Below are 57,671 nucleotides of genomic sequence, written 5' to 3' on the forward strand. Positions count from 1 at the left end.
CGTAAAGGCGGAACCGTAAGAAGCCGTTACCACAGTAATGGATATGTACACAGAAATCCCGGTAGCCCCTCAGCCCGCCTCACGAGCAAGCTTTGCTCCCACAGACCTCCCACAAGAAACATAGCCAACCGCCACGACGCCATTGACTCACCCCCACCCCCCGAGCTAACTTCCAGCCATGACCCTGACCATACTGCCCAGCCAGCCAAGCATTATTACCGCCATTCCTTATATGGCGGGCTAGCTGACGGCTGCACCCAACCCGCCCTGGAGGCGGGTTTTTTCTTTCTGTCTCCCGGGTTCCGCCCAAACCAGGAGACCGCCATGCCCGCTACCCCCGCCGGACAAGCCTTGCTGGAACACTACGTCAAGAAAATCCTCGCCGCGCCAGTGTACGAACTGGCCGTGCACACGCCGCTGCAACCGGCGCCTGCGCTGTCCGAGGCCCTGGGCAACCGGATCCTGCTCAAGCGCGAAGACCTGCAACCGACCTTTTCCTTCAAGATCCGCGGCGCCTATAACAAGCTGGTGCAGCTGACGCCCGAGCAGCGGGCCATGGGCGTCATCACTGCATCGGCCGGCAATCATGCCCAGGGCGTGGCGCTGGCGGCGCGGGAGCTGGGGATTTCGGCGAGCATCGTCATGCCTTCGACCACCCCGCAATTGAAGGTGCTGGGCGTGCGCAACCGGGGCGCCGAAGCGCTGCTGCATGGCGAGAGCTTCCCGTTCGCCCTGGCATACGCGCTGGAGCTGGCCCGGCAGACCGGACGGGAGTTCGTTTCGCCGTTCGATGATCCTGAGGTGATCGCCGGGCAGGGCACCGTTGCCATGGAAATCCTGCGTCAGCACCCGGGCAGGTTGGATGCGATATTCGTTCCGGTTGGTGGTGGGGGCCTGATCGCCGGGATTGCGGCCTATGTGAAGTACCTGCGCCCGGAAATACGCATCATCGGCGTCGAGTCGCAACACTCCGCTTGCTTGCAAGCGGCGCTTGCGGCCGGAGAGCGGGTCTCCTTGCCTGCGGTCGGAACCTTTGCAGACGGGGTGGCGGTGGCGCAGATCGGCGCCCATGGCTTTGAGATCTGTCGCTTTTGCGTGGATGAAGTGCTGACCGTGAGCGACGACCAACTCTGCGCGGCGATCAAGGATATCTATGACGATACGCGCTCGATCACCGAGCCGTCCGGCGCGCTGGCGGTCGCCGGTATCAAGCATTACGTGGCGAAAACGGGCGCGCGAGACCAAGTCCTTGTGGCGATTGATTCCGGAGCCAATATCAACTTTGACAGTTTGCGCCACGTGGCCGAGCGCGCGGCCGTAGACGTCCGTTGATTTTTTTACAGTGCGTCACACTTTTTTCGAGGCAGGCGACGGGTGCCCGGTATGCCGATCACAATAAGGACTACTCTAGGTTGGCAGCGGCGATTCAAACCCTTGCACATTGCATGAGCAAATCACCGTTTCCATGCAAATTGCACGAGCGAGTCGTCACGCAGCGAAGCTAAGCCATTGATTTACATCGATGGACGATATCCACGATACAGGCATATTTTTTGCGGTGTGATTAGGGAGTTCGCTTCACGGGGCTCAATTATTCGAAAACGCCAAGAACGAACGAACGGCACGGCATTCGTAGTCCCAGTCCGCAGGGAAGAAACGGACGAAAATACCGCCGCCGTGAACATAAATTGGCCGCCTCAACAGGAGAGAGTTGCCATGTTTTTATCTGCCCTCGAAATGCGAAACATCATTGAAAGCAGTCTGCTGCCCAAGCGCTCGCAATGCACTTTGTCACCTGACTTGTCGATGACGGTCAAGATTTACGACGATCATGAAACCGATCGCGTGGCCTTGATCAAAACCGACATCGATGCCAAGAAGCTCACCGGCTGCCGGGCGATCAACGACCTGATCGCCGAGCTGCGTACCGAGCTCGATCATAGCCACGCTTCAGGCAACCAGTTCCACGCGCAACATCATCGTATGACCGGGCGCTGACAGCGGCCTTTGCCTGGATATCCTGACGCTGGGTCGGCTATTGTCCGAGCCCGGCGTCCAGTTTTTTATGCGTCCGATCAGGCCAGTTGCCGGCGGTAGGGCAGGTCTGGTCCGGTGTTACCGCAGGTCAGGGCCGCAGCGCCCATGGCGAAGTCGAGCATGGCGCTGATCTGTTCGCGGGTCAGGGTACACATCCCTTCGACAGAGTCGAGTCCCTGTTCCGTCAGCCAGGTAATCAATGCTGCCTGAAAGGTGTCGCCGGCACCTACGGTGTCGGCAATCTTCACTGCTCGGGCCGGGGCCGACCAGCTACCATGTTGCCGGCTGAATACCGTCGCCCCTTGACCGCCCCGCGTCAGGAACACCAATTGGCAGCGGTGCTCCAACCAACCTTCAATGACCGCCTTGGGATCGAGCTCGGGATAGAGCAGGCGCAGGTCTTCGTCACTGACCTTGATTAGGTCGGCATATCCCACCAGCGTCGCGATCCGCGAGCGCCACAACTCGATGTCCGGTTGCGGGTTGAGCCGTACGTTGGGGTCCAGGCTGATCAGGCGCCGGCCGCTTTCACGTTGCACTAGGGCCATCAAGGTGTCGGCAATCGGTTGCACCACCAGGGAAAACGAGCCGATATGCAGGCCGCGCACCTCGGGGCCCAGGGTGGGTAGATGTTCCAGACTCAGATGGCGGTCGGCGCAACCTTCGCCGCGAAAGCTGTAGTGAGGGGAGCCATCGGCCCCGACGGCCACCATCGCCAGAGTCGTCGGCGCCTCGAACTCCAGCAAATACCGGTCACTGACACCTTCATCAAGTAGCACCTTGTGTAGCCGCCGACCGAGGTAATCGGTAGACAGCCCGGCAAACAAGGCTGAATCCACCCCCAGGCGCCGCAGCCCCACCGCTACGTTGAACGGCGAGCCGCCGGCAATCGCCTTGAAGTTCACTTGCGAGGCCGGGCCCTGCGCTTCGTTTTCGCTGAAAAAATCAAACAGTGCCTCACCACACACCAGATACATAGTTGCTTGCTCTCACAGGATTGCGACGTGCTGTCGATAACGTTCATAAGCGGTTTGCGCTGCCGCGACATTCCCGGCGTCCGGCCGGGTTTCGCTGGCCGGGTCGAGCTTGACGCAGCGCTCGCACAGGTCGGCCAGGCCCTGGGGTGAACCTGAATGGCACCAGGCTGCCTGGATCGCCGCTCCGAGGGCGGCCGCTTCACTTTGTTCGGTGCAGATGACCGTAGTGTCCATGATATCGGCGACGATCTGCCGCCACACCGCGCTCTTCGAGCCGCCACCGATCAGGCGGATGCTCTGGGCCTGCAGGCCGTTGGCCCGCAGCAGATCCAGGCCGTAGCGCAAGCCGAAGGTCGTGCCCTCGACCACGGCCCGGCACAGGTTGGCCCGGGTCAGGTTGGTGGTGGTCAGCCCCAGCAGACTGCCCGTGGCATGGGGCAAGGCGGGGACGCGCTCGCCGTTGAGAAATGGCAGCATGCTCACGCCGTCGGCGCCGATGGGGGCCTCGGCCACCAAGGCATTGAAGGTTTCGATGTCCAGCGCCAACAGCTCGCGGATCGCTCCGGTGGCGTTGGTCAGGTTCATGGTGCAGATCAGCGGCAGCCAGCCGCCGCTGGAGGAGCAGAAGGTCGCCACCGATGGTTGCGGGCTGACCGCGGGCTCGGCGGAGTAGGCGTAGACCGTGCCGGAAGAACCGAGGCTCATGGTAATCACGCCGGGCTGGATGTTCCCGGTGCCGATGGCGCCCATCATGTTGTCCCCTCCGCCGCTGGCCACCACCGCGTTGGGGTTGATACCAAGGTGCGCCGCGATGGCCGGCAGGATCTGTCCCACCGGTTGATGGGCTTCGATCAATTCCGGCAGCGCCTTGCACAGGCGACCGCTGGGGTCGATGTGCTGCAGCAACTGCGTATCCCACTGGCGGGTGCGGACGTTGAAATAACCGGTGCCCGACGCGTCACCGTATTCCGTGCAATGGCGCCCGGTGAGCCAATGATTGAGGAAGTCGTGGGGCAGCAGGACGCTGGCGATGCGGTTGAACAACTGCGGATGCTGTTCGCGGGTCCAGAGCAGCTTGGAGACCGTGTAGCCCGGCGCGATGACCACGCCCAGACGCTCCAGAGAGCCGCTTTCGCCGCCCAGGTGGGCCAGCAGCCGATCATTCTCCGGGGTGCTTTCAGTGTCGCACCAGAGTTTGGCCGGACGCAGGACGGCGCCTTGCTCATCGAGCAACACCAAGCCGTGCTGCTGGCCGGAAACGCCGATGCCGAGGATGGCCTGACCATCGACCCCCGCAGCTGCCAGTGCCTGGCGAGTCGCCTCGGCGAACGCGTCGAGCCACTGCGCGGTGTCTTGTTCGCGGCAGCCGTTGGGGCCGCTGATCATCGTGTGGGCTGCAGCGCCCAGGCCCAGGACCTGACCACTGGCGGCATCCAGCACCAGAGCCTTGGTGCCTTGGGTGCCGCAGTCGATGCCCAGGTACAGTTGTTGATTCGCCATGGAAATCCTCAGGTTATGGGTCTCGGTACACAATGATCAGTTGAACACGGTCCCCCGTGGCGAGGGAGCTTGCTCCCGCTGGGCTGCGAAGCAGACCCAAATGCCTGACACCCGGTCCGTCAGACTCACCGCGTCGTCCGGTTTGGGGACTGCTGTGCAGCCCAGCGGGAGCAAGCTCCCTCGCCACAGGAATAATGTTCAGTACGCACGCAGTCTAGCCTGCATCCGCCAACACCCGCTCCAGCGTGTGCGTCACGCCATGCTCGCGCAAGCTGTTGCAGCACCACTCGAATGCTGCCACGAACTCCGGAGAGCGAGGGATGGCGCTGCCGAAAATCTCCTCCACCTCCAGCATCCGTTGAGTCACCAGCGCATCGTCGGCCACCAACGCCTGGCAGAACGCTGCCCGCGGATCGGGAATCGAGTAGCTCACGCCATTTTCGTCCACGCCCTTGAGGTATACCGCCCAGGCCGCCACCACCAACGCCGCACGCCGGGTTTCGGCGCCGTCGGCAATCAGGCGGTTGATGGTCGGCACGGTGAACTTGGGAAACTTAGACGAGCCATCCGAACAAACTCGCTCCAACTGATCGGCAATCGCCTGGTTGGAAAAACGCTCCACCAGGGTGTTCTTGTAATCGGTCAGGTCGATGCCGGGCACCGGCGCCAGTTGCGGCGTCACGTCCAAGTCCATGTAGGCGCGCATGTAGCGTACGAACAGTGGATCATTCATCGTTTCATGGACGAAGCGGTAGCCCTTCAGGAAACCGAGGTAGGTCAGGGCCAGGTGGCTGCCGTTGAGCAGCTTGATCTTCATTTCTTCGTAGGGCGTCACGTCGGCGGTGAACTGCACGCCGACCTTTTCCCAGGCCGGACGACCGTTGACGAACTTGTCCTCCAATACCCACTGCACGAACGGTTCGCAGACCACCGGCCAGGCGTCGTCGATGCCATGTTCGTCGTGCAATTGCAGGCGATGAGCGACGCTGGTCATGGGCGTGATTCGGTCGACCATGGCGTTGGGGAAGCTGACGTTATGGTCGATCCAGTGCGCCAGCTCGGCGTCACGCAAGTTTGCGAAGGCCAGCAGCGCCTTGCGGGTCACCGCGCCGTTATGGGGCAGGTTATCGCAAGACATCAAGGTGAACGCACGGGTGCCATTGGCCCGGCGTTTGGCCAGGGCGGCGCAGAGAAAACCGAACACGGTCTTCGGCGCGTCCGGGTGGGCCAGGTCGTGCTGGATCTGCGGCAGTTGCGCCATGAATTCGCCGCTGCTGTCGTCGATGCAGTAGCCGCCTTCGGTGATGGTCAGCGAGACGATGCGGATCTGCGGGTCGGCCAGTTTGTCGATCAACGCCTGGGCGTCGTCCTCGGCCAGCAGCATGTCGTTGATGGCGCCGATCACGCGCACTTCGGTGTCATCGGTATCGCCCAGTTCATACAGGGTGAACAGATAGTCCTGCCCGGCCAGGTCGTCCCGGGCGCGGCGGTCTTCAGCGCGCAAGCCGACGCCACAGATGGCCCAGTCCAGGCCTTCGCCGGTATTCATCAGGGCATCGGTGTAGTACGCCTGGTGGGCCCGGTGAAAACCGCCGACGCCGATATGGGCGATGCCCTGGCGAATATCGCCCAACGGGTAGGCGGGCAGGGCGATGCCCGGGGTGAGGTGGTGCAGGTTTTGTCGGTTGAGTTTCATTGCAGGTCTCGGCAATCAGGCAGCGGCGCGCAGCGCGCGGGTGACCGCTACGCCATCGGCATCGAATAAGTGGCAGTGCTCGGCATCCAGGTGCAGGTTCAGCTGTTCGCCGAAGCGGCTCGCCAGGTCACCACGAACGCGCATGGTCAGCGCCTCGCCGGACGCCGTGACGACGTGGCAGAAGGTATCGCTGCCCAGCCGCTCGCTGACGTCAGCGGTGACTTGCAGCGTGCAATCGCCCGGTTGCGCCAGGTTCAGGTGTTCCGGGCGAATCCCCAGGGTCACCGGGCCGCCGACGTTCAGGCTGGCGCCGTTCAAGGGCAGGTTGATGCGGGTGCCGGCATCCAGCAGGACTTCACAGCCCTGGCTGTCCAACGCGGTGACCTTACCTTTTAGAAAACCCATTTTCGGCGTGCCGAGGAACCCGGCGACAAACAGGTTGGCCGGCTGGTGATACAACTCCAGCGGCGAGCCGACCTGCTCGATGCGCCCACCGTTGAGCACCACCACCTTGTCGGCCAAAGTCATGGCTTCGACTTGATCGTGGGTCACGTAGATCATGGTCGCTTGCAACTCCTTGTGCAGCCGCGCCAGCTCCAGACGCATCTGAACCCGCAGCGCGGCATCGAGGTTGGACAGCGGCTCGTCGAACAGGAAGATTTTCGGATTGCGCACGATGGCCCGGCCGATCGCTACCCGTTGGCGCTGGCCGCCGGACAGTTGCTTGGGCTTGCGCTCCAGCATCGGCCCTAGTTCGAGGATACGCGCCGCTTCGTTGACCTTTTTCTCGACCTCAGCCTTGGGCACGCCCGCCAGGTCCAGGGCGAAGGACATGTTCTTGCGCACACTCATGTGCGGATACAACGCATAGGTCTGGAACACCATCGCCAGGTCGCGCTTGGCCGGGCTGACTTCGGTGATGTCTCGGCCATCGAGTTCAATGGTGCCGTCGCTGACTTCTTCCAGGCCGGCGATCAACCGCAGCAGTGTGGATTTGCCACAGCCCGACGGGCCGACGAAGACCACGAACTCGCGGTCGTTCACTTCCAGATCGATGCCCTTGATGATCGAGAAGCCCTCGAAGCCTTTCTGCAGATTCTTGATTTTCAGGTTGGCCATGATGATGGGCCTCCACTTCTGATAATTATGTAGGGCGCGCTATTTCACGGCGCCGAAGGACAAACCGCGCACCAGCTGTTTCTGGCTGATCCAGCCGAAAATCAGGATCGGCGCACAGGCCAGGGTCGAGACGGCGGACAGCTTGGCCCAGAACAAACCTTCGGGGCTGGAGTAGGACGCGATCAACGCGGTCAGCGGCGCGGCTTTGGACGAAGTCAGGTTCAGCGACCAGAAGGCCTCGTTCCAGCACAGGATCAGCGATAGCAGCACCGTGGAAGCCAGGCCGCCCTTGGCAATCGGCAGCAGCACCCGGACCATTTCCTGCCACAGCGTGGCACCGTCCAGCCGGGCCGCTTCGAGGATGTCGCGGGGGATGTCCTTGAAATAGGTGTAAATCATCCAGACCACGATCGGCAGGTTGATCAGCGTGTAGATGACAATCAGCGCCAGTCGGGTGTCCAGCAGGCCGAAACTCTTGGCCAGCAAGTAGATCGGCATCAGCACGCCCACCGGCGGCAGCATCTTGGTGGAGAGCATCCACAGCAGGGTGCGTTTGGTGCGCTGGGTTTCGTAGAACGCCATGGAGTAGGCCGCCGGCACTGCGATCAACAGGCACAGGGCGGTGGCGCTGAAGGAAATCACCACCGAGTTCCAGGCGAAACTGAAATAGTCGCTGCGTTCATTGATGTGCAGGTAGTTCTCCAGCGTCGGCGTGAAGATGAACTGCGGCGGCGTAGCGAAGGCATCGATTTCGGTCTTGAAGCTGGTCAGCACCATCCAGAAGATCGGGAAGAAGATCAGGATCGCGATGGCCCAGGCCAGCGTGCCCAGCAGCAGGCTTTGCAGGCGACGGGATTGTTGAAGGGTCATGGCTGCGGCCTCAAGGCTTGTCGGTGAGGTTTTTGCCGATCATCCGCACCAGGATGATGGCGGCGATGTTGGCGATCACCACGGCGATCAGGCCACCGGCCGAAGCCATGCCGACGTCGAACTGCACCAGCGCCTGGTTGTAGATCAGGTAGGCCAGGTTGGTCGAGGCGAAGCCGGGGCCGCCGTTGGTGGTGGTGAAAATCTCGGCGAACACTGACAGCAGAAAGATCGTCTCGATCATCAGCACCACGGCAATCGGCCGGGCCAGATGCGGCAGGGTCAGGTGCCAGAAAATCGCAATTGCTCCAGCGCCGTCCAGGCGGGCGGCTTCTTTTTGCTCCTGGTCGAGGGACTGCATGGCCGTCATCAGGATCAGGATCGCGAAAGGCAGCCATTGCCAGCTGACAATGACGATGATCGACAGCAGCGGATAGTGGGCCAGCCAGTCCACCGGCTCGGCGCCGAACAGTTTCCACACCGCGGCGAGAATCCCCGAGACCGGATGGAAAATCAGGTTCTTCCAGATCAGTGCGCTCACGGTGGGCATGATGAAGAACGGCGAAATCAGCAACACGCGCACTATCCCGCGACCAAAAAACTCACTGGCCTCCAGCAGGGCGCTGATCAGCACGCCCAGCACGACACTGATCAGCAACACGCTGCCCACCAGCAACAGTGTGTTGGTGGCGCCCGGCACGAAACCCGAATCCGTCAGGAAGTAGGTGAAGTTCTCCAGCCCGACGAACTCGTTCTCGCCGGGATAGAGCAGGTTGTAGCGGATCGTCGAGAAGTAGACGGTCATGCCCAGCGGCACGATCATCCACAGCAGCAACAAGGCTACCGAAGGGCTGACCAGGAACCAGCCAGGGTTCGCCAGACGGATCTTGCGCGCCGGCGGCGCCATCTCGATGGGGGCTTTGGCGGTTGTTGTTGAAGTATTCATGGCGATCATTCACTCGTTAGGCAGCCATTCCCTGTGGCGAGGGAGCTTGCTCCCGCTGGGCTGCGCAGCAGACCCAAAGAACCAGGGCCGCTGCGCGCTGGAGCGCCAGCCCGGCCCAGCGGGAGCAAGCTCCCTCGCCACAAATGGAGTGTTTCAGACCTTATTTTGGATACCCGGCGCGCTTCATCTCACGCTCGGTGGTCGACTGCGCGGCGGCCAGGGCCTGGTCCACGGTCTGCTGGCCGGTGAGTGCGCCCGAGAAGAACTTGCCCACCTGGGTGCCGATGGCCTGGAACTCAGGGATGGTCACCAACTGGATGCCGATGTAGGGCACAGGCTTGAGGGTCGGTGCCTTCGGGTCGGCGACTTTCAGCGATTCCAGCGTCACCTTGGCAAACGGCGCGGCCTTCATGTACTCATCGCTGTAGGTCGAGGTGCGGGTGCCTGGCGGTACATTGGCGATGCCGTCGGTCTTGGCCACCAGTTGGCTGTATTCCTTGGAGGTCGCCCAGGTGGTAAAGACCTTGGCGGCGTCCTTGGCTTTCGAGCTGGTGGGGATTGCCAGGGACCAGGAATACATCCACGAGGTGCCCTTGTCGGTTTTCTCGTGGGGCGCGAAGGTGAAGCCGACGTGATCGGCGACTTTGCTCTGGGTCTTGTCGGTGACGAACGAACCGGCCACGCTGGCATCGACCCAGATCGCGCACTTGCCGCTGTTGAACAGCGCCAGGTTCTCGTTGAAACCGTTGCTGGATGCGCCTGGCGGGCCGGATTTTTTCATGTTGTTGACGTAGAAATTCAGCGCGTCTTTCCACTCGGGCCCGTTGAATTGCGGTTGCCATTTCTCATCGAACCAGCGCGCGCCATAACCGTTGGCGAGGGTGGTGATCAGCGCCATGTTCTCGCCCCAGCCGGCTTTGCCCCGCAGGCACAGGCCGTACTGTTCCTTGGACTTGTCGGTGAGTTTCTCCGCGAACTCGCCGATCTGGGTCCAGGTCGGGTGTTCGGGCATGGTCAAACCGGCGTCCTTGAACAGGTCGGTGCGGTAGTAGGTAATCGAGCTTTCGGCATAGAAGGGCAGGGCGTACAGCGACCCCTTGACGGACAAGCCGTCACGTACCGAGGCGAACACATCATCCAGGTCGTAGGAAGCCGGCAGGTCTTTCATTGGCTCCAGCCAGCCCTTGGCACCCCAGAGTGCAGCTTCGTACATGCCAATGGTCAACACGTCGAACTGCCCGCCTTGGGTGGCAATGTCTGTGGTCAGGCGTTGCCGCAGGACATTCTCTTCAAGCACCACCCAGTTCAGCTTGATGTCCGGATGCTCGCTCTCGAAGGTTTTCGAGAGCTTCTGCATACGGATCATGTCGCTGTTGTTGACGGTGGCAATGGTCAGGGTCTGCGCGCCGAAACTGACGCTGCTGAGGGTCATGCAGGTGGAGACAAGCAGAGCTTTTACCGAAGGTTTCATCGCGCACTCCTTTTCCGCGCCGATAGGCTACAGAAGGACAGTTATTGTTTTTGTGTCTTCCGGATGAAGGGAAGAATGTGCGCTGATTACAGCCCTCTATGGACGGCATGACAAATCATCCGTCGCACTTGTGCTGATACTTTTTTGCACTGATCGAGAACAGGGTGAAAGGATTAACCTGTGGCGAGGGGATTTATCCCCGCTGGGCTGCGGAGCAGCCCCCTTCATCCTGATCGATATACCGCAGTGGTAGAGGTATCTGGGGCCGCTGCGCAGCCCAACGGGGCGGTGCGACGTTTCGCTAAGTCCCCTCGCCACAAGGGGCTCAGCCCTGGTTCTGCTCCGTCAGGCGCTGCACCGCCAGCCGGCGGTAGTGAGAAGGCGTCATGCCTTTGAGCTGCTGGAAGCGTCGGTTGAAGTTGGAAATATTGTTGAAGCCCGATTCGAAGCATACGTCTGTCACTGGTTTGTCGCCGTCGGCCAGCAGTTCGCAGGACTTGCTGATGCGCAGGCGATTGACGAACTCAATGAAGCAGCGCCCGGTGGCCTGCTTGAACACCCGACTGAAGTAGGTGGGTTTCATGCCCAGGTGCTCGGCGACTTCTTCCAGGGACAGCTCTCGGGCGTAGTGGGCAAAAATGTAGTCCACCGCGCGGTTGGTGCGGTCGATGCTGTGCTCGTCCGTGGATGGCGTGGACGTCGACCCCGACAGCAGTTGGTAGTCGTCGCTGGCGGCCAGCAGGTCCATCAGGATGAAAAAGTATCCGAGACGGCTCATCCCCTGGGAGTCGGCGATGCGTTGCATCAGGATCATCGCCTGGCGAATGGTGCGCTTGCAGCGAAACTCGATGCCGTATCGGGCCCGTTCGAGCAATGGCGTAATGGGCTTGAGCTCGGCAAATACCTGATGACCGCTGTCGAACAACTCATCGGTGAAGTTCACCAGCATGTCGCGCTTGGGCACCACCTCATCCTCGGTCACCTGGCTGATCCAGTTATGAGGCAGGTTGGGCCCGGTGAGAAACAGCGTCTGCGGATAGAAATTGCCGATGTAATCGCCGATGAACACCTTGCCGGAGCTGGCGGTGATCAGGTGCAGCTCGTATTCCTTATGGAAATGCCAGCGCACCAGCGGGCAAGGGAAGCCGTGCTGACGGTAGATGATGGACAGGCCGTTGTGGTCGTCCATCAACTCGTAGGAAGGGTCGGTGACTCTTGCGGTTCGGGTCATGGGCCTGAGGCTTTTGTTGTTATCGCCATTGGATAATGCCCCCTTCGCCGGATCGGTGCCAGCCCGGACGGTCGGTTCAGTGGTTGCGGTTCTTTTCTTCGATCCACTGGGACATGTATTGGGTGCTCTTGTGCTGGTGGTGGCGCAGCATGCTGCCGGTGAAGTTGTCGCGGCGGCGTTGCGCCAGGTTGGTGCGGCAGGCGTCGATGCTTTCGATCAGTGCCGGGCCATGCACCTGCCGTCGGTAACGCTTGGCGAGCAGGGCGAGGCCGGCGTCCCGGGCCTGGGTCCAGCGTGCCGGGTCGCTGTAGAGCTGCACCGCAGCGTGGGCGATGCCATCGGCGCTGCGGGCAATCGATCCCGGCCAGGGCAGGTCGCCGTGCATGGCCTCGGCGCCCACCGGGGTGGTGACATTCGGTGTGCCGCAAAGCATCGCGTCGATCAGTTTGCCCTTGATACCGGCGCCGAAACGCAGCGGTGCCAGGCAGATGCGCGCCGCCGACATCACCTGCAAGGCGTCCTCGGCCCAGTTCATGATATGAAAGCCCTGGGCCGGATTGTGCAGGGCGGCGGCCTTGGGCGGGGTGTAGGCGCCATATAAATGCAGTTGTGCGCCAGGCAGTTGCTGGCGGATCAGCGGCCACACGGCGTTTTTCATCCAGAGCACGGCGTCCCAGTTCGGCGCATGGCGGAAATTGCCGATACTCAGAAAATGCGCCCGTTCTTCGAAAGGCACGAGGGGCGCGCTGGGCGGGTCCGGCATCAACGGGCACCAGTGCAGCAGGCTGCGGGGCAGCTTGAAGTGTTCCACCAGCAGCTCGATCTCCACCTCCGAGACCATCAGGTTCAGGTCGCAGCGATATAGCGCGGCGATTTCGCGCTTGGCCAGGTCGGTGTCGGCCATCAGCTCGAATTCCTCGCGCAGGGCAGGGGCAAACAGGTCGCTGAAATCCTCGGATGCATCATCGGCCTTCAACCGCTCCTTCAGGCGCTGATGGCGGGCGTGACGCAGGCTTTGCAGGTCGGAAGTCTCCAGCACACGCAGGGCATCGGGGCAGTGTTTCTCGACACGCCAACCGAACTGTTCTTCCATCATGAATTGATCGAACAGCACGATATCCGGCGCCAGTTCCCGGATGAACGCGTCGAAACTGCTGTTATTGAGTTCGATCGGCACCTCCCGGATGCCCAGCGCCGCCAGATCGGCGCGGTGCTCGCCAAATCCTGCGGGGCTGCTGAAGGTAATGTCCCAGCCTTCGTCGAGGAAGGTTTCGAGGATCTGCATGACATGGCCACTGGCAGCGGATGAGCGCGGTTCCGGCCAGACGTAGCCGATGACCAGGACCTTAGTGGCAGCGGGATGAAGCATGAGCAGGCAATCCTAAAGGCGAATCAGGCGCAGTCGGCGCGCGGGGCGCCGATAGTGACCAACAATCGGATCCGGCTCAAGCAAGAATACGTTGGACCTTGTCGCGTAGCTGGTCGATGGAAAACGGCTTGCCGATCACCGCCATGCCTTCCGGTACATCGATGCTCTCGGCGTAGCCGCTGGCAAACAGGATCGCCAGCCCCGGCCGCACCAGTCGGGCCTGCTTGGCCAGCTCTCGGCCGTCCATCACCGGCAGGCCGACATCCGTCATCATCAGGGCGATGGGCAGCGCCTCGTCGCGCAAAAATGCCAGGGCCTGATCACAACCATCCGCCTCCAGCACCTGGTATTCGAGTTCTTCGAGCACATCGACGATCAGCATGCGCACGATGTCATCATCCTCGACGACCAGGATGGTGGGTGGGTGGATGGGGGCGGGGATGGACATAGTCGGTCTTCTCAAAAAATGAAATCGGGACGAGCGTAAAAAACGGCCTCCTGCATGAGTAAGTTGCAGGGCGGCACAAGTTCCCCGACTTGTACAACAAAGGATCTATAGTACAAGAGCTGACAAGGATAGTCGCTGCGTCGCGACAGGGCAGTTCGCTGTGGGAATTGTGCCTTTTATCTTGTCAGATATGTGGATACAACCGACATTTTTCGGGCAAACTCCACGGTTTTCAACTGTCCACCAAGGCCTATTCCATGACTCCTTCGTCTACGGTTGACGAACAAAGCTTTCGCAAGCTCCTGAGCCGCAACATCAGCCTGCCGTTGGGCATCGGCGCGCTCAGCGCCGTGTTCTTCATCGTGTTGATCACTTATCTGTTGTCGGTGATCCAGTGGGTCGGGCATACCGACCGGGTGATCAATAACGCCAACGAAGCGCTGAAGTTGAGCGTGGACCTGGAAACCGGTATGCGCGGCTACCTGCTCAGCGGCGATGAGCACTTCCTCGACCCCTATGAAGTCGCCAAGCCTCGTATTGCTGTGGCCCTGGAAACATTGTTGGAATTGACAGCCGACAATCCGACCCAGACCGACCGCCTGCACAAGGTACAGGCACTGCAGGCGGAATGGACCAGCTACGCCCAGAGCATGATCGACCTGCAACGCTCCAGCGGCGACTACAGAGGGGCGATCAAGGCCGGGCGCGGCAAGCGTCTGACGGACGAGATCCGCAACACTTTCGAGGAAATCGTCGAGACTGAACAGCAGCTGCGCGTGGCCCGCAACGAAGACGTGCGCGCCACCACGATCTGGAGCATCGCCCTGTACCTGCTGTTCGTTGCCGCCGTCAGCGGACTGCTGGCCTATATCGGCCGCCGGGATCTGTTGAGCCTGTCCAACAGCTATAGCGCCACCCTGAAGAAACAGCAGCAAAGCGCCGAGCGTCTGGAGAAGCAAGCCTGGCTGCGCACGGGGCAGACCCAGCTGGCGGAGCAGGTCCTGGGGCAACTGACCCTGAATCTGTTGGGGCGCAATATCCTGCAATTTTGCGCCCGATACCTGGGCTCCGCCGTCGCTGCGTTGTATGCGCGGGAAGAGACCGGCGTGCTCAGGCGTGTCGCGACTTACGGGATGTCCCGGGAGGACGACGAGCAGCACCAGATCATCATCGACGGCGAAGGCATCGTCGGTCAGGCCGTCAAGCAAGGGCGAGCTATCCGTCTGGACGAGGTCCCCGACGATTATCTGAAAGTCAGTTCCGGGCTCGGCCAAGGTCTGCCCAACAGCGTGGTGGTGATGCCCACCAGCGATGACGACCGGATCAATGGCGTCATCGAGCTGGGCTTCCTGCGCCCCTTGACCGATCGCGATGTCGAATTGCTGGAGCTGGTGGCAGGCAACATCGGCACGTCCATCGAGGCAGCCCGTTATCGCCAACGTTTGCAGGAGGTCTTGGCAGAAACCCAGCAATTGAACGAGGAGCTGCAAGTCCAGCAGGAAGAACTCAAGACGGCCAACGAGGAGCTGGAGGAGCAGTCGCGGATTCTCAAGGAATCCCAGGCGCACCTGGAAACCCAGCAACAGGAACTGGAGCAGACCAACGAGCTACTGGCCGAGCAACGCGACGCCATGGACCAGAAGAACAGCGAGCTGAATCTGGCCCAGATCCAGTTGCAGGAGCGCGCCGAAGAACTGCAGCGTTCGAGCAAATACAAGTCCGAGTTCCTGGCGAACATGTCCCATGAGTTGCGCACGCCGCTCAACAGTTCGTTGATCCTGTCCAAGCTGCTGGCGGAGAACCCGCAGAAGAATCTCAGTGAAGAGCAGGTCAAGTTCGCCGAGTCGATCTACTCCGCCGGCAATGATTTGCTGAACCTGATCAACGATATCCTGGACATTTCCAAAGTCGAGGCCGGTAAGCTGGAAGTGCGTCCGGAGAGCACCAGTGTGCAACGCCTGGTGGAGGGGCTGCGGGATATGTTCACGCCGCTGGCCGCCGACAAGGGCTTGAGCTTCGAGGTGCAGGTGCTGCCGGACGCACCGTCGATGCTGTATACCGACCGCCAACGCCTGGAACAGGTGATCAAGAACCTGTTGTCCAATGCCGTCAAGTTTACCGAGCAAGGCGGCGTCAGCCTGTCCGTGGCCGGTCAACCGGGCTCGGGTATCGCGTTCATGGTGCGCGATTCGGGAATCGGCATCGCCGCCGATCAGCAGGAGAGCATCTTCGAGGCTTTCCGCCAGGCCGATGGCACCACCAACCGTCGGTACGGCGGTACAGGCCTGGGGCTGTCGATCTCTCGCGATCTGGCAACGTTGCTGGGCGGCTCGATTTCGGTTTCCAGTGAGCCGGGGCAGGGCAGTGTGTTTACCCTGGTGCTGCCTGAACGCTACGTCGAGCCGGGAGACACGCCGGTAGAGCCAAGAACCTTCACCCCGACGGCGACCGCGCCGGCACCGGCTCCGCAGTCACGCGAAACGGCCCGCGCACCGCTGATCGCCGAGGTGGACCTGCCCATCGTCCGGTTCGCCGATGACCGCGACAAGGCACCGTTCGACACCCGTTGCATCCTCGTGATCGAGGATGAGCCCAAGTTTGCCCGGATCCTGTTCGACCTGGCCCATGAACTGGGTTATCAGTGTCTGGTGGCCCACGGTGCCGACGAAGGCTTCGACCTGGCCTCGCACCTGAGCCCCGATGCGATCCTGCTGGACATGCGCCTGCCGGACCACTCCGGGCTGACAGTGTTGCAGCGGCTCAAGGAGCAGCCCGAGACGCGGCACATCCCGGTGCACGTGATTTCCGTGGAGGACCGCGTCGAGGCGGCCATGCACATGGGCGCCATCGGCTACGCCGTAAAGCCCACTACCCGTGAGGAACTCAAGGAGGTCTTCGCCCGCCTGGAAGCCAAGTTGACGCAGAAGGTCAAGCATGTGCTGCTGGTGGAGGACGATGACCTGCAGCGTGACAGTATCACTCGCCTGATCGGCGACGATGACATCGAGATCACCGCCGTCGGCCTCGCGCAAGAGGCGCTGGACCTGCTGCGCACCAATGTCTACGACTGCATGGTTATCGACCTGAAGCTGCCGGACATGCTGGGCAACGACCTGCTCAAGCGCATGTCTACCGAGGATATCTGCTCGTTTCCACCCGTGATCGTTTACACCGGGCGCAACCTGACCCGGGATGAGGAGGCCGAACTGCGCAAGTACTCGCGCTCGATCATCATCAAGGGCGCCCGTTCGCCGGAGCGCCTGTTGGACGAGGTGACACTTTTTCTGCACAAAGTCGAATCGCGGTTGTCCCATGAGCGACAAAGGATGCTCAAGACCGCCCGCAGCCGCGACAAGGTATTCGAGGGCCGCAAGGTGTTGCTGGTGGACGACGATGTGCGCAACATTTTTGCCCTGACCAGCGCCTTGGAGGCGAAAGGGGCGGTGGTTGTCATCGGCCGTAACGGATATGAGGCGATCGATCGCCTGAACGAAGTCGAAGACATAGACCTGGTGCTGATGGACGTGATGATGCCCGAGATGGATGGTTTCGAAGCCACCGCACGGATCCGCAAGGACCCGCGCTGGCGCAAGCTGCCCATCATTGCCGTAACGGCCAAGGCCATGAAAGATGACCAGGAACGGTGCCTGGCCGCGGGCTCCAACGATTATCTGGCCAAGCCGATAGACCTGGATCGTCTGTTTTCGCTGATTCGCGTGTGGTTGCCGAATATGGAAAGAATTTAGTGGAACGAGACTCTGACATTGAACTTCGGTTGTTGATCGAGGCGATCTACCTCAAGTACAGCTACGATTTTCGCGATTATTCCGGCTCATCGATCAAGCGCCGGGTGCAACATGCGCTGGGCCAGTTCGAATGCAAGACCATCTCGGCGTTGCAGGAGCGGGTGCTGCACGACCCGGGGGCCTTCATGCAGTTGCTGCAACTGTTGACGATACCGGTCAGCGAGATGTTTCGTGACCCGACGCACTTCCTCGCGATCCGCGAGGAAGTGGTGCCGCTGCTCAAGACTTACCCCTCGATCAAGATCTGGATAGCCGGATGCAGTACGGGGGAAGAGGTCTACTCCATGGCGATCCTGTTGCGCGAAGAAGGTCTGCTGGACCGCACGTTCATCTACGCCACCGATATCAATCCACGCTCGCTGGAAAAAGCCAAGCAAGGCATCTTTTCCCTGGAAAGCGTGCGCGCCTATACGCAGAATTACCAGCGCGCCGGCGGCCGACGCTCGTTTGCCGATTACTACACGGCGGCCTACGATTACGCGATGTTCGACAAGTCCCTGTGCAAGAACGTGACCTTCGCCGATCACAGCCTGGCCACCGACAGCGTATTTTCAGAAACTCAATTAATTTCATGCCGTAACGTATTGATCTATTTCAACAAAAAGTTGCAAGATCGTGCGTTCGGCCTGTTTCATGAGTCCCTGAGTCATCGCGGTTTCCTGGTATTGGGCAGTAAGGAGACCCTAGATTTCTCGGCCTACGGCGGGCACTTCGAGCCGTTGGTCAAACAGGAGCGGATCTATCGCAAGTTATGAACCAGTCGACGGACCGATCCGGGGCCCCCATCGAGGCCATTGTCGTGGGCGCATCCGCCGGCGGCGTCGAAGCACTGCTCAAGGTGTTCGGACACCTGCGCCAGGGCTTCGGCCTGCCGGTCATGGTGGTGCTGCACTTGCCGGACCAGCGCGACAGCCAGTTGGCCGAGGTGTTTGGTCATCGCCTCGCGGTACCGGTGCTGGAGGCGCGGGACAAACTGGATATCGTGCCCGGTACGCTGTACTTCGCAACTCCCGGCTATCACCTGTCGGTGGAAGCCGATCGAAGCCTGTCGTTGAGTCTGGAGGAGCCGGTGCACCATTCCCGGCCCTCGATTGATGTACTGTTCGAGTCGGCCGCCGATGTCTATGGACCGCGTTTGCTGGCGGTACTGATGACTGGCGCCAACTGCGACGGCGCCCGTGGCCTGGCGCGAGTCAGGGAACTGGGCGGAACCACGGTGGTCCAGGATCCCGACGAAGCCCAGGTCTCGACCATGCCTGAAGCGGCGCTGGCCCTGCACCAGCCCGATCATATCCTCACTTTGCTAGGCATCGGCCAATTGCTGGCCGGGCTGGAATGAACCACATGCCAAGAGATATTCACGCCAAACTGCTGATCGTCGACGATCTGCCTGAGAATCTGTTGGCCCTGCAGGCGCTGATCAAGGGAGACGACCGCCAGGTATTCAAGGCCCAGTCGGCCGACGAAGCGCTGTCCCTGTTGCTGCAACATGACTTTGCCCTGGCGATCATCGACGTGCAGATGCCGGGCATGAATGGTTTCGAACTGGCCGAGTTGATGCGTGGCACGGAAAAGACCCGCAGCATCCCGATCATTTTCGTCAGCGCTGCCGGTCGCGAGCGCAACTATGCCTTTACCGGCTACGAAAACGGTGCGGTGGACTTCCTGCACAAGCCGTTGGATACCCATGCAGTCAAGAGTAAGGTCAACGTCTTCGTCGAACTCTATCGCCAGCGAAAAGCGGTAAAAGAGCAGGTCATCGCCCTCGAACAGAGCAGGCGCGAGCAGCAATTGCTGGTGCAGCAGTTGGAGGCCACTCGTGGTGAGCTGGAGCAGGCGGTGCGCATGCGCGACGACTTCATGTCCATCGTCGCCCACGAGGTCCGCACGCCCCTCAATGGCCTGATTCTAGAGACGCAGCTGCGCAAGATGCACCTGGCTCGGGATAATGCTGCAGCTTTCACTCTGGACAAGGTGCGGGCCATGGTCGAGCGCGACGAGCGACAGATCAGGAGTCTGATTCGCTTGATCGAGGACATGCTTGACGTTTCGCGGATTCGCACCGGCAAGCTGTCGATCCGTCCGAGCCGCTTCAACCTGACGGCGCTGGTGGAAAACCTGCTGCGCAATTTCCAACCGCAGATCGCGGTCGCCGAATGTTCGTTGAAGTACACGGCAGAGCCGATGGTCGAGGGGCTTTGGGATGAGTTTCGCATCGAGCAGGTGGTCTCGAACCTGTTGACCAATGCCCTGCGCTACGGCGGCAAGAGTCTGATCGAAGTGCGCGTGTACCAGACCCCCGAGCACGCTTGCGTCGAGGTCCAGGACCACGGTATCGGTATCAGCGAGGAGAACCAGAAACGCATCTTCCAGCAATTCGAACGCGTGTCTTCCAAAGCGGCGGCGTCCGGCCTGGGATTGGGATTGTTCATCTCCGAACAGATCGTCACCGCACACGGGGGGACTATCACGGTTGAGAGTCGGATCAACGAAGGGGCGCTGTTTCGCGTGTGCCTGCCCTTGCTGAACAGCGGTGCGCACAAAACCGTCGAACAGACGCAACCTCTGAGTGACTCCAGGGTCGTATCAGCAGCTATTGATCGAACAAAGGCTTCTCATGAGTGAAGATGCGCAAGATGTAGTGTTGATTGTCGAAGATGAGTCGTCGATTCTGACGGTGCTCTCTGCCTTTCTTCAGCTTCAAGGTTACCGGGTGTTGGAGGCAAAGAACGGCGAGGAGGCTTTTGAAATCCTGGCGCGCAAGCCGCACCTGGACATGATGATCACCGATTTCCGTCTGCCGGGCGGGATCTCCGGGGTGCAGATTGCCGAACCCGCGGTGAAATTGCGTCCCGACCTGAAAGTTATTTTTATCAGCGGCTACGCCCAGGAAGTCCGCGATACCGATAGCCCCATCACCCGCAAGGCGCCGATCCTGGACAAACCGTTTGACCTGGATGAGTTGCAGAAAATCATGCAGAAGATGCTTTCGTAGACCTGCTGAGCACGCTTGACCTGCGGTCAGGGAGCTTTCTGTGGCGAGGGAGCTTGCTCCCGCTGGGCCGCGATGCGGCCCCTCTTAGGCAGACACTGTCCGATCAGATTTGCCCCCTATGGGACCGCTACGCAGTCCAGCGGGAGCAAGCTCCCTCGCCACGATAGCCGTCGTGGGCCAGAGATCTCAAACCTCGATCATCTCCCGCACCTTGGCCGTCAGCAGGTCGAAGGTGAAGGGCTTGGTGATCAACTGCATGCCAGGGTCGAGGAAGCCGCCGCGTACCGCTGCATGCTCGGCGTAACCGGTAATGAACAGCACCCGCAGGTCAGGGCGGATCTGTCGGCCGATTTCCGCCAGTTGGCGGCCATTCATGCCTGGCAGGCCTACGTCGCTGATCATCAGGTCGATGCGTTGCTCTGATTGCAGAATAGGCACCGCACTGTCGGCGTCGGCAGCCTCGACAAAGGCGTAACCCAACTCACTGAGTACCGAGCTGACCAGCACGCGCACTGCCGGATCGTCTTCCACGATCAGCACCGTTTCGCCATCCTGCGCTTGCGGTGCATGCGGGATGCCCACTGTCGGTTCGGCGATGGCCTCACCCACGAAGCGTGGCAGGAACAGGTTCACTGTGGTGCCTTTGCCGACTTCGCTGTCAATGGTCACGTGGCCGCGCGATTGTTTGCTGAAGCCATAGATCATCGACAGGCCCAGCCCGGTGCCCTGGCCGATCGGCTTGGTGGTAAAGAACGGATCGAATGCTCGGCTGATCACCGACTCGGGCATGCCGCAGCCGGTGTCCTGAACGCTGAGCACTACATAATCGCCGGGTTCTAGGTTGCTGTAGGCCTCGGTAAAGTCGGCATTCAGGTGCCGGTTGAACGTCTGTACCACCAGCGTCCCACCGTCGTGCATCGCATCCCGGGCGTTGAGCACCAGGTTAAGCAGGGCGCTTTCCAGTTGGTTGGGGTCGGCTTCGGCGACCCAGAGCTGCTCGTCCAGCCGCATCTCCAGGCGGATGCTTTCATTGAGGCTGCGTTGCAGCAGTTCGCCCATGGACAGGACCAGGGTGTTCATCTGCACTGCCTTCGAGTCCAGCGACTGGCGACGGGAGAAGGCCAGCAAGCGATGGGTCAGGCCGGCGGCGCGGTTGGCCGAGGTCACGCCCAGGTCGATCAGGCTGTCCAGGTCTTCGGTGCGGCCCCGAGCCAGGCGGCGGCGCAAAAGCTCCAGGCTGCCGATGATCCCGGTGAGCATGTTGTTGAAATCGTGGGCGATACCACCGGTCAACTGGCCGACCGCTTCCATTTTCTGTGACTGGCGCAGGGCTTCTTCGTTGTGGCGCAATTGCGCGGTGCGTTCTTCGACTTGCTGTTCAAGGGTTTCGAGGGTGGTTTGCAGGCGCAACTCGCTGTTGCTCAGGTCGATCAGACGGTCCCTGGCCTCGTATTGCCTTCGACGCCCGCGTAGGGCCGTGGTGACCAGGCTGACCAGGGTGACCGGGTGGAAGGGCCGTTCCAGGAACGTCACGTTGCCCAGTTGTGCGCCAAGACGCGCCAGCGGGTTGAGTTCCGGGCCTCCATGATGGGTCAGCAATACGATAGGCAGGTCAGACCAGGCCGGTTGCTGTTCGATCAGCTGGAACAAGGTCTCTAGGCCAGGCCCGAGCAGGGCTTCGGCGGAAACCACCACCAGCCCGGCGCCACGTTCCAGTTCTTCGCACAGATGCACCAGGTGCTGGCAGATCAGCCCCGCGAAACCGGCCTCGTTGAGAATCTTCAGTGCGATCAGGCTGTCCCGCCCGAGTGGTGCAAGGATCAGGGCCCGCTCGGACAAGGGCTCGGCCAACGTCACTGCGGGTCATCCTTGAGCAATGGATTGCCTTCTCCCAGGTAGGTGGGCACTCCGCGCAGCACGCCCTGGAAGGCTTCCAGAGGTTCGCCAATGGTCAGGCCCTTGCCACTGATGCGGTACTCGCGAATGGTCGACTCGTGGGTGCCGGTGCGTTTCTTGATGATAGAGATCGCCCGGCGAACCTTGCCCAGTGCCTCGAAATAACGTAACAACACAACGGTGTCGGCCAGGTAGGTGATGTCCACCGGCGCCTGCATGTCGCCCACCAGCCCGTGTTGTGCCACGGTCATGTAGGTCGCGGCGCCCTTGCGATTGAGGTACAGCAACAACTCGTGCATGTGCAGCACCAGGGCATTTTCTTCTGGCATGGCCGCCTGGTAGCCGTTGATGCTGTCGATGATGACAGTCTTGATGTCGGCTTCGTCCACGCAACGGCGCACGCGGTGGGAGAACTCGCCGGGTGACAGTTCGGCGGCATCGACCTGTTCGATCAACAGATTGCCGGTGTTCTGCAGGGCCTTCAGGTCGATGCCCATGTTTTTCATGCGTTCGAAGAGCAAGCCCAGCTCTTCATCGAAGATGAACAGTGCGGCCTTTTCGCCGCGATTAACGGCTGCGACGGCAAAGATCGTGGAGATCAGCGACTTGCCGGTGCCGGCCGGTCCGAGGACCAAGGTGCTGGAGCCGGTCTCGATGCCGCCGCCGAGCAAGGCGTCCAGACCGCTGATGCCGCTGGACAGTTGCTGGCGCAGGTAGCCGCTGCGGTGTTCGGCGGCCACCAATCGCGGGAAGACATGCACGCCGTCGCCCATGATGGTGAAGTCATGGAAACCGCCGCGGTATTTCTGCCCGCGATATTTGACCACCCGCACACGCCGCCGCTCGGCGCCGTAGGAAGGGGTCAGTTCTTCCAGGCGAATGACGCCGTGGGCGACGCTGTGTACGGTCTTGTCCAGGGACTCGGTGGTCAGGTCGTCCAGCAACAGGACGGTGGCGTCATAACGGACGAAATAGTGCTTGATCGCCAGGATCTGGCGCCGGTAGCGCAGGGAGCTTTGTGCCAGCAGCCGAATCTCCGACAGGCTGTCAAGGACCACACGGGTCGGCTTGACCTGTTCGACCACTTCGAAAATCTGCCGGGTCGCCTCACCCAGCTCCAGGTCCGAGGAGTACAGCAGGCTCTGCTGGTGCTCGGCGTTGAGCAGGTCTTCGGCCGGGGTCAGCTCGAAAATATGCATGTTGTCGGGGAGCACCCAGCCGTGGGACTGGGCACCCTGGCGCAGTTCACGCTCGGTTTCCGATAACGTGATGTACAGCGTTCGCTCGCCGGCCTGCGCGCCGGCTATCAGGAATTGCAACGCGACCGTGGTCTTGCCGGTCCCGGGTTCCCCTTCGAGCAGGAACACATGGCCGCGGGACAAGCCACCGGAAAGGATATCGTCCAGTCCTTCGATACCGGTGGCGGCTTTAGCGCTGAGCAACTCATTGGATGTAGACAAAAATAACCCTCTCATGACTAGGGAAGTCGGCAGCAGGCTAACGTGCGCCTGCAAATGAACTGCCTGAATACTTGACCTTTTGCGGTGTTGGCGGTTCCGCTTGCTTTTACAAAACGCGGGGTACTGCACAAGTTTTGCGGTGATCTGTCGGGTGTCGCTGATGGCTCGTTTATAAAAAAAATAATCAGGGTTGCGGGCTCCTTGTCAAACCTGTTGCTCCTAAAGGCCTTGTTGCAACGCCGGGTCGTCGGGATTGAGTTGTTCGAGCTGCGCCAGCAGGATCTGCACATTCTGCAGCTGCCCGGTTTCCTTCCAGTAATTGATCAAGAGCACCCGCGCCTTGCGGTCAGCGGGGTAGCGCTGGACGATCTCCTGAAGCTGTTTCTGCGCCGCTTCCACTTCCTGCTCGGCATGCAGGGTTGTCGCCAGGTCATAACGGTATTGTCGGTTCTGCGGTTCGAGTTCCACGGCCTTGGACAGACCGAGCAGCGCAAACTCGCTCTGGCCATGGTGCAGCAGCCACATGCCCAATGCATGTTGCAGATAAGCCGACTCCGGCTGGGTTTGCAACTGCCGGGCGAGTAACTGGCGTGCGGCTTCGCCTTGGCCCTGCTTGTCGAGCACCTCGATCTGCATGACCAGTGCCGGCAGGTTGTCCGGTTGCAGCTTCAGGGCTTGTTCCAGCGCTTGTTGGGCTTTCTTCAGCTCGGCGTTGTGCAGATGCAGACGGGCGAGTTGGTAGTGGTTTTCAGCGCTCGGCGGGGCGTCTTCCAATACCTGCTCCCAGGTATCGATCGCCAGCTGCATCGCTCCGAAGTACAGCCCAAGGTCATCGGGTGACAAGCCCAGCAGGGCGTTCACGGCGGCGAAACGTACGCTTTGGTCGTCGTCATCCAGAAGCGGGCCGATCAACAGCGCACGCTGGCCCGTCGGTACCAGCCCGACGATGCTGGTGATGGCGGCTCGACGCACATCAGGCGATTCGTGGTGCAGGTCTGCATCGGCCAGTTTCAAGGCCTGGGGGCTTGGGTAGTTGGGCAGTTCGGCATGCAGCCGCACGCGGCGCTTGGGTGAGATGTCCGGGCGGCCCAGTTGCTGATACAACACCCGCGCTGCACCGGGCTGGCCGTTGCGCGCCTGTTCCAGCGCCTCGCTGTAGCCACGCTTGATCGCCTCGGGGATTTGCGGTGTGGTGCTGCGTAGCCAGATCGCGACGACACTGATCGCTAGCAGGATCGAAAGGCTGAGAATCAGGTAGCGACGAGGCGAAAGCATGCAGGAAATCCATGACCAGAAGCGTGAAGTCACGCAAGCTTCGACCAGGCCGGGGCTTGAGTCAAACCTTGAAAGTATCTGTACACCTGTGGGAGCGAGCTTGCTCGCGATGGCGGTGGGTCAGTCACTGAAGGTGTCGGCTGGTAGGGCCTGATCGCGAGCAGGCTCCCACAGGGGGCAGCAGGCAAAAAAAGCCCCGCGGCCGAATGAGACGCGGGGCAAACAATTGGTTGGTTGCGGCCAACCAAAGGAGCTCGGTTGGGGGAGGGTGGGTCAGTTGCTGGCGACGGTTTCCGGCTTCCAGCCGCCACCCAGCGCTTTGTAGATCGCCACGATGCCGCGGTACAGGTCGACTTCGGCCTGGGCCTGGCTGTCTTCGGCGGCCAGGCGTTCGCGCTGGGCGTCGAGCAGCACGAGGAAATCCACGGTGCCTTCGCGGTAGCGAATCTCGGCCAGGTCGGCGGCGGCGCGGCTCGATTCGCTCTGGCGGATCAGCGAGATCAACCGTTGCTGACGTTTGCCATAGTCACTGAAGGCGTTTTCCGATTCTTCCAACGCCAGCAACACTTGCTGCTCGTAGGTCGCCAGGGCGCCATCCGCCTCGGCATTGGCACCGCGCAAGCGGGCTCGGACGCTGCCCAGGTCGAAGGCTGCCCAGGTAATGCTCGGGCCCAGCGCCCAGGCATTGGCCGCCGAGGAACCGATCTGCGAACCACGCCCGGCGGTGAAGCCCAGGAAGCCGCTCAAGCTGACCCGCGGGAACAGGTCGGCTTTGGCCACGCCTATCCGTGCTGTCGCGGCCGCCAGTTGCCGTTCGGCACTGAGAATGTCCGGACGGCGTTGCAGCAGCTCACCCGGATCGCCGATAGGCAAGGCCTTGGCAATGGCCGGCAGTGCTTTAGGGCTCAGGTCCACGCTCAGTCTGTCCGGACGCTCACCCAGCAACGTGGCAATGCGGTTACGCTGGCGCACCTGCTCGGCCTGCAACTGCGGCACGCTGGCTTCTACCGAGGCCAGGCGTGCATCGGCGCGAACCACATCCAGTTGATCGCCGACGCCGGCGTCGCGCAGGCTTTCGGTGATCTTGCGCGAATCCTGCTGGTTCTTCAGGTTCGCCAGGGCGATTTTTTCCCGCAGTTGCGCACCGCGCAGTTGACCGTAGGCGTCCACCAGTTCAGCGATCATCGTCACTTGTAATTGGTAAAGATCGGCCTCGGCTGCCTGCTGATCGGCGTCGGTGGCTTCCAGGTTGCGCTGGATGCGTCCGAACAGGTCCAGCTCCCAGGCCATGTCCAGGCCCAGGTCGTAACGCTCGGTGTTGACCCGGTCGTCGTTCTGGCCCATCGGATTCTGGCCCTTGCCCAGTTCGCTGCTGGCACGACTGGTGATGGTCGGCATGGCGTCATTGCTGGCGTCATCGCGAATCGCCCGGGCTGCCCGCAGACGGGCAAAGGCTACGCGCAACTCGCGGTTGCCCTCCAGCGAACGGGTCACCAACGCATTGAGCGTCGGATCGTCGAACTGCTGCCACCACACGCCTTCGAAACGGGCCCGGTCGAAATTCTTCTGGCCGGCGGCACCGTCGGCGGCGGTGGTGATATTCGCCGCCTCCGTTTGCGGTGCCTTGTAGTCCGGGCCTACTGCACAAGCGCTTAAGGCCAGTACCAGAAGGCTCGGCACGAACGCTTTCAAACTCATTGTTGCGCCTCCAGTTTCAAAGCCCGGGCCGCTTTGCGGGCCTCACTGCGTTCGACGAAGTTACGGATCAGCACATAGAACACCGGTGTCAGCAGCAGACCGAAGAAGGTCACCCCGAGCATCCCGGAGAACACTGCCACGCCCATGGCATGACGCATTTCGGCACCGGCACCGCTAGAGAACACCAGGGGCACCACGCCCATGATGAACGCGAAGGAGGTCATCAGGATCGGCCGCAGACGCAGGCGGCAGGCTTCCAGGACCGCTGCCAGCGGGTTCAGGCCTTCGAGCTGTTTATCCTTGGCGAACTCGACGATCAGGATCGCGTTCTTACAGGCAAGTCCCACCAGTACGATCAGGCCGATCTGGGTGAAGATGTTGTTGTCGCTACCGGACAGAATCACCCCGGTGATCGCCGACAGCAGGGTCATCGGTACGATCAGGATGACCGCCAGCGGCAAGCTCCAGCTTTCGTACTGCGCCGCCAGTACCAGGAATGCCAGCAGCACACAGAGCGGGAACACGAACAGCGCGGTGTTGCCGGACAAAATCTGCTGGTAGGTCAGGTCGGTCCATTCGTAGGTCATGCCGTTGGGCAGTTCTTCCTTGAGCAGTTTCTCGATGGCTTTCTCCGCCTGGCCGGAGCTGTAGCCCGGGGCGGCGGCGCCGTTGATCTCGGCGGTGATGAAGCCGTTGTAGTGCATTACGCGATCCGGCCCGGAGGTGTCACTGACCTTGATGAAGGTCGCCAGCGGGATCATCTCGCCACGGTTGTTGCGCACCTTGAGCTGGCCGATCTGGTCCGATTCGAGGCGGAACTGTTGCTCGGCCTGGACGTTGACCTGATAAGTGCGGCCAAAGCGGTTGAAGTCGTTGGCATACAACGAACCCAGGTAGATCTGCAGGGTGTCGAAGATGTCGCTGACGGCCACGCCGTGGGTCTTGGCTTTCTCACGGTCGATGGCGGCATCGACCTGCGGCACGTTCACCGTATAGCTGGTGAACAGTCCGGCCAGTTCCGGCACGCTGCGGCTCTTGGTGATGATGTTCATGGTTTCTTTATATAGCTCGTCGTAGCCCAGGTTGCCCCGGTCCTCGATCTGCAGGCGGAAACCACCAATCGTGCCCAAGCCCTGTACCGGCGGCGGCGGGAAGATCGCCATGTAGGCTTCCTGGATCTGCGAGTACTGGCCGTTCAAGGCCCCGGCGATGGCGCCGGCCGATTGGCTCGGGTCCTTGCGCTCGTCGAAAGGCTTGAGGGTCACGAAGACGATGCCGGCGTTCGGGCTGTTGGTGAAGCCGTTGATCGACAGGCCCGGGAACGCCACGGCGCTTTCAACGCCCGGTTGCTTGAGAGCCAGGTCGGACATGCGCTTGATCACGTCTTCGGTGCGGTCCAGGCTCGCGGCGTCCGGCAGTTGTGCAAAGGCCACCAGGTATTGCTTGTCCTGGCCAGGTACGAACCCGGTCGGCGTGGTGGAGAAGCCGAAGAAGGTCAACACCATCAGTCCTGCGTAGACGAACAGGGCGATGCCGCTGCTGCGGATCACACGGGCAACCGTGCCGACATAGCCATGACTGGCGCGTTCGAAGAAACGGTTGAACGGACGGAACAGCCAACCACCGAGGATCCGGTCCAGGAACCGCGAGAAACGGTCCTTGGGCGCATCGTGGCCTTTGAGCAACACAGCGGCCAGGGCAGGGGACAGGGTCAGGGAGTTGATCGCCGAGATCACCGTGGAAATCGCGATGGTCAAGGCAAACTGCTTGTAGAACTGCCCGGTCAAGCCGCTGATGAAGGCCGCCGGTACGAACACGGCGCACAGCACCAGGGCGGTGGCGATGATCGGCCCGGTGACTTCGCCCATCGCCTTTTTGGTGGCTTCCACCGGGACCAGTCCCAGCTCGATGTTGCGCTCGACGTTCTCCACCACCACGATGGCGTCGTCCACCACGATACCAATGGCTAACACCAACCCGAAGAGCGAGAGGGCGTTGAGTGAGAAGCCGAACAGGTGCATCACCGCGAACGTACCGATCAGCGAGACCGGCACTGCCACCAGTGGGATGATCGAGGCGCGCCAGGTTTGCAGGAACAGGATTACCACCAGCACCACGAGGATCAGCGCTTCGAACAGGGTGTGGACCACCGCTTCGATCGAGCCGCGCACGAAGATCGTCGGGTCATAGACGATGCTGTAGTCCATGCCGGCCGGGAAGCCTTTCTTCAGCTCATCCATCTTGGCGCGAACGTCATTGGAGATCTGGATGGCGTTGGAACCCGGGCGTTGGAAGATCGGGATCGCCACCGCCGGCTGGTTGTCCAGCAGCGAGCGCAGGGCATATTGGCTCGATCCCAACTCGACCCGGGCGATGTCCTTCAGGCGCGTGATTTCGCCGTTGGCACCGGAGCGGATGATGATGTTCTCGAACTCTTCTTCATTGACCAGGCGACCCTGGGTGTTGATCGACAGCTGGAACGCCTGGGCATTCGGCGCTGGGGGCGCACCCAGCGCACCGGCCGCGACCTGGCGGTTCTGCTCGCGGATAGCCGTGACCACGTCGGTGGCGGTCAGGTTGCGCGAAGCGGTCTTGTTCGGATCCAGCCAGACCCGCAGGGAGTAGTCGCCCATGCCGAACAGTTGCACATCACCCACGCCGCCCAGGCGCGCCAGCTCATCCTTGATGTTGAGCAGGGCGTAGTTGGACAGGTAGAGCATGTCGTAGCGTTTGTCCGGCGAGGTCAAGTGCACGACCATGGTCAGGTCGGGCGAGGCCTTGTCCACCGTGATACCGATCCGGGTCACTTCTTCCGGCAGCTTGGGCTCGGTGCGGGTGACGCGGTTCTGCACCTGCACTTGGGCGTTGTCCAGGTCGGTGCCCAGGGCGAAGGTGATGGTCAGGGTGATCTTGCCGTCAGCGGTGGATTGCGAGGACATGTACAGCATGTTCTCGACGCCGGTGATGGCCTGTTCCAGGGGCGCGGCCACGGTTTCGCCGATGACCTTGGGGTTGGCGCCGGGGAAGTTGGCGCGCACGACCACGGTCGGCGGTACGACTTCCGGGTATTCGCTGATCGGTAGCTGGAACAGTGAAATGGCGCCGGCGATCAGGATCAGCAGCGAGAGCACCGCTGCGAAGATCGGCCGCGAAATGAAGAACTGGGAAAATTTCATCTTGGATTCAGTCCCTTAACCGCGTGGGGTCGCAGCGGCCAGTTTGCCTGCCGAGCTCGACGCTGCCTTGGAAGGCGCGACTTGCGGCAGGTTGCTGGCTTCGAGCGCTTTGCGTTGTTGTGCCAGGGCCGCGAGGGTCTCTTCGCTGGCCATTGGAACCGTCTCAGGCGTGACCGGCGAACCAGGACGCGCCCGTTGCAGTCCCTTGACGATGATGGTGTCGTCCTTGTTCAAGCCGCTACGCACGATGCGCAGGCCTTCGATCTTCGGCCCGAGCTCGACGGCGCGGTAGGCCGGCTTGTTCTCGGCGTCCATTACCAGCACGAATTTCTTGCCCAGGTCGGTGCCCACCGCTTCGTCGTTGATCAGCACGGCGGAGTAGGTGCCGCTGCCCACCAGCTTCAGGCGAGCGTACAAGCCTGGGGTGTAGGCGCCGTCCTTGTTGTCGAACACGGCGCGACCGCGAATGGTGCCGGTCTGCGGATTGACCTGGTTGTCGATGAAGTTCATCTGGCCCAGGTGTGGGTTGCCGTCTTCGTTGGACAGGCCCATGTACACCGGCGTGGCCTGGCCGCGCTGGCCCTGGCGGGCGAGTTGGGTGTACTTGAGGAAGACCCGCTCGTCGGCGTCGAAGTAGGCGTAGACCTTGTCGGTGGAGACCACGCTGGTGAGCGTCGTGGTGTCGGCGGTCACCAGGTTGCCGGCGGTGATTTGCGCGCGACTGACGCGACCGCTGATAGGCGAGGTGACGCGGGTGAAGCTCAGGTTCAGCTTGGCCAGGTCCAGTTGCGCCTGGATCGCGGCGACGGCAGCACGGGCTTCCTGGGCGGCGGTGGTGCGCGAGTCGGCCAGTTCGGCGGAAATGGCATTGCTCTGACGCAGGCGCTCGCCGCGCTGGGCTTCGTTCTCGCTGCGAGTCGCGGTGGCACGGGCCTGGGCCAACTGCGCTTCCAGGCGACGGACTTCAGCCTGGAACGGGCGTGGGTCGATCTGGAACAGCAGGTCGCCTTTCTTGACCAATGCACCTTCGGTAAAGGCCACTTCGTCGATCTGCCCCGACACGCGAGGACGGATCTCGACGGTTTCCGGGGCTTCGAGACGACCGGTGAACTCATCCCATTCGTTGACTGGCTGCTCCAGCACTTTGGCCACGCTGACTTTGGCTGGCGGCATCGAGGCGGCGGTGTCTGGGGTCTTGCCGCAGGCGCTCATCACCAGCACCGCCAGCAGCGCGAGGGGAAAACGCAGTTTTGAGAGTGACTGTTGTGGAAGTGAATGGTCCATGGATAGCATCCGCCAATGTATTGAGAATGGGCGGATGATGCGTGGCGCGAAGCGGCGGAACGAATCGAATGAAACAAAGGTAACTATCATCCGGAATGATATAAGCCATCGACGAGCCCGCATGAGGAGGAGCTTTTGTTAGGGGGCTATCAATCAGATTGATGATTTGAGTATGACCGCCATCATTACTGAGCCCCTTCATTCCGACAAATAAAGGTCACGGATGCGTTTGACCGAGCCATCCTTGCGAAGCGACTCAACCGCCTCGCGCAGGTCCTCGACCATTTTCGCGGAGCACTGCCTGGAGCAAGCCAGGTACAGGTCGGCGTTACTGCCCACCGGGCTCATCAGCAGCTTGCGTTTGGACACCTTCGGCCAGATGTAGCGGCTTTCCGGGACGCCGTTGAACCAGGCATCGAAGCGGCCCATCAGGAGCATCTGCGCCGGATTGTCTCCGATTGCCAGTGGGTAGATCTGCTCATCGCTGAACCCTTGGGTGCGCAGGATTTCTTCTTGGGCACTGCCCAGACCGACGCCGATCTTGCGAAAGCTGTCTTTTGCCTGGGCAAAACTGTCCACTTGCCGGTCGAGGCTGAAGAAGGCGCGCTCCATGGGCATGATCGAGGCGATCCAGGTGAAGTGGTCTTCACGCCCGGGTATGCGCGACAGCGGGGTGATCAGATGGTCATGGTCTTCACTCACATGTTTCTGGGCCCTGGCCCAGGGAAGCACGTGGATCTTCACGGTATACCCAGCCCTGGTCATGGCTGCCACCGCGACATCACCGACGATGCCATGCCCTCGGGGATCATCGACAAACGTCAAGGGGGGCGCGTCGAGGATGTGCAGCTCAACGACTGGCGCTTCAGCGTTCGCCCCATGGGCCGCCAGCAGCGCCAGCAACAGAAAAAGCCGGCGAAGCCCTTTAGTGGCGAAATGCAAAACGCGAGTGGTCGGGCTCATGGACGATACTTCCGGCATTGAAAGTGATGTGCCGATCCGTGCATACGGGCGCCGGATACAACGTCTACAGGCCGGTTTCTTATATGAAGCAGCGATCCGGCCGGATCCGCTGCAACGGCACCATCCTGTCACGTCAATATCGTCGCCCTGGCTTTCTGGGGGATTCTGAAGGTATAGATCATTTGCCAGGCGCAAGCGTCGAATTCGGATAGGCAGCGGCAGGCCCGGTGGATCGATATGCGTTCGGTTTCCATCCAGGCCGCTGCGCTCGATAGCGCCTCCGCGGGCAGAAGCTCTACAAACCATGGCCAAACCAGTCAGCCAACTTGAAGGCTTTGACCATTGCCGCGCATCTGCTTCGGCGCGAGTATTTCCCAGCTGTTTACGGTGCCCTCAACCAATAACAAGTAAAAGGGATTCTGGTCATGCGCGACTATTCGTCCGTCATCTCGCAGTTCGATTACCTGAACACCGTCACTGCCGCGCTGCACGGCTCGCTCGAAGCGCTCAATGCCTGCGTCGAGTGTTGCGACCGGCATGCGCTGCCCGGGCGTATCGCCTTGTTCTGGGAGGGCCGGGACGGCAGCGACGCGATCTGGACTTATCGTGAGTTGCAGGACAACGCCGCACGCTTCGCCAATTTCCTGCGTGCCCAAGGCGTGGGCAAGGGCGACAGGGTCGCCGGTCTGTTGCCGCGCACGGCCGAGTTGCTGATCGTGGTACTCGCTACCTGGCGCATCGGTGCGGTGTATCAACCTTTGTTCACAGCCTTCGGACCCAAGGCCATCGAGCATCGCCTGGGCAGCTCCGGGGCGCGGCTGGTGGTCACCGATGCGGTCAACCGCTCCAAACTCGACGACGTTGCCGGTTGCCCGGCCGTCGTGACCGTCGCTGGTGAAAAAGGCCAGGGCATCGTGCGTGGTGACTACAGTTTCTGGGCTGAAGTGACGAATCACGAGGCCCGTTGCGAACCGGTGATGCTGACCGGCGAGGACCCGTTCCTGCTGATGTTCACCTCCGGCACCACCGGACCTGCCAAGGCGCTGTCGGTGCCGCTCAAGGCCATCGTTGCGTTTCAGAGCTACATCCGTGACGCCGTGGACCTGCGTCCCGAGGATGCGTTCTGGAACGTCGCCGACCCGGGTTGGGCCTATGGCATCTATTTTGGCGTGACCGGGCCGCTGGCAATGGGGCATCCCATCACCTTCTACGATGGCCCGTTCACCCTGGAAAGCACCTGCCGGGTGATCAACAAATACGGCATCACCAATCTGACCGGCTCACCCACGGCGTATCGCTTGCTGATTGCCGGCGGTGAGCCGTTCGCCCGGTCGATCAAGGGCAAGTTGCGCATTGTCAGCAGCGCCGGTGAACCGTTGAACCCGGAAGTGATCCGCTGGTTTGCCGACAACCTGGATGTGGTGATCCACGATCACTACGGCCAGACCGAGCTGGGCATGGTGCTGTGCAACCACCACGGGCTGGAGCATCCGGTGCACTTGGGCGCGGCCGGTTTCGCTTCGCCAGGTCATCGGATCGTGGTGCTGGACGAACATCATCGGGAATTGGGCGTAGGCCAACCGGGCATTCTCGCGGTGGATCGCAGCCAGTCACCGATGTGCTGGTTTGCCGGCTACGAAGGTGGACCGACCAAGGCGTTCGTGGGCGATTACTACCTGAGCGGCGATACCGTGGAGCTCAATCCGGACGGCAGTATCAGCTTCGTCGGTCGCAGCGATGATGTAATCACCACCTCAGGCTATCGCGTCGGCCCGTTCGACGTGGAAAGCGCGTTGATCGAGCATCCGGCGGTGGTCGAGGCGGCAGTGATCGGCAAGCCCGATCCGGAGCGTACCGAGCTGGTGAAGGCCTTTGTGGTGCTCAGCGCCCTTTACCGCGACTCGCCGCAGTTGGCTGAAGAGTTGCGTTTGTACGTGCGCAAGCGCCTGGCCGCCCATGCTTATCCCCGGGAAATTGAATTTGTCAGTGATTTGCCCAAGACCCCGAGCGGCAAATTGCAGCGCTTTATCTTGCGCAACCAGGAAATCGCCAAGGCGCAAGAGGCCTCGGCTTACAAAGCTTCAGCTTGAACCCAAGGAAATCATCATGCAGATCGACAACAGAATTTTTCTCGTCAGCGGCGGCGCTTCGGGCCTCGGTGCGGCCACCGGTGAAATGCTGGTCAAGGCCGGTGCCAAGGTCATGTTGCTGGACCTTAACGCCGAAGCCGTGGCCGCCCAGGCGCAGCGCCTCGGCTGCCATAGCGTAGTGGCGGATATCAGCAACGAGGCGGCGGCCGAAGCGGCGATCAAGGCGACGGTCGAGGCGTTCGGCGGCCTGAATGGCCTGGTGAACTGCGCCGGCATCGTGCGTGGCGAGAAGATCCTTGGCAAAAACGGCCCCCATGCCCTGGCCAGCTTCAGCCAGGTGATCAACGTCAACCTGATCGGCAGTTTCAACCTGTTGCGCCTGGCGGCGGCGGCCATTGCCGAAACCGAGGCCAACGCCGACGGCGAACGTGGTGTCATCATCAATACCGCGTCGGTGGCGGCGTTCGACGGCCAGATCGGGCAGGCCGCCTATTCGGCGTCCAAAGGCGCCATCGCCAGCCTGACCTTGCCAGCGGCCCGGGAACTGGCCCGCCATGGCATCCGTGTAATGACCATCGCCCCCGGCATCTTCGAAACCCCGATGATGGCCGGCATGACGCCTGAAGTGCGCGATTCCCTGGCCGCCGGCGTGCCGTTCCCGCCGCGTCTGGGCAAGCCTGACGAATATGCGGCGCTGGTCCGGCATATTATTGAAAACAGCATGCTCAACGGCGAGGTGATCCGTCTCGACGGTGCCTTGCGCATGGCCGCTAAATGAAGGAGGACTCATCCATGTCCCACGATCCGATTGTCATTGTCAGCGCCGTCCGTACCCCCATGGGCGGTTTCCAGGGGGAACTCAAGAGCCTTACCGCCCCGCAACTGGGGGCCGCCGCTATCAAGGCAGCGGTAGAGCGTGCCGGTATCGGCGCCGGTTCAGTTGAAGAGGTACTGTTCGGTTGTGTGCTCGCGGCCGGGCAGGGCCAGGCCCCGGCGCGTCAGGCTGCTCTGGGGGCGGGCCTGGATAAATCGACCCGCTGCACCACCCTCAACAAGATGTGCGGATCGGGCATGGAAGCGGCGATCCTCGCCCATGACATGCTCGTTGCCGGCAGCGCCGAAGTGGTGGTGGCGGGCGGCATGGAAAGCATGTCAAACGCCCCGTACCTGCTCGATCGTGCCCGCGCCGGTTTGCGCATGGGCCACGGCAAGGTGCTGGATCATATGTTCCTGGACGGCCTCGAAGATGCTTATGACAAGGGCCGCCTGATGGGCACCTTTGCCGAGGACTGTGCCCAGGCCAATGGCTTGGGCCGCGAAGCCCAGGATGCCTTTGCCATTGCATCCACCACCCGCGCTCAGAAGGCCATCGAGGACGGCAGTTTCGACGCTGAGATCGTGCCGTTGCAGGTCATGGTCGGTAAGGAACAGGTGATCGTGCGCCACGACGAACAGCCGCCCAAGGCTCGGATCGACAAGATCGCCTCCCTCAAGCCTGCCTTCCGTGAAGGCGGTACGGTGACCGCAGCTAACTCCAGCTCCATTTCCGATGGTGCCGCTGCGCTGGTACTGATGCGCCAGAGCCACGCCACCGAGCGCGGTCTGAAACCCTTGGCGGTGATCCACGGTCACGCGGCCTTTGCCGACACGCCGAGCCTGTTTCCCACCGCACCGGTCGGGGCCGTGAAAAAGCTCATGCAAAAGACCGGTTGGTCATTGGATGAGGTCGATCTGTTCGAGGTCAACGAAGCGTTCGCGGTGGTTGGCCTGGTGACCATGGGCAAGCTGGAAATCCCCCACGACAAGGTCAACATTCACGGCGGCGCGTGCGCCTTGGGCCACCCGATCGGTGCATCCGGCGCCCGGATTCTGGTGACGCTGCTCTCGGCCTTGCGCCAGAAAGGTCTCAAGCGCGGCGTCGCGGCGATTTGCATCGGCGGCGGCGAAGCCACGGCCATGGCTGTCGAATGCCTGTATTAAGGACTCACCATGCTTGCAACTGAAGAACAGACGCAAATCAGCGAAGCGGCCCGGCAATTCGCCCAGGAACGCTTGAAACCGTTCGCCGCCGAGTGGGACCGCGAGCACCGTTTCCCCAAGGAGGCGATTGCCGAAATGGGCGAGCTGGGTTTTTTCGGCATGCTCGTGCCGGAGCAGTGGGGCGGTTGCGACACCGGCTACCTGGCCTACGCCATGGCTCTGGAAGAAATCGCCGCGGGCGATGGGGCGTGCTCGACCATCATGAGTGTGCACAACTCGGTGGGCTGTGTGCCGATCCTCAAGTTCGGCAACGATGAGCAAAAAGCCCGGTTCCTCACGCCCCTGGCCAGCGGCGCGATGCTTGGTGCCTTCGCCCTGACCGAACCCCAGGCCGGTTCCGACGCCAGCAGCCTAAAGACCCGTGCCCGGCGGGAGGGCGAACATTACGTGCTCAACGGCTGCAAGCAGTTCATCACCTCGGGGCAGAATGCCGGTGTGGTGATTGTGTTTGCCGTCACGGATCCAGGTGCCGGCAAGCGTGGCATCAGTGCCTTCATCGTGCCGACCGATTCACCGGGCTACAGTGTGGCCCGGGTTGAGGACAAACTCGGCCAGCACGCTTCCGACACGTGTCAGATCCTCTTCGAGGATGTGAAGGTGCCGGTAGCCAATCGGCTCGGCGAGGAGGGCGAGGGCTACAGAATCGCTCTGGCCAACCTGGAGGGCGGACGAGTCGGCATCGCGGCGCAATCGGTGGGCATGGCCCGTGCGGCGTTCGAGGCGGCCCGGGACTACGCCCGTGAGCGGGAAAGTTTCGGCAAGGCGATCATCGAGCATCAGGCGGTGGCGTTCCGCCTGGCGGACATGGCGACGCAGATCGCCGTGGCCCGGCAAATGGTGCATTACGCCGCCGCCCTGCGAGACAACGGCCAGCCGGCGCTGGTGGAAGCCTCCATGGCGAAACTGTTCGCCTCGGAAATGGCCGAAAAGGTCTGTTCCATGGCGTTGCAAACGTTGGGCGGATACGGTTATCTCAATGACTTCCCGCTGGAGCGTATCTACCGCGACGTGCGGGTCTGCCAGATCTACGAAGGCACCAGCGATATCCAGCGCATGGTCATCTCGCGCAATCTTTGAACAGGAGTCCTCATGAGTTACGAAACGATTTTATTGGAGATCAAGGAACGCGTCGGGCTGATTACCCTGAACCGGCCCCAGGCACTGAATGCCTTGAACGCTCAGATCGTCAGCGAGTTGAACCAGGCGCTGGACAGCCTGGAGGCCGATCCGAAGATTGGTTGCATCGTGCTGACTGGCTCGAAAAAGGCTTTCGCAGCCGGTGCCGACATCAAGGAAATGGCCGAGCTGACCTATCCGCGGATTTATCTGGATGATTTGTTCAGCGACAGCGATCGCGTGGCCAACCGCCGCAAACCGATCATTGCGGCGGTGAACGGCTTCGCCTTGGGCGGTGGCTGTGAACTGGCCTTGATGTGCGATTTCATCCTGGCGGGCGACAATGCCAAGTTCGGCCAGCCGGAGATCAACCTCGGCGTGCTCCCAGGCATGGGCGGCACCCAGCGCCTGACGCGGGCGGTGGGCAAGGCCAAGGCCATGGAAATGTGCCTGACCGGGCGCTTCATCGACGCGGTGGAGGCCGAGCGTTGCGGCATCGTGGCGCGGATCGTACCGGCGGATGAGCTGTTGGACGACGCGCTGAAAACCGCGGCGCTGATTGCCTCCAAATCGGTGCCGATCAGCATGATGGTCAAGGAAAGCGTCAACCGCGCCTTTGAAGTTAGCCTGTCCGAAGGCGTGCGTTTCGAACGTCGGGTGTTCCACGCAGCGTTTGCCACGCAAGATCAGAAAGAGGGCATGGCCGCATTCGTGGCCAAGCGTTCGCCTGAGTTCCAGGACAAGTAACCCGGCTCTTCACTGACGCCATCGCGAGCGAGCTCGCTCCCACATTGGATTTGAGGTGCGAGCTGCATTTATGCACGACACAGAACCTGTGGGAGCGAGTCTGCTCGCGATGAGGCCGGTTCGCTCAACATCTCATTGACTGATACACCGCCATCGCGAGCAAGCCCGCTCCCACATTGGTCCTGGGGTGCACAGTGCATTTGTGCACGAAACAGAACCTCTGGAAGTGGGCTTGCTCGCGATGCGTTTCAAGCCATCACACCAGGTAGTGCTTGAGCTCCCGGGCGATGACCATGCGCTGGATCTCGCTCGATCCTTCGTAGATCTGAGTGATCCGCGCATCGCGATAGTAGCGCTCCACCGGGTAGTCCTCCAGGTAACCGTACCCGCCATGGATCTGGATGGCCGAGGAGCAGACCTTCTCGGCCATTTCCGAGGCGAACAGCTTGGCCTGGGAGGCTTCGGACAGGCACGGCTTGCCGGCGCTGCGCAGCCGGGCGGCGTGAAGGATGAGCAAGCGGGTGGCGTTCAGGCGGGTGTGCATGTCGGCCAGCAGGTTGGCGATGCTCTGGTGCTCGTTGATCGGTTTGTCGAACTGCACCCGGTCCCGCGAGTAGGCCAGCGCCGCTTCGAATGCGGCACGGGCAATGCCCAGGGCCTGGGCGGCGATGCCGATGCGGCCGCCTTCCAGGTTGGACAGCGCAATCGCCAGGCCTTTGCCTCGCGCGCCCAGCAGATTGGCTTCGGGAATGCAGCAGTTGGTCAGGGTTACCGCGCAGGTGTCCGAGGCGCGGATGCCCATCTTGTGTTCGGTGCGATCAACGATGAAACCCGGTGTATCGGTGGGCACCAGGAACGCCGAAATACCTTTCTTGCCCAGCTCCGGATCGGTCACCGCAAATACGATCGCCAGCTTCGCTCGCTTGCCGTTGCTGACGAACTGCTTGGCACCGTTGATGACCCACTGACCGTCCCGCAGTTCGGCACGGGTGCGCAGGTTGTGCGCTTCGGAACCGGCCTGGGGCTCGGTCAGGCAGAAACAGCCAATCGCCTGGCCACTGGCGAGATCCGCCAGCCAGGTCTGTTTCTGTTCATCGGTGCCATAGTTGAGCACCGGACCGCAGCCCACCGAGTTGTGAATGCTCATCAGCGCCCCGGTAGCGCCATCTCCTGCGGAAATTTCTTCCACCGCCAAGGCATAGGCGACGTAGTCGACATAGGTGCCGCCCCATTCTTCCGGCACCACCATGCCCAGCAGCCCCAGGTCGCCCATCTTTGCCACCAGGCTGTCATCTATCCAGCCGGCCTTTTCCCAAGTCTGGGCGTGGGGCGCGATTTCACCGCGGGCGAAGTCCCGGGCCATGTCGCGGATCATTATCTGTTCTTCGGTCAGTTCGAGGTCTTGCATGGTTCAGTTCCCGTGGTCGTCGAAGCCGTCGAAGAAGCTCGCCACATGGCCGGCGTCCAGCGCCTCCAGGGTAGGCGGGTTCCAGCGCGGGTTCTTGTCTTTATCGATCAGCAAGGCGCGTACACCTTCGATCAGGTCGCCGCGTTCGAACCATTGCCGGTCCAGGTGCAGCTCCAGGGCAAAACAGTGTTCCAGGCTCAGGTGCCGGCCACGACGCAACATCTCCAGTGTCACGGCCATGGCCAGCGGGGAACGGGTTCGCAGCAGGTCAGCGGTCTTGAGCGCCCATTCGTGGCTGTCGGCAACCGTGACCTGGCGCAACTGCTCGATGATGCTCGGAAGGTCGGGCAGGGCGAAGAAGTGATCGATGGCCGGGCGCAGGTCGGCCAGCGGCGGTTCGGGAAGTTGCTGGACGCCCAGTTTCGCCAGTAGGCCTTGCAGGTCCTTGAGCGGCGTGTCGTGCCATTGCAGTCGGTCGAGACGCTCATCCAACTGCTGGAGTTTGTCACTGTCCACGTACCAGTCGGCCAGGCCGCAATACAGCGCGTCGGCGGCGCGGATCTGCACGCCGCTGACGCCCAGGTAGATACCCAGTTCACCGGGCACCCTGGGTAAAAAGTAGCTGCCTCCCACATCCGGGAAGTAGCCGATACCCACTTCCGGCATGCCCAGGCGGCTGCGCTCGGTCACCACTCGCAAGTCGGCGCCTTGCACCAGGCCCATGCCGCCGCCCAGTACGAAGCCGTCCATCAGGGCGAGGACGGGTTTGCGGTAGTGGTGGATCGTCAGGTCGAGGGCGTATTCCTCGACGAAGAACGCCTCGTGCAGCGTGTCACCTTGAAGGTGGCTGTCGTACAGCGAACGGATGTCTCCGCCGGCGCAGAACGCCTTGTCGCCGGCTCCCCGCAGGACCACCGCGTGGATCTGCGGATCGAGCGCCCAGGCATCGAGTTGCCGCTGCAGGCTGCGCACCATGCCCAGCGTGAGAGCATTGAGACCGGCGGGGCGGTTCAGGGTCAGATGGCCGATGTGATTGCGGATGTCGACCAACACTTCGTAGCCCACGGTTTCGACCGTTCCAGAGGCTTGGGATGAAACCTGAGCAGTCATCGCTAACTCCCTGCTTTTATTGTTTTTTATCAATGGTGATCGCGCCTGTACGGCCGTGATCGTACCAGTGCAAATTTGCACTGCACAACCAGCATACATGCAGGTCCTTTCTGCATATTTATAGCAGCCACAGGATCAACCGCGACTCGAAAGTACCTCCGCGATGCTGCGACGCTTGGCATAGCGCTCGCTGGTGTGGATCAACTGCTCGAGATCTTCAGGCGTCACGTCGAAAAACGCCTCCATCTCCGCCAAGGCCAGTTTCAAGTCTTGAGCGGTGATCGCCTGGCGATCGACGGGAGGGTGGTCGGCCGGAATGACGGCCACCGGCTCGCTGGCACGCTTTGGATAACGCACCCGGGTCAGGTTGTTGTAGGCCAGGGCGAAGGCGAGCAGGCCGGTGCCGGCCAGCAGGGTGGCGCCGACGGCCAGCCAGTCCAGGGCAATAATGGACGGATCCGCCAGCACCATGGTCGCCGCAACGGCGCCTGCCGGCGGATGCAGGCAGCGCAGCCAGCACATCAATATCAGTGCCATGCCGGCGGCCAGGCAGGCGCTGCCCAGCGTGCGGCCCAGCACGTGGGCCACCAGCACCGCCACGACGGAGGCGCACAGGTAGCCGCCGAAAATCGACCAGGGTTGGGCGAGGGCGCCCGACGAGACGGCGAACAGCAGCACCGCCGAGGCGCCAAGAGGACCGATCAGGTGTTGGGCCACCTCCAGGCCGAATACCTGGCTGCACAGCCAGACACCGAACATTGTCCCTAGCGCCATGCCGATGGCAGCGCGACTCCATTCAGTGGGACGGGTATTGATTGCAGCGGGAATCCAGCGAGAAAACATTAAGCGCTTATCCAAAAAACGAACAAAAAAAGGGGCTTACGGGAGAATCCCTGAAAGCCCTTTAAGTGTTCCAACAGTTGGGGGAGGAACGGCGACAGTTTGCCGATCCGCCACTTGGCTTACAAATTCATATTAATGCTGTTTGAGTGCATTAATTTTGCAGTAAGCCGCTCACGCGCTTCGGGCCGGATACCAGGCTTGTTGAGCGATCGGCAAGTTGCACGATTGCCCCCGGCCCATCGGGAAGTACATGAATCCCATGGCCGCCATGCGTTCCGGGTCATAGAGGTTGCGACCGTCGAATATGACCGCAGCCTTGAGCCGCTCGTGCATCAGGTTGAAATCCGGCGCCTTGAAGGCCTGCCATTCAGTGCAGATGACCAGCGCATCGGCCCCCGGCAACACCGATTCCGGCGTGCCCATCAGAATCAGCCGCGACTCATTGGGGTAGAGTCGTTGCGTCTGCTGCATCGCCTCCGGGTCGAAGGCCCGGACGCTGGCACCCGCCGCCCAGAGTGATTCCAGGAGCGTACGGCTTGGTGCATCGCGCATGTCATCGGTGTTCGGCTTGAAGGCCAGGCCCCACAGGGCGAAGGTCTTGCCGCGCAGATCGCCCTTGTAAAACGCGTTGATGCGTTCAAAAAGTTTGTTTTTCTGCCGTCGGTTGATCAATTCAACAGCCTGCAACAAGTCACTGGAGCAATGGGCCTGTTCGGCGGTATGAATGAGGGCGCGCATGTCCTTGGGAAAGCATGAGCCGCCGTAACCGCAGCCTGGATAAATGAAGTGATAGCCGATGCGTGAATCGGCGCCGATACCCAGGCGCACCGACTCGATATCGGCCCCCAGATGCTCGGCCAACTCGGCGATCTGGTTGATGAAGCTGATCTTGGTCGCCAGCATCCCATTGGCGGCGTACTTGGTCAGCTCGGCACTGCGCACGTCCATGAAAAGGACCCGGTCGTGATTGCGATTGAAGGGCGCGTACAGGTCGCGCATGGTTTCGCGCACTTCATCGCGCTCGCAGCCAATCACGATGCGATCCGGACGACGGCAATCGGCGACCGCCGAACCCTCCTTGAGAAATTCGGGATTGGACACGATATCGAACTGCAGCAGGCGACTGGCCTTGAGCAGGTGTTTATCGATATGCGCCCGCAAGATGTCGCCGGTGCCCACCGGCACGGTGGATTTCTCCACCACGATAATCGGTTGCTCGCGGTAGCGGGCAATGGCTTCACCCACGGCCAGGACCTGCCGCAGATCGGCCGATCCGTCGTCCCTGGACGGCGTACCGACGGCGATAAACAGGACCGGACCATGCTGCACGGCCAGTCGCTCGTCGCTGGTGAAATGCAGGCGCCCGGCCTCCAGCCCTTCCCGTACCAGCGCTGCCAACCCCGGTTCGAAAATGCTCACCTGGCCTTGGCGCAGGCTTTCGACCTTGTGCTCGTCTACATCCATGCACACCACGTCGTGGCCCACCTCGGCCAACACGGCGGCTTGCACCAACCCCACGTAACCACTTCCGAATACACTGATTTTCATGGCGGACTCCCTGGATCATCCCGTGCGGGCGGACATGCACAACCAGCCGTTCGCCGCGTGTGCTCGCGCCAGAGTAGGCCGGGGATATTTCAGTTCACTTACAGTGAGCCGGTGCCGTGGGCGCCGGCGGCAGGTGCGGCGCAGATCGCCGAGTGGCCGGATGAGGAAAGGAATGCCTGGAGAAGGCAAATCAACCTGCGTCCACACCGTACCTGGCCGGCAGCTCCGCGACGAACTCATCCACCACATCCCGGGCCAGCCCTACGATGTCCTCCACCCGTTCCATGCCGGCACCCGTGCGCCAGCTGGCGACGATGTCCATCACCGCGGGCAGCGGCACGCCCTCCAGCAGTTTCAAGGTGCCTTGGGCCAACTCGCCGTGGACCAGCGCTGCGGGCATGGCGCCGATGCCGAAACCATCGCGAACCAGACGGGTGATGGCCGATGCGGAGTTCACACAGTTGATGCGTGGCGAAACGATGTTGGCCGAGTGCAACAGATTGAGAATGTCCTGGTGGGGGCGCGAGTTGCGTGAGAACGTGACGATCCTTTCCTGGGACAGGTCGTCCAGCGACGCGTATCGCCGGTCATAGAGCGAGCCGGTGCGTACCACCCAATGCATCGGATAGCGCGCCAGCAGCGCGTTGCGCACGCTGTCCAGGCGCAGGGTGTCGGTCTGGAAAACGATGTCCTGGTAACCCTTCTCCAGCTGTGAGCACAGGTTGCTCGCGGTATCGGCCGACAGCTCGATTTCCAGCGCCGGGTAGCGCTCCATCAGGCGGGTAACCAGGGAGCTGAGCCAGGTGTGGATCACCGTGTCCATTGCCCCGATGCGAATCCGTCCGCGCACCTGACGCGGGTCCTTGATCACGGCTTTCATGCTTTGCATGGTGTCCATGATGCGCTCGGCGTATTCCAGCACCCGCTGTCCTTCGGCGGTCAGCGACACGCCTTTGGAATCACGCACGAACAAGCGCACGCCCATTTCATCTTCCAATGCCGCGATGCGGCTGGAAATGGAGGCCTGGGTGGTGAACAGTTTTTCGGCGGTGAGGCGAAAGCTCCTCAGTCGTGCAACCCAGACGAAGGTTTCCAGAAACTTGATGTTCATTGTTAGGGCTCCTTGGCGCTTTCAGGGACATATCGGACCTGTGGCGAGGGCGCTTGCTCCCGCTGAGTGCGAAGCGCTCACAAACAAGGTCTGCTGCGCAGCCCAGCGGGAGCAAGCTCCCTCGCCACAGTGACTCGACGCCAGCCTTCTCGCTGCTACTGTAGCTCGGGGGGAGTCGGGGTCGCCACGAACTGGACCACCTCGCGAAGCTCCCGCAAATCCGGCATCCCGCCAACCACCGCTTCAGCGCCGCACCACGGATAGTCCAGCCGCGATGCCCAAGCCATGATTACCGGCACGTCATTCGCCGGCAGGGTCTTCATGTGCTCGATGGTGATCGTCAGGTGCTCGGTCAGTCGCGATCGCGGATTGAACTGCCAATCGTATAGCCCACAACCGACGCGGGCTTCGCCGCTCTGTTTGTCGGACATTGCCACCAGCCATTTGCACTGGAAGGTCGTGGCGTTTGCCGGTGGCGGGGCATCCACGCAGAACGTGTACACGTTCTCGAATGCCTGCCCGAAGCGGCTGACCAGCACCTCGCCAATGGCCATGCGGCCTTCGACATGACCGGGAAACGAGATCGAGCCTGTGCGCACGACCATGTCCAGAATGGCCTCTGCGGTAAATGCGTGAGCCAGCAGGTGCGGACGGTTACCGTCCTTGGCGCGTATGTACTGTTCGACGGCTTGCTGCGCGGTGGTCATGGTGATCCCTTGAGGTCTGGAACCCGATCGAAGCCTACAGGTCATTGTTCCACAAGTCGGTCACCAGCATGCAGCCTGGGGCATGGGTGATGCACAGCGGTGGACGGGAGGCCTGGACCACCGATTGAGGCGTCACGCCACAGGCCCAGAATACGGGGATCTCGTCCGCCCGGATTGGCACGGCATCACCGTAGTCCGGGTTGTCCAGGGAGTCGATGCCGATCAGCGACGGATTGCCAATGTGCACCGGCGCCCCGTGGACGTTGGGCATGCGCCCGGTAATCTGGACCGCCCGGATGGCATCGGCGGCTTTCATCGGCCGCATGCTCACCACCAGCTTGCCGGATAGGCGAGCGGTGGGGCGGGTGTCGATGTCGGTGCGATACATCGCGACATTGCGCCCCAGCTCAATGTGCCGCAGGCGAATGCCGGCTTCCAGCAGGGGTTGCTCGAATGAGAACGAGCAGCCGATGGCGAAGGCCACCAGGTCGTCTTGCCAGAGCGACGCGATGTCCACCGGCTCCGCGCTCAATTCACCATGGCGATAGACCCGGTACCGGGGCACTTCGTGGCGGATGTCGATGGCAGCCCCGAGGTTGCGAAAAAACGGATCGCCTGGCTCGGTCACGTCGAGTAAGGGGCAGGCTTGACGGTTGAGGGCGCAATAACGCAGGAATTCGTTGGCCCAATCCTGGGGCAGGATCACGATGTTGGCCTGCACCCGGCCCTGGCCCAGACCGCTGGTGTGCCCCTGGTATCGACCGGTGGCGATGTATTGGCGCAACGCTGCCGGGTCGTACGCTTGCAGTTGTTCGAAGGGCATGGCCTCGAAGGGAATGGCTTGTTGATTCATCGACGTTTCTCCACGGTTTTGCCGACGCTTTTTTGTTTGCTTGTACCCTAATGACCCCAGGCTGCGACGTCTAACAAGGAAATCTGTTGGCCCTCACAATAAAAAGTTATGCAACGGGCAGGGGTGCAATTGTCGCTCCAGATCGCCCCTACGCTCGCATCAGATTTTCTTATGCCCGACCCCGCTTTTTTCCCGTTTGACGCTGTCGGACCACGACCGGAAGAATCCGACCCCACGGTACGGGACACCGCACCGAGCCCCAACGGCAACGTCTTCACACAACACGTCTTCACACAACAATAAGGTGGCGTGCGCAACGCTCTAAAGCGTGTCCGTTCGCGCCCATAAAAAAGGAGCACGCATGCGACAGCTAACATCTTCCCCTTGTGTTTTCACTCCCGTCGGCACGCTGCTGGGTTTGAGTCTGATGGTCGCGCCCAACGCCCATGCCGAGTTCATCGCCGACAGTAAAGCCACCCTGGAAGCACGCAATTTTTACTTCAATCGCGATTTCCGTCAGGAAGGTGCACGGGACAAGGCTGAAGAGTGGGCCCAAGGGTTCCTGTTACGGATGGAATCGGGCTACACCACTGGCACCGTGGGCTTCGGTCTCGATGCCTTGGGCATGGCCGGTTTCAAGCTCGATTCCGGCGGCGGCACGGCGGGCACCAATCTGCTGCCGCCCGACCTGTCTGGCGGCTCGCAGGATCAGTACAGCGAACTGGGCCTGACCGCCAAGGTACGGATCTCCAACAGCACGCTGAAACTGGGTACGCTGCAAATCAAGGATCCGGTGGTGAGTTCCAACGACACGCGCCTGCTGCCTGCCACGTTCAGGGGCGGCTTGCTGAACGTACAGGAGGTCGACCGACTGAAGCTCACTGCCGGGCAATTCACCCAGATCAACGTGGTTGACTCCACGGACTATCAGGACTTCACCGCTAACCGCATCGGTGGCAGCAGCGACAGGTTCCAGTTTGCCGGTGGTGACTACCAGTTCCTGCCCAACCTGACGGCGCAGTACCGCTACGGCCAGTTGGAAAACATCTACCAGCAGAACTACCTGGGATTCGTACACACCCTGGACCTGGGTGCTGGCCAGTCACTCAAAAGCGACGTTCGCTATTCGCGCAGTACCGAGGACGGCAACTTCCGTGACCTCGACAACCAGGCGTTCGGCGCATTGTTCACTTACAGCGTCGCCGGTCATGGGCTAGGCCTGGGCTACCAGCGTATGAGCGGCGACGACCCGTTTCCCTATATCGGACGCAGCGATCCGTACCTGGTCAACTTCGTCCAGATCGGCGACTTCGCCAACGTTGACGAGCGCTCGTGGCAAGCGCGCTACGACTACAATTTCACCGCCCTTGGCCTGCCTGGGCTGACCTTCATGACCCGCTACATTTCCGGTGACAACGTGCAACGTACGGCACCGGGAGAAGGTAAGGAGTGGGAGCGCAACACGGACATTGCCTATGTGGTGCAGGACGGGACGTTCAAGGGGCTGGGGGTGAAATGGCGCAACGCGTCGGTGCGTTCGAACTTCGGGAATGATCTGGATGAGAACCGATTGATCGTGAGTTATACGCTCGGGCTTTGGTAACCGGGGGGGGCAAACGTGGGTGCATCTGTCATGGGCCTGGTTGTGAACTTGCTTGCGCCGGCAGGCAGCGGACAGCCATTTCCCATACACTGCGCTCACTCAGTTGCAGCAAGGACGCGTTGAATGCGCTCGCTCCTCAATAGCTTGTTTCTCTCGATCCTTCTGGTGACTCCGGCCATGGCCGAACCCAGGGCGTTTTCGGTCAACGACCGCAGCGGCCAGTACCTGGTTGAAGTGCTGTTCCCGCAGCCCCCTGAGGACCCCAAGCAACTGGCGCCAGGGGTCATCACCATTCGCGACAGCAAGACACTAAAGGTTCTCCAGCAATTGCAGACCCAGGCGGGCAACGTGCCGGTGGATCGCAACGGCAAGGCCAACGCCTGGCTGCTCGGGCCCTTCAGCTTGCTTTACTTTGACGACTTCAATTTCGATGGCCGCCAGGACCTGGCGATTCGAAACGGAACGGACCCGGAAAAGGACTACAAGGGCCGTTTCGACGTCTATCTGCAAGACCCGAAGAAATCGCAATGGGTCTTCAACCAAGCCTTGACGGACCTGGCGAAGGAGGGCAGCAACGGCATGTTTTCCGTCAGCCCGCTGGATGGCATGCTGCTCTCGCAATCCGAGCGCGATTGCTGCTGGAATCGCGTCAGGCACTGGAAGATGCAGGGCGAGGAACTGGTCCTGCTGCATTCGGAAACCGAGGAGCAGATCCAGCCCAGCGAGCCCGGCGAAAACTCGAGCATGCCCGGCGGCTATGTCCGGCGCACTGTCGGCAATTTGAAAGACGAAAAGTGGCACGAACAGATCCGCCTGGAAGGGCCGACCTGTGAAGACCCGTTGGTGTTCACCGGCAAGCTCGATAGCCAGACCCCGATAGAACTGTGGTATGAGGTCCAGGGCACGGCTGTCATCGGAGAACTGCGATACATCAGAAAAGGCAAAGACGTACCTATCAAGCTGGTGGGATCTCGGGAAGACGAGTTCAGCCCCGTCATCCTTCATGAGTTCGCCGAAGATGGCCTCCAGACAGGCATCTGGCATCTGACCCAGGAACAGGTTCACCCTTTCAACACCACTGGCACTCGGGTTGGCGGTGCACAAGACGGCGCTCGCAAACTGAAGATTGCGCTAGACACTCTGGACCGTGAGCCGGACCACGACAAACTGGGTAACGTCGAGCCTGACCAGCGCAGCGGTCATTATCAGATGCGCCAGGACGCCCTGGGGCGTGACGGGGACCTGGATCTGAAAATCCTGCCGGAACGCGATGCCCAGGGGCGTGAAGTGGCGGAGTTCACCGTCGCGCTGAAAGGCGGCGTGACTGAGCATCAGATCGTGCCGATGGAAAGCGATAACCTGATCATTGTGCGTACGCCCCAGGCGCCGGAGAAAAACGGCCCGTATCACATCCAGCTGTTGAAGAATTTCGCAGTGATCGGCTACACCGAACCAACGGATGACCAAGACGTCTTGACCGGTATGTATCGGCGGCAGCGTTGAGGCAATGCTCCGGACCAGGCTGAGGCGGTGATGGCTACGTGGGATACAGATACAGAGCGCGCAGCTAATGTGCAGCGTTGTTTGCCGGACCAGCACAATGATCGGGTCATTAACGGCTACAGCGCTAACTTCATCTGCCGCCACGCCGGCGCGCTGGTGGGGAAGAGTACTTCAGTCGGTCGATAACGGGCGAGGCCGCAGGCGGCTACGATGCGTTGACGTTGCTGGCCTCGGAGAAGAGCCTGCCGGTAGCCGCTTTCACCTTGCGGCAAACCCAGTACATAACCGATACCTGGCTGGAAACTGCCTCCCTGCGCCTGCCACCAGGCTGCGATCGCATGCGGATCGGGCCAGGGCAGGTTTTCATCGGGGTCCATAAGGACATTGGGATCCTCGGGGTCGTCGTTCGGGCCGGCATCGAAGTCTGGCAGGTCCTGCAATTCCAGATTCATCAGCGCCAGATCTGCGCCGGTGATCAGGCTGAACGCTTCGCCGGCGATGCGGGCATAGGGCAGGTCGCTCATCTGCTGGATCAGCCACGGCACGCTGACAGGATCGCCCAGCAACCCGATGGCCTGGATGCCGACGCGTCGCTGCGCGGGGTTCTGAACCCGCTGGCGTATCCAGGCCATGCTGGCTTCGCGTTTTTGCCACGCCAACAACACACAAAGCGCACGGTACTGGAATTCCCCCGGCTGCTCGGCGAAATGGCGCAGGGGCTCCAGCGCTTGCTCGTCGCCCATCTGCGCGGCGGTCCAGTTGACCCAGAAGCGCGTGGTGAAATCCTCATGAAGCCGCAGGGCCTGGAGGCTCGGCAGAAGGTCAATTCGACGCAATTCACCGGCCGTCCGAGCGGCACGGGCCTGCACACAGGCGTCGGCCTGGGTCAGCCCGGCAAGCAGTGCGGGGCCAGGATCGCGTCGGTGCATGCCGCAGGCTGCCAGACCCAGGCGTCGGAACAGCGGCTCGGGCGAGGCGAGCATGCGCTCGATCCAGGGCGATATCCGCTCCCAGTCCAGCCAACCCAAGGCCATCAGATAACCGCGCTCGGTTTCCATGGCATTTCGCAAATGCCCGCTAAGCCGCGTCAGCACCTTGGCATCGGCAGACTCGAAGGCCAGTAGCGCACTGGCAAACATCTCGCCGACGGCGTGCGGGCCCAGTTGGCTCAGCAGATGTTCCAGGCCGGTGGGGCCGGCGATACGAAGGCCATCGAGATGAGCCTCGATGCGTTCGTCCAGTCTGTCGAGGTCATCGAGGTTGTAATGCGGCGCATGCACGGCATGATCGTGCAGGAGGATAAGGAAACTGGCTTCCTCGGCGTGTTGCTCGATCATCGATTCGATGGGAACCATGCTGTCTCCAGCGCTCCGCTGCCGGTTATGGAACCAGGTGTCCGAAGAAGTAGCGCTTACCGACTTCAAAGGGCAGGGGGGAGGCCATGTATCGATCCAGGATCGCTGCGGCGTTCAGTGGCTGAAAATCGCCGTTCTTCCCATAAAAGCTTGAGCAGTCAACGCCGGAGTACACCTCGAATTTGCGCCGCCAGATGAGAAAATCGCTCCAGTCGATCCAGTCGTCGCTGTCTTTGGGGGTGAGGGTTTTGCGCATGAGCCAGACTTGCTGGTTCATGTCGACAGGCGAGCCCGCAAGGATCGAGAACCTGTCGTTGCCATAGGTGGCCCGCAATTGGGCAAGTCGCGAATCGACAGCTTCTCGGTAGGCGATAGGGTCCAGAGGGCTTGCGTAGAACTCGGGTTCGCCTTCTAGGGGATCAAGGAGATTGGAAAGATTCGCCTCGACGGCGGCCCGGTCGGCCCGGCGTTCAAGTGAACGCCAGGCTTCAACCATGAACGGTATCAACCAGAGGACACCCGCCCACTGGGCCGCCAGGCAGGCCTCGATGCGCAGGTAGTCGGGGCCTTCAAGCATGAGTTCGGCGAGAAAGTCCAGGTCCGAATCAAGCCCTGCATCCGCAATCAGCCCCAGGCAGGCCGAGATCAGGGTGGGTGCCCTATCAGGCTCCAATACCCATTTGCGCAGTTGGGGTACATGACTGTAGTCGCCCTGTTTCGCGCGTTCCAGGACACAAGCCAGTGCAATCCAGGGATCGCTGTCCTGCCATCCACCAGGTGCGAATACTTGCCCAGGCGCTGTGCTGGAGTAATGGTAGCCACGTCCTTTCCAATAGAAACAGTCGTGTAGGAATTCAGGCCGCTGAGCGTATTTGTAGTGCGTCGTGTTCATTGCTAGGCCCTTCGAAAACTATTGGCGCGTCTGTCCTGAAGCGTACTCAGTTCGGCTTCGAGTTTGGCACACTTGCGGCCAGTGGGCGCGAGGTTCCCCTGTCCGGCCGGGCAACCTCCCGCCGCCTTGGGCACCCTGTGCGCAACCGGGTCTCCCTGAGCCACGCCTTTCCACTCCATGTAGGCGGGCCGGTTCATGGCCCAGTCATTTTCAATGTTCTTTTTTTCCCGGGTGTCGGTCCTGTAGTACTTATTGCATCCGCTGGGTGGCTTTCCGGCGGGTGGCAGAAGGTGCCTGCACTTGGGGTTGGCTCGGACTTTGGCAAGCACCGCCGCGTTCTCGGGACTTTGTGCCGTGTCATAGAATTCGTCTTCGGTCATGAACTCCCCGGACGCTTGCGCCTTGGAGTGCGCCGCCCCGCCACAGCATTCACATTTATGTTTGCCCGGCACCTTCGAATCCTGCTGCACGGGTGAATACTTGGCGGTATTGACCATCGGCACCGCAGCATTGGCCGCAGGGCTGGCATGATTGGAGGTGGTGATGTCGGTATGGCGATCGACGTTCTTGCCTTCGAAAAGCACGTCCATGGACCATGAAACAAAGTAGGTCTTGCCGGTGATGACGTGGGTGATGACGCCGGCGCCTTGGCTTCTGGTTGCGGCCTCATCGCCCAGAGGCGAGGTTTTATAGAAGGAGATGTTCTTTAACATGACCTCCTTGTTTTCGATTTTTACCGTCTTGCTGCCGTTCTTCATGTCCTTGGAGAACGAAGTATCCGGATACGGCACCGGAATCGGCCCCGCGGGCGGCGGCGGTGGGGTCAGGCAGACATCCGGAAAAGCCGCGATGACCTTGCCGCCGCCGGCCTTGCAAGCGATCTCGTCGCCGTTTGCGTAGACGTCGCAGCTCATAGCCTACCTTCGGATCTGTGCAGATCGCGCACGATTGCAACGGCTCGTGCGCCCTCCAGGGAACCGGCCAGGCAGATCGCGGTGCTACCGGGTGCATAGCCTTTGCGAAACGCCTGGTCTGCGAGTATCAGTTGGACGATTGCGGCAACTGCTCCGGTGTCACCCATGGCCTCTGCCCAATGCCAGAGTGGTTGATCTTCCTTTCTCACTGTTCGAAACAACCGGGCTTCCATCAATGGAATTTCCTTGAATCCGTATTGTTCCCCGGTGACATCGGACAGCCGTAGATCAATCTCGTGGTAACCCAGCCCGGACTGCGTGAGTGCTGCGCGTGCAGCCGCTGCCAGTCCCTCTGCTCGCAGCGGTTTGCCGGACAGCAGCGGGGCGTGCTCTTGCGCAAAACCAAGGCCAGAGACTTCCAGGCAGGTATCGTGTTGTCGATTAGCCTGGACCAGCACAGCTGCGGCCGCTTCGCCGGGGAACAGACCGTCGTTGTGCGTCGAGGTCCTCAGCCGGCGATGGCTATCCAGCCATTGGAGTGTCGAGGCATTGAGCAGCGAATCAACGCCGCCCACAAGGCAAGCAGGGGCGCGAGCCTCCCGGATCAAGCGACTGGCTTCATGCAGGGCGTGCAACCCACTGACATGGCCGCAAGGGATGATTCGGGATTGGGTCGGGTGGAACTGGATCCCCAGCCGTGCGGATATATCCTGGATAATGGCCTGGGCCAGCTCTCTGACACTGGCGCCGGGACGTTCGGGTTCCGCCAGGCACAGCAGAAAAGGCACCTGATTCCAATCCAGTTCCGGTGCGCTCTGTATCAGCTCGACCAATGCATGTTGCATGAGTCCGCTAAGGCGTGTCGTTGCCGGCAACGCCAGGTCCAGGGCGGGCACTGCCGCGCCGATGATGGGTTCGCAGGCGTTGTCAAAGAAAGGAAGCGCTTGCAGGGCCGAAAGTCCGGCGCGTTTGGCGGCGCAAGCGCTGGAAACGCTCAGACCCACCGGGCAGGCCATTCCCATGCGAGTGATGAACAAGACGTGGCCAGGCACGGACTTCATACCTCCTCTTGGGATGGAGGGTACGCCGCCCTTGACCACGCAATCAGCAGTTCCAGCGACTTGAAGTGCTGTTTGCCTCGCATCCGTTCTTCGTAGGTCCTGGCCTGTGCGTACTGCGCGGATGTTTGTCCGAGAATGACTCTGGCTACCTCTTTGAGGTTGCGCTGCAGCGGCGACGAAGTTCGCCAGGTCAGGGTGAATCGTCCGGCGTCCGGCTCAAGGATGACGGTGTCGACGATGGCAGCCGCGTCCCTGGCACTGCCGTCGTGAAGAACGATGAGTACCGCCAGCCTGAGGTTTGTCGGAAGCCTGAATGCCGAGCGACCTTTAGCGTCGAGATTGAGCAGCGCAACCTCTTCGCCCCCTTGCGGGTAGTCCATCTGCTGATCCTCTGGCGCGCTCTGGAAGTAGCGCACGTCGAAATCCTCCGGCAGAAATGGGAACTGATGATCCAGCCAATGCTGATCGTAAGTACCTGCCCAGCGGACCCGTTGCTGCCACGCTCGACCCACCGGACCGAATGCCATTGGCCTGTAGTTGCCGTCGGGCGTCGTCGCCGGCAGGTGAAGTTCCTCGGTATTGGGCAGCGGCAAGCCGTTAAGCTGCGCCTCGTTCGCATCGGGGTAGAATCCGACCCCGACCGGGTTGCACGGGTGCCACCGAGGTTTTGCCGGGTCTGTGCGATCCACGCCGCCATACGCCTGCGCGTAGGTAACGGGCAGGGTTGTGAATGGCTGGGGTCTGCTTATCGAGTAGGACAGGGCGCCCGCCTCGTGAGTACGTGGCCCAACGACTTTGAATGCCTTGACCAGCGTCCCGACTTTCATGGCTACGGTCACCTCTGTTGCCGGCTCGCCATTGGGCGCGTAACAGTGCCCGTTCAGCAGGACATCGCAACGTGGCTTGTAGAGGGCGAAGTCATTTTCATAGGACGCGGCTGATTCGGCAGGATCACCCGGGAACACATCGGCTGTGGTCAGCGGCACCTGCTGTGCGCGCAAACGGGGTTCCTGGCCGGGATGATCCGGTATGCCATAGGTGCCTTTCGCCACCACTACCAGCCACTCACGGCCGGTCTTATCGGTCGAGGCCGTGTAGCCGCCAATCAGACGACTCCGGTTGATCAACTCCATGACGTGACGGCCTCAGTTGATCTGCACGGAACCACCCTTGATGCGGTTCACGCCGGTTGATCGACTGGACAGATAGGCGCCGCGCAGCAACACCTTGCCTTCTCGGGTCAGGGTGATGCTGGCCTTGCCGCAGCGCAGGACGATTTCTCGCTCTGCCGTGAATTCCAGCCGCTCGCCATCCAGATGGGCGACGGTTGGCGCTGCGGTTGCTGGCAGTCGTTGAATGCGGCCGACGACCAGCGGCCGCGTCGGATCTCCCGCTTCAAACATCAGTGCTACCTGGGCGCCGATGTCCTCGCGGCTGAGTGCGCTGGTGGTGCGCGCTGCGAGCCCCGTGTCTGCGGGGCAACCGGGGAACCCCACCACGGGAGCATCCGCGGTGGGTACATCCAGCAGCACGCCAATGACGACACCGTCCAGGCGTGTGAGTGCGGGGGATGAGGCGGTCATAGCGCAGGCTCCGTAGCTAGTTCTGCAAAATCTTCTGGCCCTTGACGACGACGTTCTTGTCGGCCTTGATCTTGATCGCACCGGAACCGTCGATGGTGATGTTCTTGCCGCTGATCATGATGGTGCCGTCCTTTTTCATGGTGATGCTGGCCGCGCCCGTGGTCAGGGTGATCGAGTCGCCGGCGGTGAGGGAAAAGTGTTTGCCGACGTCCAGGCTGTCGTTCTGATTGATACCCGTTGTGCGGTTCTGGGAGACGTCACGGGATTCGTTCTGACTGATCCGGGTGCTTTGATTGCCGCTGATCTCGATACTTTCGTTGCCTTGGACTGTTTCGTTGCGGTTGCCTGTGATCGCGATCTTTTCGTTGCCGCCCACGTTTTCGCTGCGGTTGCCGGTGATGCTGATGGTTTCATTGGCACCGACCTTCTCCGTACGGTCCGCACCGATGGAAATGCTTTCGTTGCTGCCGACTTTCTCTGTGCGATTGACGCCGATGGTGATCTTCTCGTTGCTGCCCACTTCCTCGGTACGGTTCACGCCAATGGAAATGGTTTCGTTATTGCCCACGTTTTCAGTGCGGTCGTGTTTGACGTGCACGGTCTCGTCGTTGTCGATGGTCTTGCTGCGGTCGTGGCCGACCCAGTGGGTCTCGTCGTTCTCGACCTCGATGTCCTGGTTTTTCTCGGCATGGATGAACAGCTGCTCGGCGCCTTTCTTGTCCTCCATGCGAATTTCGTTGAAATTGGCCGGCGTGCCGTCCTTGCTCGAACGGCTTTTCACACCGCTCTGGGTCGCATTGGCCGGCAGCTTGTAGGGCACGGTCTGTTCGGCGTTGTAGACGCGACCGGTGACAATCGGCCGGTCCGGATCGCCTTCGAGAAAGCTGACGATCACTTCCTGACCGATCCGCGGGAGCTGCATCGCGCCCCAGTTCTTGCCGGCCCAGGCCTGGGATACGCGAATCCAGCATGAGCTGTTTTCGTTGGATTGATCGTGACGGTCCCAGTGGAAATGCACCTTGATTCGACCGTACTGGTCAGTCCAGATTTCCTCGCCACCGGGCCCGACGACCACTGCCGTTTGCGGACCGCGAACGATGGGTATCGGCGTCAGCGGGAGCGGACGATAGACCTGGGTTGCGTCCATGCAGTCCAGCTCGCTGGTGAACTGTTCGGCCAGGTCCGGCTGCCCGCTTTCATAAGGGTCCTGGCGGATCTGATAGCGAGCGATCACCACCAGGTATTCGCGGTTCTGGTCTGCCCGTTCGTTGCCGGTCAGGCTGAACAGGTGACCGGAACCCAGCCCACGGGCGCGGCCGCGCAATTGCACGCGCTCGAACTGGCTGTGGATGGCTTCGATGCGAGTGCGGGCGTAGTGCTCGCCATCGCCGCTTTGCAGATATTCCCCGGGATAGTCGTAGAGCGGGTGGTCGCCGTGGCTATGGTTGCGCAACACACTGGAGCGCACCTGCAGGTTGGCGCGCGGGCGCAGAAAGTCGTAGTCGTTCAGTGCCAGGGAGCCGGGTTGTACTTCCCGCGCCAGTTGCCATTCGTAGAAATGATCGCGCTCGCGCATTTGCCGCTCGGGCGGATAGAAGGGAACCGAGGCGTAGTCCTGCACGGTGGAATGCGCGCCATAGGCATCGGCGAGCACCAATACATGCCGCGCCTTTTCATGGCGAAAGTAATAATAGATGCCTTCCTGTTCCATCAACCGGCTGACGAAATCGAAGCTGCTTTCGCGGTATTGCACGCAGTATTCCCACTCGTTGTAGCTGCCGCTGAGGCTGTCTTCGAAATCGGAAAACCCCAGGTCACGGAACACTTGCTTGATGATGTCCGGCACCGTCTTGTTCTGGAAAATCCGACAGTCCGAGGTGCGGGTGAGCAGCCAGAGCCACGGCCGAAGGCTGACCCGATAGCCCGCGAACTGACCGTGTCCGGTCATTTGCCGGCAGTTGCCGACAATGCCATGAAAATAACGTTTGCCACCGTCGTGCAGCTCCAGGGTCAGGCCCACTGGCTTGCCCAACAACTGGTCGAACGTAATGGCCCGGTCTTCGGAGGTCAGGTCCAGTTCGTAATGGAACAGCCGACCCAACTCTTCGCTGCCTTCCATACTCTTGAGCAGCAAGACATTGCCACCGAGGGGGCTGTCGACCTGCACCAGGCGGTTGTTCTGCGTGATCTCCATATCGCCTCGTGATTCGCACCCGGTCAGCGCGAATGTGTGGCCGAATCCGTTATCCGCCGAGAGCGACTATCCGCACTTAAGAAAATGCACATGAAGCATCTCCCGGCCAAACTGACAGCACTGATGTGAGTTCACGATAGGTGAACCGGACCGTCTGATCAGTTTTTTTGGTTATGGGAGTTATTTCGAAAAGCAATGGAAGGCCTTTCGAAAGACCGGCTTCGCCGCACGAAAATAATGGATCTGCCACCCTTCGGATCACCGCTAGAGAGGTGCCAGCAGGTCTAGGGTGCACCTTTGGCGCCGGTTGAAACCACAGCCTCTGCTGTCGATGTCTGATTAGGAACCAGCAATCGTTGGGTGCGACATTTGAACTTCACACTCTTGCGCGGCGCCATGCTCCGGGCTGACTCCATGCACAGTGCCTTGGTGGCGTAGGTAGGCTCCGGCTTGCGTTCTTCGATGCAGCCCTCACCGCCGGTGCAAATAGTCATCACCATTACGTAGACGGTCATCATCCTGGCTTGCTCCCATCGAACCGATGCGATTGATGCATCCTGCGTTAGCCCTGGCAGGCTAGAACGAGTAGCAATGACAAGCGGATGATGAGCCCTTCTTCAAACGGCCAGCAATGGTGGAACGACGCCTTTTGTCGGAAAAATGTCGCAATTTGAAGGTGATTTTTGGCCTTGAAAAATTAACGCCAATTTATTGGCTGTCGCGGCATGTGCACCATGAGAAAGCTATGAGAGGACCGCATCGTTCGCAACCGACGAAGC

At 61.2% G+C, this 57,671-nt stretch carries 45 protein-coding genes; 14 read left to right on the top strand and 31 right to left on the bottom strand.

Features of this window, described 5'->3' with window-relative positions:
• Positions 1–324: 324 nt before the first annotated feature.
• Positions 325–1,332: a threonine ammonia-lyase, biosynthetic gene (gene ilvA, locus ACLEJQ_RS01935; RefSeq protein ID WP_440791654.1), complete on the top strand. Its 1,008-nt coding sequence runs from the start codon at positions 325–327 to the stop codon at positions 1,330–1,332.
• Between the two features lie 384 nt (positions 1,333–1,716).
• Positions 1,717–1,998 (top strand): DUF1652 domain-containing protein, encoded by a 282-nt coding sequence (locus tag ACLEJQ_RS01940; RefSeq protein ID WP_440791656.1) that lies wholly within the window; start codon positions 1,717–1,719, stop codon positions 1,996–1,998.
• Between the two features lie 77 nt (positions 1,999–2,075).
• Here the strand turns inward: ACLEJQ_RS01940 and ACLEJQ_RS01945 are convergent, their stop codons facing one another.
• The 10 genes from ACLEJQ_RS01945 to ACLEJQ_RS01990 all read right to left on the bottom strand — a co-directional run bounded on the left by ACLEJQ_RS01945 (position 2,076) and on the right by ACLEJQ_RS01990 (position 13,661).
• A complete protein-coding gene (locus tag ACLEJQ_RS01945; RefSeq protein ID WP_440791658.1) occupies positions 2,076–3,014 on the bottom strand; it encodes a carbohydrate kinase family protein in 939 nt (312 codons plus the stop codon).
• Between the two features lie 12 nt (positions 3,015–3,026).
• The gene (gene xylB, locus ACLEJQ_RS01950) at positions 3,027–4,514 is read right to left on the bottom strand and encodes a xylulokinase (protein WP_440791660.1); all 1,488 of its coding nucleotides are present in this window, start codon (positions 4,512–4,514) and stop codon (positions 3,027–3,029) included.
• Between the two features lie 214 nt (positions 4,515–4,728).
• Positions 4,729–6,210: a mannitol dehydrogenase family protein gene (locus ACLEJQ_RS01955; RefSeq protein ID WP_440791662.1), complete on the bottom strand. Its 1,482-nt coding sequence runs from the start codon at positions 6,208–6,210 to the stop codon at positions 4,729–4,731.
• A 15-nt stretch (positions 6,211–6,225) separates the two neighbouring features.
• Positions 6,226–7,329, bottom strand: a complete 1,104-nt coding sequence (locus tag ACLEJQ_RS01960; RefSeq protein ID WP_440791663.1) for an ABC transporter ATP-binding protein — start codon at positions 7,327–7,329, stop codon at positions 6,226–6,228.
• 39 nt (positions 7,330–7,368) lie between these two features.
• Positions 7,369–8,199, bottom strand: a complete 831-nt coding sequence (locus tag ACLEJQ_RS01965) for a carbohydrate ABC transporter permease (RefSeq protein WP_440791664.1) — start codon at positions 8,197–8,199, stop codon at positions 7,369–7,371.
• 10 nt (positions 8,200–8,209) lie between these two features.
• The gene (locus ACLEJQ_RS01970) at positions 8,210–9,142 is read right to left on the bottom strand and encodes a carbohydrate ABC transporter permease (RefSeq protein WP_440791666.1); all 933 of its coding nucleotides are present in this window, start codon (positions 9,140–9,142) and stop codon (positions 8,210–8,212) included.
• A gap of 160 nt (positions 9,143–9,302) precedes the next feature.
• Positions 9,303–10,613 carry an ABC transporter substrate-binding protein gene (locus ACLEJQ_RS01975; RefSeq protein WP_440791667.1) on the bottom strand — a complete coding sequence of 437 codons (1,311 nt, stop codon included), beginning with the start codon at positions 10,611–10,613 and terminating at the stop codon, positions 9,303–9,305.
• 325 nt (positions 10,614–10,938) lie between these two features.
• A complete protein-coding gene (locus ACLEJQ_RS01980; protein ID WP_440791669.1) occupies positions 10,939–11,844 on the bottom strand; it encodes an AraC family transcriptional regulator in 906 nt (301 codons plus the stop codon).
• Positions 11,845–11,920: 76 nt separating this feature from the next.
• Positions 11,921–13,213 (bottom strand): glycosyltransferase, encoded by a 1,293-nt coding sequence (locus ACLEJQ_RS01985; RefSeq protein WP_440791670.1) that lies wholly within the window; start codon positions 13,211–13,213, stop codon positions 11,921–11,923.
• Between the two features lie 76 nt (positions 13,214–13,289).
• Positions 13,290–13,661 (bottom strand): response regulator, encoded by a 372-nt coding sequence (locus tag ACLEJQ_RS01990; RefSeq protein WP_440791672.1) that lies wholly within the window; start codon positions 13,659–13,661, stop codon positions 13,290–13,292.
• A 257-nt stretch (positions 13,662–13,918) separates the two neighbouring features.
• Between ACLEJQ_RS01990 and ACLEJQ_RS01995 the strand changes: the two genes are divergently transcribed.
• From ACLEJQ_RS01995 to ACLEJQ_RS02015, 5 genes are read left to right on the top strand one after another with little or no spacing between them, the layout of a single operon-like run.
• Positions 13,919–17,407, top strand: a complete 3,489-nt coding sequence (locus ACLEJQ_RS01995) for a response regulator (RefSeq protein WP_440791674.1) — start codon at positions 13,919–13,921, stop codon at positions 17,405–17,407.
• A complete protein-coding gene (locus ACLEJQ_RS02000; protein WP_440791676.1) occupies positions 17,407–18,222 on the top strand; it encodes a CheR family methyltransferase in 816 nt (271 codons plus the stop codon). Before ACLEJQ_RS01995 ends, ACLEJQ_RS02000 begins: the two co-directional genes overlap by 1 nt.
• Entirely contained in the window at positions 18,219–18,806 is a 588-nt protein-coding gene (locus tag ACLEJQ_RS02005) for a chemotaxis protein CheB (RefSeq protein WP_440791677.1), read from the top strand. Before ACLEJQ_RS02000 ends, ACLEJQ_RS02005 begins: the two co-directional genes overlap by 4 nt.
• 5 nt (positions 18,807–18,811) lie before the next feature.
• The gene (locus ACLEJQ_RS02010; protein WP_440791679.1) at positions 18,812–20,092 is read left to right on the top strand and encodes a hybrid sensor histidine kinase/response regulator; all 1,281 of its coding nucleotides are present in this window, start codon (positions 18,812–18,814) and stop codon (positions 20,090–20,092) included.
• The gene (locus tag ACLEJQ_RS02015) at positions 20,085–20,462 is read left to right on the top strand and encodes a response regulator (protein ID WP_440791681.1); all 378 of its coding nucleotides are present in this window, start codon (positions 20,085–20,087) and stop codon (positions 20,460–20,462) included. Before ACLEJQ_RS02010 ends, ACLEJQ_RS02015 begins: the two co-directional genes overlap by 8 nt.
• 186 nt (positions 20,463–20,648) lie before the next feature.
• Here ACLEJQ_RS02015 and ACLEJQ_RS02020 read toward each other — a convergent pair whose 3' ends face one another.
• From ACLEJQ_RS02020 to ACLEJQ_RS02050, 7 genes are all read right to left on the bottom strand, one after another.
• A complete protein-coding gene (locus ACLEJQ_RS02020) occupies positions 20,649–22,319 on the bottom strand; it encodes a response regulator (RefSeq protein WP_440791683.1) in 1,671 nt (556 codons plus the stop codon).
• Positions 22,316–23,818: an ATPase domain-containing protein gene (locus ACLEJQ_RS02025; RefSeq protein WP_440791684.1), complete on the bottom strand. Its 1,503-nt coding sequence runs from the start codon at positions 23,816–23,818 to the stop codon at positions 22,316–22,318. The genes ACLEJQ_RS02020 and ACLEJQ_RS02025 overlap by 4 nt, the downstream gene beginning before the upstream one ends.
• Positions 23,819–24,037: 219 nt before the next feature.
• Positions 24,038–25,093 carry a tetratricopeptide repeat protein gene (locus tag ACLEJQ_RS02030; protein WP_440791685.1) on the bottom strand — a complete coding sequence of 352 codons (1,056 nt, stop codon included), beginning with the start codon at positions 25,091–25,093 and terminating at the stop codon, positions 24,038–24,040.
• Between the two features lie 273 nt (positions 25,094–25,366).
• Positions 25,367–26,791, bottom strand: coding sequence for an efflux transporter outer membrane subunit (locus ACLEJQ_RS02035; RefSeq protein WP_440791687.1), 1,425 nt, complete (start codon positions 26,789–26,791; stop codon positions 25,367–25,369).
• On the bottom strand, positions 26,788–29,967 hold the full coding sequence (locus tag ACLEJQ_RS02040) for an efflux RND transporter permease subunit (RefSeq protein WP_440791689.1): 3,180 nt from the start codon (positions 29,965–29,967) through the stop codon (positions 26,788–26,790). Before ACLEJQ_RS02040 ends, ACLEJQ_RS02035 begins: the two co-directional genes overlap by 4 nt.
• A 15-nt stretch (positions 29,968–29,982) precedes the next feature.
• Positions 29,983–31,251, bottom strand: coding sequence for a multidrug efflux RND transporter periplasmic adaptor subunit MexE (gene mexE, locus ACLEJQ_RS02045; protein ID WP_440791691.1), 1,269 nt, complete (start codon positions 31,249–31,251; stop codon positions 29,983–29,985).
• 198 nt (positions 31,252–31,449) lie between these two features.
• Positions 31,450–32,214, bottom strand: coding sequence for a substrate-binding periplasmic protein (locus ACLEJQ_RS02050; RefSeq protein WP_440791693.1), 765 nt, complete (start codon positions 32,212–32,214; stop codon positions 31,450–31,452).
• A gap of 425 nt (positions 32,215–32,639) precedes the next feature.
• Between ACLEJQ_RS02050 and ACLEJQ_RS02055 the strand changes: the two genes are divergently transcribed.
• The 5 genes from ACLEJQ_RS02055 to ACLEJQ_RS02075 are packed head-to-tail and all read left to right on the top strand — an operon-like array spanning position 32,640 to position 38,207.
• Positions 32,640–34,304 (top strand): AMP-binding protein, encoded by a 1,665-nt coding sequence (locus tag ACLEJQ_RS02055; RefSeq protein WP_440791694.1) that lies wholly within the window; start codon positions 32,640–32,642, stop codon positions 34,302–34,304.
• Between the two features lie 16 nt (positions 34,305–34,320).
• Positions 34,321–35,082, top strand: coding sequence for an SDR family NAD(P)-dependent oxidoreductase (locus ACLEJQ_RS02060; RefSeq protein ID WP_440791696.1), 762 nt, complete (start codon positions 34,321–34,323; stop codon positions 35,080–35,082).
• A gap of 14 nt (positions 35,083–35,096) precedes the next feature.
• Positions 35,097–36,284 carry an acetyl-CoA C-acyltransferase gene (locus ACLEJQ_RS02065; protein ID WP_440791698.1) on the top strand — a complete coding sequence of 396 codons (1,188 nt, stop codon included), beginning with the start codon at positions 35,097–35,099 and terminating at the stop codon, positions 36,282–36,284.
• A gap of 9 nt (positions 36,285–36,293) precedes the next feature.
• Positions 36,294–37,421, top strand: coding sequence for an acyl-CoA dehydrogenase (locus ACLEJQ_RS02070; RefSeq protein WP_440791699.1), 1,128 nt, complete (start codon positions 36,294–36,296; stop codon positions 37,419–37,421).
• A gap of 12 nt (positions 37,422–37,433) precedes the next feature.
• Positions 37,434–38,207, top strand: coding sequence for an enoyl-CoA hydratase (locus ACLEJQ_RS02075; protein ID WP_440791701.1), 774 nt, complete (start codon positions 37,434–37,436; stop codon positions 38,205–38,207).
• Between the two features lie 256 nt (positions 38,208–38,463).
• Here ACLEJQ_RS02075 and ACLEJQ_RS02080 read toward each other — a convergent pair whose 3' ends face one another.
• From ACLEJQ_RS02080 to ACLEJQ_RS02110, 7 genes are all read right to left on the bottom strand, one after another.
• A complete protein-coding gene (locus tag ACLEJQ_RS02080; RefSeq protein ID WP_440791703.1) occupies positions 38,464–39,615 on the bottom strand; it encodes an acyl-CoA dehydrogenase family protein in 1,152 nt (383 codons plus the stop codon).
• A 3-nt stretch (positions 39,616–39,618) separates the two neighbouring features.
• Positions 39,619–40,725, bottom strand: coding sequence for an enoyl-CoA hydratase/isomerase family protein (locus ACLEJQ_RS02085; protein ID WP_440791705.1), 1,107 nt, complete (start codon positions 40,723–40,725; stop codon positions 39,619–39,621).
• 135 nt (positions 40,726–40,860) lie between these two features.
• Complete coding sequence (locus tag ACLEJQ_RS02090; RefSeq protein WP_440791707.1) at positions 40,861–41,568, bottom strand: HPP family protein; 708 nt, start codon at positions 41,566–41,568, stop codon at positions 40,861–40,863.
• Positions 41,569–41,739: 171 nt separating this feature from the next.
• Positions 41,740–43,116 carry a UDP-glucose dehydrogenase family protein gene (locus ACLEJQ_RS02095; RefSeq protein ID WP_440791709.1) on the bottom strand — a complete coding sequence of 459 codons (1,377 nt, stop codon included), beginning with the start codon at positions 43,114–43,116 and terminating at the stop codon, positions 41,740–41,742.
• A gap of 190 nt (positions 43,117–43,306) precedes the next feature.
• Positions 43,307–44,227 (bottom strand): LysR family transcriptional regulator, encoded by a 921-nt coding sequence (locus ACLEJQ_RS02100; protein ID WP_440791711.1) that lies wholly within the window; start codon positions 44,225–44,227, stop codon positions 43,307–43,309.
• A gap of 155 nt (positions 44,228–44,382) precedes the next feature.
• Complete coding sequence (locus ACLEJQ_RS02105; RefSeq protein WP_440791713.1) at positions 44,383–44,934, bottom strand: hypothetical protein; 552 nt, start codon at positions 44,932–44,934, stop codon at positions 44,383–44,385.
• Positions 44,935–44,968: 34 nt separating this feature from the next.
• Complete coding sequence (locus ACLEJQ_RS02110) at positions 44,969–45,787, bottom strand: putative hydro-lyase (RefSeq protein WP_440791715.1); 819 nt, start codon at positions 45,785–45,787, stop codon at positions 44,969–44,971.
• A gap of 361 nt (positions 45,788–46,148) precedes the next feature.
• Here ACLEJQ_RS02110 and ACLEJQ_RS02115 point away from each other — a divergent pair, with 361 nt between their 5' ends.
• Positions 46,149–47,390 (top strand): OprD family porin, encoded by a 1,242-nt coding sequence (locus ACLEJQ_RS02115; protein ID WP_440791717.1) that lies wholly within the window; start codon positions 46,149–46,151, stop codon positions 47,388–47,390.
• A gap of 123 nt (positions 47,391–47,513) precedes the next feature.
• Positions 47,514–48,893 (top strand): XAC2610-related protein, encoded by a 1,380-nt coding sequence (locus tag ACLEJQ_RS02120; protein WP_440791718.1) that lies wholly within the window; start codon positions 47,514–47,516, stop codon positions 48,891–48,893.
• A gap of 116 nt (positions 48,894–49,009) precedes the next feature.
• On the opposite strand, the gene ACLEJQ_RS02125 is transcribed toward ACLEJQ_RS02120, so the two are convergent.
• The 7 genes from ACLEJQ_RS02125 to ACLEJQ_RS02155 are packed head-to-tail and all read right to left on the bottom strand — an operon-like array spanning position 49,010 to position 56,892.
• The gene (locus ACLEJQ_RS02125) at positions 49,010–50,248 is read right to left on the bottom strand and encodes a TIGR02270 family protein (protein WP_440791720.1); all 1,239 of its coding nucleotides are present in this window, start codon (positions 50,246–50,248) and stop codon (positions 49,010–49,012) included.
• A gap of 25 nt (positions 50,249–50,273) precedes the next feature.
• Positions 50,274–51,140 carry a hypothetical protein gene (locus ACLEJQ_RS02130; protein WP_440791722.1) on the bottom strand — a complete coding sequence of 289 codons (867 nt, stop codon included), beginning with the start codon at positions 51,138–51,140 and terminating at the stop codon, positions 50,274–50,276.
• Positions 51,141–51,142: 2 nt separating this feature from the next.
• On the bottom strand, positions 51,143–52,054 hold the full coding sequence (locus ACLEJQ_RS02135) for a DUF4150 domain-containing protein (RefSeq protein ID WP_440791724.1): 912 nt from the start codon (positions 52,052–52,054) through the stop codon (positions 51,143–51,145).
• Entirely contained in the window at positions 52,051–53,115 is a 1,065-nt protein-coding gene (locus ACLEJQ_RS02140; RefSeq protein ID WP_440791726.1) for a beta-ketoacyl synthase N-terminal-like domain-containing protein, read from the bottom strand. Before ACLEJQ_RS02140 ends, ACLEJQ_RS02135 begins: the two co-directional genes overlap by 4 nt.
• The gene (locus tag ACLEJQ_RS02145; RefSeq protein WP_440791728.1) at positions 53,112–54,248 is read right to left on the bottom strand and encodes a DUF2169 family type VI secretion system accessory protein; all 1,137 of its coding nucleotides are present in this window, start codon (positions 54,246–54,248) and stop codon (positions 53,112–53,114) included. The genes ACLEJQ_RS02140 and ACLEJQ_RS02145 overlap by 4 nt, the downstream gene beginning before the upstream one ends.
• A gap of 12 nt (positions 54,249–54,260) precedes the next feature.
• The gene (locus tag ACLEJQ_RS02150; protein ID WP_440791730.1) at positions 54,261–54,698 is read right to left on the bottom strand and encodes a DUF6484 domain-containing protein; all 438 of its coding nucleotides are present in this window, start codon (positions 54,696–54,698) and stop codon (positions 54,261–54,263) included.
• 16 nt (positions 54,699–54,714) lie between these two features.
• Entirely contained in the window at positions 54,715–56,892 is a 2,178-nt protein-coding gene (locus tag ACLEJQ_RS02155; RefSeq protein ID WP_440791732.1) for a type VI secretion system Vgr family protein, read from the bottom strand.
• Between the last annotated feature and the right edge of the window lie 779 nt (positions 56,893–57,671).

Source organism: Pseudomonas sp. SMV71, from assembly GCF_052042015.1.
Classification (GTDB): domain Bacteria; phylum Pseudomonadota; class Gammaproteobacteria; order Pseudomonadales; family Pseudomonadaceae; genus Aquipseudomonas.

Excerpts from the sequence above, each read along its gene's own strand:
- ilvA (WP_440791654.1), top strand. The coding sequence starts at position 325 with ATGCCCGCTACCCCCGCCGGACAAGCCTTGCTGGAACACTACGTCAAG.
- ACLEJQ_RS01940 (WP_440791656.1), top strand. The coding sequence starts at position 1,717 with ATGTTTTTATCTGCCCTCGAAATGCGAAACATCATTGAAAGCAGTCTG.
- ACLEJQ_RS01945 (WP_440791658.1), bottom strand. The coding sequence starts at position 3,014 with ATGTATCTGGTGTGTGGTGAGGCACTGTTTGATTTTTTCAGCGAAAAC.
- xylB (WP_440791660.1), bottom strand. The coding sequence starts at position 4,514 with ATGGCGAATCAACAACTGTACCTGGGCATCGACTGCGGCACCCAAGGC.
- ACLEJQ_RS01955 (WP_440791662.1), bottom strand. The coding sequence starts at position 6,210 with ATGAAACTCAACCGACAAAACCTGCACCACCTCACCCCGGGCATCGCC.
- ACLEJQ_RS01960 (WP_440791663.1), bottom strand. The coding sequence starts at position 7,329 with ATGGCCAACCTGAAAATCAAGAATCTGCAGAAAGGCTTCGAGGGCTTC.
- ACLEJQ_RS01965 (WP_440791664.1), bottom strand. The coding sequence starts at position 8,199 with ATGACCCTTCAACAATCCCGTCGCCTGCAAAGCCTGCTGCTGGGCACG.
- ACLEJQ_RS01970 (WP_440791666.1), bottom strand. The coding sequence starts at position 9,142 with ATGAATACTTCAACAACAACCGCCAAAGCCCCCATCGAGATGGCGCCG.
- ACLEJQ_RS01975 (WP_440791667.1), bottom strand. The coding sequence starts at position 10,613 with ATGAAACCTTCGGTAAAAGCTCTGCTTGTCTCCACCTGCATGACCCTC.
- ACLEJQ_RS01980 (WP_440791669.1), bottom strand. The coding sequence starts at position 11,844 with ATGACCCGAACCGCAAGAGTCACCGACCCTTCCTACGAGTTGATGGAC.
- ACLEJQ_RS01985 (WP_440791670.1), bottom strand. The coding sequence starts at position 13,213 with ATGCTTCATCCCGCTGCCACTAAGGTCCTGGTCATCGGCTACGTCTGG.
- ACLEJQ_RS01990 (WP_440791672.1), bottom strand. The coding sequence starts at position 13,661 with ATGTCCATCCCCGCCCCCATCCACCCACCCACCATCCTGGTCGTCGAG.
- ACLEJQ_RS01995 (WP_440791674.1), top strand. The coding sequence starts at position 13,919 with ATGACTCCTTCGTCTACGGTTGACGAACAAAGCTTTCGCAAGCTCCTG.
- ACLEJQ_RS02005 (WP_440791677.1), top strand. The coding sequence starts at position 18,219 with ATGAACCAGTCGACGGACCGATCCGGGGCCCCCATCGAGGCCATTGTC.
- ACLEJQ_RS02010 (WP_440791679.1), top strand. The coding sequence starts at position 18,812 with ATGCCAAGAGATATTCACGCCAAACTGCTGATCGTCGACGATCTGCCT.
- ACLEJQ_RS02015 (WP_440791681.1), top strand. The coding sequence starts at position 20,085 with ATGAGTGAAGATGCGCAAGATGTAGTGTTGATTGTCGAAGATGAGTCG.
- ACLEJQ_RS02030 (WP_440791685.1), bottom strand. The coding sequence starts at position 25,093 with ATGCTTTCGCCTCGTCGCTACCTGATTCTCAGCCTTTCGATCCTGCTA.
- ACLEJQ_RS02035 (WP_440791687.1), bottom strand. The coding sequence starts at position 26,791 with ATGAGTTTGAAAGCGTTCGTGCCGAGCCTTCTGGTACTGGCCTTAAGC.
- ACLEJQ_RS02040 (WP_440791689.1), bottom strand. The coding sequence starts at position 29,967 with ATGAAATTTTCCCAGTTCTTCATTTCGCGGCCGATCTTCGCAGCGGTG.
- mexE (WP_440791691.1), bottom strand. The coding sequence starts at position 31,251 with ATGGACCATTCACTTCCACAACAGTCACTCTCAAAACTGCGTTTTCCC.
- ACLEJQ_RS02050 (WP_440791693.1), bottom strand. The coding sequence starts at position 32,214 with ATGAGCCCGACCACTCGCGTTTTGCATTTCGCCACTAAAGGGCTTCGC.
- ACLEJQ_RS02055 (WP_440791694.1), top strand. The coding sequence starts at position 32,640 with ATGCGCGACTATTCGTCCGTCATCTCGCAGTTCGATTACCTGAACACC.
- ACLEJQ_RS02060 (WP_440791696.1), top strand. The coding sequence starts at position 34,321 with ATGCAGATCGACAACAGAATTTTTCTCGTCAGCGGCGGCGCTTCGGGC.
- ACLEJQ_RS02065 (WP_440791698.1), top strand. The coding sequence starts at position 35,097 with ATGTCCCACGATCCGATTGTCATTGTCAGCGCCGTCCGTACCCCCATG.
- ACLEJQ_RS02070 (WP_440791699.1), top strand. The coding sequence starts at position 36,294 with ATGCTTGCAACTGAAGAACAGACGCAAATCAGCGAAGCGGCCCGGCAA.
- ACLEJQ_RS02075 (WP_440791701.1), top strand. The coding sequence starts at position 37,434 with ATGAGTTACGAAACGATTTTATTGGAGATCAAGGAACGCGTCGGGCTG.
- ACLEJQ_RS02080 (WP_440791703.1), bottom strand. The coding sequence starts at position 39,615 with ATGCAAGACCTCGAACTGACCGAAGAACAGATAATGATCCGCGACATG.
- ACLEJQ_RS02085 (WP_440791705.1), bottom strand. The coding sequence starts at position 40,725 with ATGACTGCTCAGGTTTCATCCCAAGCCTCTGGAACGGTCGAAACCGTG.
- ACLEJQ_RS02090 (WP_440791707.1), bottom strand. The coding sequence starts at position 41,568 with ATGTTTTCTCGCTGGATTCCCGCTGCAATCAATACCCGTCCCACTGAA.
- ACLEJQ_RS02095 (WP_440791709.1), bottom strand. The coding sequence starts at position 43,116 with ATGAAAATCAGTGTATTCGGAAGTGGTTACGTGGGGTTGGTGCAAGCC.
- ACLEJQ_RS02100 (WP_440791711.1), bottom strand. The coding sequence starts at position 44,227 with ATGAACATCAAGTTTCTGGAAACCTTCGTCTGGGTTGCACGACTGAGG.
- ACLEJQ_RS02105 (WP_440791713.1), bottom strand. The coding sequence starts at position 44,934 with ATGACCACCGCGCAGCAAGCCGTCGAACAGTACATACGCGCCAAGGAC.
- ACLEJQ_RS02110 (WP_440791715.1), bottom strand. The coding sequence starts at position 45,787 with ATGAATCAACAAGCCATTCCCTTCGAGGCCATGCCCTTCGAACAACTG.
- ACLEJQ_RS02115 (WP_440791717.1), top strand. The coding sequence starts at position 46,149 with ATGCGACAGCTAACATCTTCCCCTTGTGTTTTCACTCCCGTCGGCACG.
- ACLEJQ_RS02120 (WP_440791718.1), top strand. The coding sequence starts at position 47,514 with ATGCGCTCGCTCCTCAATAGCTTGTTTCTCTCGATCCTTCTGGTGACT.
- ACLEJQ_RS02125 (WP_440791720.1), bottom strand. The coding sequence starts at position 50,248 with ATGGTTCCCATCGAATCGATGATCGAGCAACACGCCGAGGAAGCCAGT.
- ACLEJQ_RS02130 (WP_440791722.1), bottom strand. The coding sequence starts at position 51,140 with ATGAACACGACGCACTACAAATACGCTCAGCGGCCTGAATTCCTACAC.
- ACLEJQ_RS02135 (WP_440791724.1), bottom strand. The coding sequence starts at position 52,054 with ATGAGCTGCGACGTCTACGCAAACGGCGACGAGATCGCTTGCAAGGCC.
- ACLEJQ_RS02140 (WP_440791726.1), bottom strand. The coding sequence starts at position 53,115 with ATGAAGTCCGTGCCTGGCCACGTCTTGTTCATCACTCGCATGGGAATG.
- ACLEJQ_RS02145 (WP_440791728.1), bottom strand. The coding sequence starts at position 54,248 with ATGGAGTTGATCAACCGGAGTCGTCTGATTGGCGGCTACACGGCCTCG.
- ACLEJQ_RS02150 (WP_440791730.1), bottom strand. The coding sequence starts at position 54,698 with ATGACCGCCTCATCCCCCGCACTCACACGCCTGGACGGTGTCGTCATT.
- ACLEJQ_RS02155 (WP_440791732.1), bottom strand. The coding sequence starts at position 56,892 with ATGGAGATCACGCAGAACAACCGCCTGGTGCAGGTCGACAGCCCCCTC.